The 57,671-nt window shown below is 44.5% G+C and carries 48 protein-coding genes and 1 pseudogene (2 of these 49 only partly in view); 22 read left to right on the top strand and 27 right to left on the bottom strand.

All coding sequences use genetic code 11. From position 1 onward, the window contains the following. The 4 genes from MHH63_RS22975 to MHH63_RS22960 form a co-directional block, all read right to left on the bottom strand. A protein-coding gene (locus MHH63_RS22975) for an SDR family NAD(P)-dependent oxidoreductase (protein ID WP_076206080.1) crosses the window boundary here: on the bottom strand, positions 1-268 show its beginning. It extends 488 nt beyond the left edge of the window; only the first 268 of its 756 coding nucleotides appear in the window; it begins with the start codon at positions 266-268; its stop codon lies beyond the left edge, outside the window. A gap of 552 nt (positions 269-820) precedes the next feature. After that, positions 821-970: a hypothetical protein gene (locus MHH63_RS22970; protein WP_341172140.1), complete on the bottom strand. Its 150-nt coding sequence runs from the start codon at positions 968-970 to the stop codon at positions 821-823. Between the two features lie 74 nt (positions 971-1,044). Then, complete coding sequence (locus MHH63_RS22965; RefSeq protein ID WP_341172139.1) at positions 1,045-2,397, bottom strand: sensor histidine kinase; 1,353 nt, start codon at positions 2,395-2,397, stop codon at positions 1,045-1,047. Continuing rightward, a complete protein-coding gene (locus tag MHH63_RS22960) occupies positions 2,375-3,112 on the bottom strand; it encodes a response regulator transcription factor (RefSeq protein WP_076126944.1) in 738 nt (245 codons plus the stop codon). Before MHH63_RS22960 ends, MHH63_RS22965 begins: the two co-directional genes overlap by 23 nt. A 160-nt stretch (positions 3,113-3,272) precedes the next feature. On the opposite strand from MHH63_RS22960, the gene MHH63_RS22955 reads away from it, so the two are divergent. Continuing rightward, positions 3,273-3,920, top strand: coding sequence for a hypothetical protein (locus MHH63_RS22955; protein WP_341172138.1), 648 nt, complete (start codon positions 3,273-3,275; stop codon positions 3,918-3,920). A 96-nt stretch (positions 3,921-4,016) separates the two neighbouring features. On the opposite strand, the gene MHH63_RS22950 is transcribed toward MHH63_RS22955, so the two are convergent. Then, positions 4,017-4,940 carry a DMT family transporter gene (locus MHH63_RS22950; protein WP_076206086.1) on the bottom strand — a complete coding sequence of 308 codons (924 nt, stop codon included), beginning with the start codon at positions 4,938-4,940 and terminating at the stop codon, positions 4,017-4,019. A gap of 142 nt (positions 4,941-5,082) precedes the next feature. Between MHH63_RS22950 and MHH63_RS22945 the strand changes: the two genes are divergently transcribed. Next, complete coding sequence (locus MHH63_RS22945) at positions 5,083-6,423, top strand: aminotransferase-like domain-containing protein (RefSeq protein ID WP_341172137.1); 1,341 nt, start codon at positions 5,083-5,085, stop codon at positions 6,421-6,423. A gap of 549 nt (positions 6,424-6,972) precedes the next feature. On the opposite strand, the gene MHH63_RS22940 is transcribed toward MHH63_RS22945, so the two are convergent. From MHH63_RS22940 to MHH63_RS22915, 6 genes are all read right to left on the bottom strand, one after another. Further along, positions 6,973-8,283: a 6-phospho-beta-glucosidase gene (locus MHH63_RS22940; protein ID WP_076186244.1), complete on the bottom strand. Its 1,311-nt coding sequence runs from the start codon at positions 8,281-8,283 to the stop codon at positions 6,973-6,975. A 6-nt stretch (positions 8,284-8,289) separates the two neighbouring features. After that, the gene (locus MHH63_RS22935) at positions 8,290-9,285 is read right to left on the bottom strand and encodes an N-acetylglucosamine kinase (protein ID WP_076303198.1); all 996 of its coding nucleotides are present in this window, start codon (positions 9,283-9,285) and stop codon (positions 8,290-8,292) included. A gap of 31 nt (positions 9,286-9,316) precedes the next feature. Then, positions 9,317-10,306, bottom strand: coding sequence for a LacI family DNA-binding transcriptional regulator (locus MHH63_RS22930; RefSeq protein WP_036687224.1), 990 nt, complete (start codon positions 10,304-10,306; stop codon positions 9,317-9,319). A gap of 135 nt (positions 10,307-10,441) precedes the next feature. Continuing rightward, on the bottom strand, positions 10,442-11,827 hold the full coding sequence (locus MHH63_RS22925; protein WP_076192581.1) for an ABC transporter substrate-binding protein: 1,386 nt from the start codon (positions 11,825-11,827) through the stop codon (positions 10,442-10,444). A gap of 52 nt (positions 11,828-11,879) precedes the next feature. Further along, on the bottom strand, positions 11,880-12,758 hold the full coding sequence (locus MHH63_RS22920) for a carbohydrate ABC transporter permease (protein WP_038568194.1): 879 nt from the start codon (positions 12,756-12,758) through the stop codon (positions 11,880-11,882). Next, the gene (locus MHH63_RS22915; protein ID WP_036687229.1) at positions 12,755-13,648 is read right to left on the bottom strand and encodes a carbohydrate ABC transporter permease; all 894 of its coding nucleotides are present in this window, start codon (positions 13,646-13,648) and stop codon (positions 12,755-12,757) included. Before MHH63_RS22915 ends, MHH63_RS22920 begins: the two co-directional genes overlap by 4 nt. A 362-nt stretch (positions 13,649-14,010) precedes the next feature. On the opposite strand from MHH63_RS22915, the gene MHH63_RS22910 reads away from it, so the two are divergent. Then, on the top strand, positions 14,011-14,808 hold the full coding sequence (locus tag MHH63_RS22910; protein WP_248549182.1) for an ATP-grasp domain-containing protein: 798 nt from the start codon (positions 14,011-14,013) through the stop codon (positions 14,806-14,808). Here MHH63_RS22910 and MHH63_RS22905 read toward each other — a convergent pair. From MHH63_RS22905 to MHH63_RS22895, 3 genes are read right to left on the bottom strand one after another with little or no spacing between them, the layout of a single operon-like run. After that, positions 14,803-16,152, bottom strand: a complete 1,350-nt coding sequence (locus MHH63_RS22905) for a bifunctional folylpolyglutamate synthase/dihydrofolate synthase (RefSeq protein ID WP_341172136.1) — start codon at positions 16,150-16,152, stop codon at positions 14,803-14,805. The two genes, MHH63_RS22910 and MHH63_RS22905, sit on opposite strands and share 6 nt — an antisense overlap. Before the next feature lie 14 nt (positions 16,153-16,166). Further along, a complete protein-coding gene (locus MHH63_RS22900; RefSeq protein WP_139331096.1) occupies positions 16,167-17,315 on the bottom strand; it encodes a hypothetical protein in 1,149 nt (382 codons plus the stop codon). Beyond that, entirely contained in the window at positions 17,281-17,931 is a 651-nt protein-coding gene (locus MHH63_RS22895) for an N-formylglutamate amidohydrolase (RefSeq protein WP_076192573.1), read from the bottom strand. The genes MHH63_RS22900 and MHH63_RS22895 overlap by 35 nt, the downstream gene beginning before the upstream one ends. Positions 17,932-18,264: 333 nt before the next feature. Between MHH63_RS22895 and MHH63_RS22890 the strand changes: the two genes are divergently transcribed. From MHH63_RS22890 to MHH63_RS28645, 5 genes are all read left to right on the top strand, one after another. Then, complete coding sequence (locus tag MHH63_RS22890) at positions 18,265-19,647, top strand: ABC transporter substrate-binding protein (protein WP_076126963.1); 1,383 nt, start codon at positions 18,265-18,267, stop codon at positions 19,645-19,647. A 160-nt stretch (positions 19,648-19,807) separates the two neighbouring features. After that, on the top strand, positions 19,808-20,650 hold the full coding sequence (locus tag MHH63_RS22885; protein WP_036687240.1) for a carbohydrate ABC transporter permease: 843 nt from the start codon (positions 19,808-19,810) through the stop codon (positions 20,648-20,650). Beyond that, a complete protein-coding gene (locus tag MHH63_RS22880) occupies positions 20,650-21,483 on the top strand; it encodes a carbohydrate ABC transporter permease (protein ID WP_076192570.1) in 834 nt (277 codons plus the stop codon). The genes MHH63_RS22885 and MHH63_RS22880 overlap by 1 nt, the downstream gene beginning before the upstream one ends. A 164-nt stretch (positions 21,484-21,647) precedes the next feature. Further along, positions 21,648-22,679, top strand: a complete 1,032-nt coding sequence (locus MHH63_RS22875; protein ID WP_076186227.1) for a LacI family DNA-binding transcriptional regulator — start codon at positions 21,648-21,650, stop codon at positions 22,677-22,679. Positions 22,680-22,728: 49 nt separating this feature from the next. Beyond that, positions 22,729-23,043, top strand: coding sequence for an ArsR/SmtB family transcription factor (locus MHH63_RS28645; RefSeq protein WP_080742665.1), 315 nt, complete (start codon positions 22,729-22,731; stop codon positions 23,041-23,043). 30 nt (positions 23,044-23,073) lie between these two features. Here MHH63_RS28645 and MHH63_RS22870 read toward each other — a convergent pair whose 3' ends face one another. The 5 genes from MHH63_RS22870 to udk all read right to left on the bottom strand — a co-directional run bounded on the left by MHH63_RS22870 (position 23,074) and on the right by udk (position 28,257). After that, positions 23,074-23,304 carry a hypothetical protein gene (locus tag MHH63_RS22870; RefSeq protein WP_254847760.1) on the bottom strand — a complete coding sequence of 77 codons (231 nt, stop codon included), beginning with the start codon at positions 23,302-23,304 and terminating at the stop codon, positions 23,074-23,076. Between the two features lie 176 nt (positions 23,305-23,480). Beyond that, positions 23,481-24,680, bottom strand: a complete 1,200-nt coding sequence (locus tag MHH63_RS22865) for a Ger(x)C family spore germination protein (RefSeq protein ID WP_076282650.1) — start codon at positions 24,678-24,680, stop codon at positions 23,481-23,483. A gap of 50 nt (positions 24,681-24,730) precedes the next feature. Then, positions 24,731-25,843 carry a GerAB/ArcD/ProY family transporter gene (locus tag MHH63_RS22860; protein ID WP_076282651.1) on the bottom strand — a complete coding sequence of 371 codons (1,113 nt, stop codon included), beginning with the start codon at positions 25,841-25,843 and terminating at the stop codon, positions 24,731-24,733. A gap of 48 nt (positions 25,844-25,891) precedes the next feature. Further along, on the bottom strand, positions 25,892-27,484 hold the full coding sequence (locus MHH63_RS22855; protein ID WP_076192561.1) for a spore germination protein: 1,593 nt from the start codon (positions 27,482-27,484) through the stop codon (positions 25,892-25,894). Positions 27,485-27,630: 146 nt separating this feature from the next. Further along, on the bottom strand, positions 27,631-28,257 hold the full coding sequence (gene udk / locus MHH63_RS22850) for a uridine kinase (protein WP_036687251.1): 627 nt from the start codon (positions 28,255-28,257) through the stop codon (positions 27,631-27,633). Positions 28,258-28,414: 157 nt separating this feature from the next. Between udk and MHH63_RS22845 the strand changes: the two genes are divergently transcribed. Then, entirely contained in the window at positions 28,415-29,515 is a 1,101-nt protein-coding gene (locus MHH63_RS22845) for a threonine aldolase family protein (RefSeq protein ID WP_339170799.1), read from the top strand. Here MHH63_RS22845 and MHH63_RS22840 read toward each other — a convergent pair. The 4 genes from MHH63_RS22840 to MHH63_RS22825 are packed head-to-tail and all read right to left on the bottom strand — an operon-like array spanning position 29,501 to position 34,541. Then, complete coding sequence (locus MHH63_RS22840; protein ID WP_076192559.1) at positions 29,501-30,817, bottom strand: glycosyltransferase family 2 protein; 1,317 nt, start codon at positions 30,815-30,817, stop codon at positions 29,501-29,503. The two genes, MHH63_RS22845 and MHH63_RS22840, sit on opposite strands and share 15 nt — an antisense overlap. A 19-nt stretch (positions 30,818-30,836) precedes the next feature. Continuing rightward, a complete protein-coding gene (locus tag MHH63_RS22835) occupies positions 30,837-32,384 on the bottom strand; it encodes a sugar isomerase (RefSeq protein WP_076126979.1) in 1,548 nt (515 codons plus the stop codon). After that, complete coding sequence (locus MHH63_RS22830) at positions 32,359-33,486, bottom strand: polysaccharide pyruvyl transferase family protein (RefSeq protein ID WP_076126981.1); 1,128 nt, start codon at positions 33,484-33,486, stop codon at positions 32,359-32,361. The genes MHH63_RS22835 and MHH63_RS22830 overlap by 26 nt, the downstream gene beginning before the upstream one ends. Next, a complete protein-coding gene (locus MHH63_RS22825) occupies positions 33,483-34,541 on the bottom strand; it encodes a glycosyltransferase family 2 protein (RefSeq protein ID WP_339281556.1) in 1,059 nt (352 codons plus the stop codon). The genes MHH63_RS22830 and MHH63_RS22825 overlap by 4 nt, the downstream gene beginning before the upstream one ends. Positions 34,542-34,761: 220 nt before the next feature. On the opposite strand from MHH63_RS22825, the gene MHH63_RS22820 reads away from it, so the two are divergent. The 5 genes from MHH63_RS22820 to MHH63_RS22800 all read left to right on the top strand — a co-directional run bounded on the left by MHH63_RS22820 (position 34,762) and on the right by MHH63_RS22800 (position 40,175). Then, positions 34,762-35,988: a Zn-dependent hydrolase gene (locus MHH63_RS22820; protein WP_339281557.1), complete on the top strand. Its 1,227-nt coding sequence runs from the start codon at positions 34,762-34,764 to the stop codon at positions 35,986-35,988. A gap of 281 nt (positions 35,989-36,269) precedes the next feature. Continuing rightward, positions 36,270-37,403: an alanine dehydrogenase gene (gene ald, locus MHH63_RS22815; RefSeq protein ID WP_038568222.1), complete on the top strand. Its 1,134-nt coding sequence runs from the start codon at positions 36,270-36,272 to the stop codon at positions 37,401-37,403. Positions 37,404-37,604: 201 nt separating this feature from the next. Then, on the top strand, positions 37,605-37,883 hold the full coding sequence (locus MHH63_RS22810; RefSeq protein WP_339281558.1) for a hypothetical protein: 279 nt from the start codon (positions 37,605-37,607) through the stop codon (positions 37,881-37,883). 225 nt (positions 37,884-38,108) lie between these two features. Beyond that, positions 38,109-39,371, top strand: a complete 1,263-nt coding sequence (locus tag MHH63_RS22805) for a PucR family transcriptional regulator (protein WP_339281559.1) — start codon at positions 38,109-38,111, stop codon at positions 39,369-39,371. Between the two features lie 75 nt (positions 39,372-39,446). Then, complete coding sequence (locus MHH63_RS22800) at positions 39,447-40,175, top strand: protein-glutamine gamma-glutamyltransferase (protein ID WP_076186204.1); 729 nt, start codon at positions 39,447-39,449, stop codon at positions 40,173-40,175. Positions 40,176-40,330: 155 nt separating this feature from the next. Here MHH63_RS22800 and hflX read toward each other — a convergent pair whose 3' ends face one another. Next, complete coding sequence (hflX, locus tag MHH63_RS22795; protein ID WP_076186202.1) at positions 40,331-41,596, bottom strand: GTPase HflX; 1,266 nt, start codon at positions 41,594-41,596, stop codon at positions 40,331-40,333. A gap of 527 nt (positions 41,597-42,123) precedes the next feature. Between hflX and MHH63_RS22790 the strand changes: the two genes are divergently transcribed. Further along, positions 42,124-42,924: a hypothetical protein gene (locus tag MHH63_RS22790; RefSeq protein WP_076186200.1), complete on the top strand. Its 801-nt coding sequence runs from the start codon at positions 42,124-42,126 to the stop codon at positions 42,922-42,924. Between the two features lie 50 nt (positions 42,925-42,974). Here MHH63_RS22790 and MHH63_RS22785 read toward each other — a convergent pair whose 3' ends face one another. Continuing rightward, complete coding sequence (locus MHH63_RS22785) at positions 42,975-45,995, bottom strand: DEAD/DEAH box helicase (protein ID WP_341172135.1); 3,021 nt, start codon at positions 45,993-45,995, stop codon at positions 42,975-42,977. Next, on the bottom strand, positions 45,992-47,638 hold the full coding sequence (locus tag MHH63_RS22780) for an SWIM zinc finger family protein (protein ID WP_280753358.1): 1,647 nt from the start codon (positions 47,636-47,638) through the stop codon (positions 45,992-45,994). The genes MHH63_RS22785 and MHH63_RS22780 overlap by 4 nt, the downstream gene beginning before the upstream one ends. Positions 47,639-48,047: 409 nt before the next feature. Between MHH63_RS22780 and MHH63_RS22775 the strand changes: the two genes are divergently transcribed. The 4 genes from MHH63_RS22775 to clpB all read left to right on the top strand — a co-directional run bounded on the left by MHH63_RS22775 (position 48,048) and on the right by clpB (position 53,535). After that, positions 48,048-48,521: an Hsp20/alpha crystallin family protein gene (locus MHH63_RS22775; protein WP_076220418.1), complete on the top strand. Its 474-nt coding sequence runs from the start codon at positions 48,048-48,050 to the stop codon at positions 48,519-48,521. A gap of 175 nt (positions 48,522-48,696) precedes the next feature. Then, the gene (locus MHH63_RS22770) at positions 48,697-49,695 is read left to right on the top strand and encodes a DnaJ C-terminal domain-containing protein (protein WP_280753357.1); all 999 of its coding nucleotides are present in this window, start codon (positions 48,697-48,699) and stop codon (positions 49,693-49,695) included. Positions 49,696-49,915: 220 nt separating this feature from the next. Continuing rightward, on the top strand, positions 49,916-50,113 hold the full coding sequence (locus tag MHH63_RS22765) for a hypothetical protein (protein ID WP_248549168.1): 198 nt from the start codon (positions 49,916-49,918) through the stop codon (positions 50,111-50,113). Positions 50,114-50,880: 767 nt separating this feature from the next. After that, a complete protein-coding gene (clpB, locus tag MHH63_RS22760) occupies positions 50,881-53,535 on the top strand; it encodes an ATP-dependent chaperone ClpB (protein WP_339281562.1) in 2,655 nt (884 codons plus the stop codon). Between the two features lie 57 nt (positions 53,536-53,592). Here the strand turns inward: clpB and MHH63_RS22755 are convergent, their stop codons facing one another. Next, complete coding sequence (locus MHH63_RS22755) at positions 53,593-55,170, bottom strand: glycosyltransferase family 2 protein (protein WP_280753354.1); 1,578 nt, start codon at positions 55,168-55,170, stop codon at positions 53,593-53,595. 435 nt (positions 55,171-55,605) lie between these two features. Here MHH63_RS22755 and MHH63_RS22750 point away from each other — a divergent pair. The 3 genes and pseudogenes from MHH63_RS22750 to MHH63_RS22740 all read left to right on the top strand — a co-directional run. After that, positions 55,606-55,719 (top strand): annotated as a pseudogene (locus tag MHH63_RS22750) (peptidylprolyl isomerase); the annotation flags it as partial. Positions 55,720-55,801: 82 nt separating this feature from the next. Beyond that, complete coding sequence (locus MHH63_RS22745; protein WP_076127005.1) at positions 55,802-57,418, top strand: ABC transporter substrate-binding protein; 1,617 nt, start codon at positions 55,802-55,804, stop codon at positions 57,416-57,418. A 69-nt stretch (positions 57,419-57,487) separates the two neighbouring features. Then, positions 57,488-57,671, top strand: the 5' portion of a protein-coding gene (locus MHH63_RS22740; protein WP_076127007.1) for an ABC transporter permease. 767 nt of this gene lie beyond the right edge of the window; 184 of the gene's 951 nt are visible here — the first part of the coding sequence; its start codon is at positions 57,488-57,490; the stop codon falls past the right edge of the window.

The raw sequence follows: 57,671 nt of genomic DNA, 5'->3' as shown, positions 1-57,671 counted from the left end.
TGTTTACTAAAATATCTATTTTTCCAAATTTATCAGCTACTTGTTTAACAAGGTGAGCTATTTTATCGTGTTCCTTGAGGTTCGCTTGAATAAAGATAGATTCAGGTTGATATTCTTGTAATTCTTTAATTGTTTCTTTGCCGGTTTCTTCATTGAGGTCAATAATAGCTACCTTAGCGCCTTCTTTAACAAAAGCCAGGGCCATCCCTTTACCAATACCGCCTGCTCCACCAGTAATAATAGCTACTTTTCCTGCAAGTCTGCTCATGTTGGTATCTCCTTTTTGTGAAAAAAATGTAGTATCTAACTCTTATCAGAGGTAAGGTGTAATTGTTACTTCGACTATATATTACCCAAAATAGTAGCTATATTTACCATGAAGTAGAAACGGCATCATTTACCAAGATGAATATAGAGGGTGATGATGAATAATACAGCATCTGATGAGGCCTATTCCAGCTCTTATGTACTTGTTGAGCGATTGAATTAAGCGGCGCACCAAGTGATGAGCATTGATGATTCATGTGTCGCTCCAAGTGATGCTGCAAGTGATGCAATAGGTGAAGTATTTATAGAGTAATTAGGGAATTTCTCCCTGAAATTCAGAGATTTCTGTTCATCAGACTTATAATTAGGGAAAACTTACCTGATTTTCGGCCGATTTAGTAACTAATTAAGAAATCCCCTATTTATTAGGGAGGAAATCCCTGATTTCGTGCATTTAGAGCGAATATCGGCTATTTTCAGGGAGTTTTTCCCTAATTAGTTTAAACCCTACCGCAAGCCGTATGAAAAACTCACCTAATATATCGTCCACCGCTCACCGCCCAACTGCCCACCATCCAACCTTCCAACCACCCACCGTCCACCGCCACCATCGAACCGTCCAACCGCCCACCATCCAACCGCCCAACCCAATATCAGAGAACGCTACGCGTGGTATATAGTCATATGGCACAGTAAAATCCATTACTTTTCTATTCCATAAAAAAGAAGCTGCCCCAAGTAGAGTTCACTACTTTTGAGACAGCCTCTTATGGATATTTATAAAGGAAACCCCATCGAGATTACCGCACCACCATTTGTTCGGTTGCCTGCGCTGATCTGACCTCCACAACGCTCGATGATTGCGCGGGAAATAGCCAGTCCAAGTCCGGATTCTCCGTCTTTTCCTTTTACAAAACGATGGAAGAGATAAGGAAGCAGATCGTCCGAAATTCCAGGGCCATCGTCACTTACGGATAACAGAGCCCGGCCCTCCTTGACCGAAACATGGATATAGATATGTTGATTAGCATAACGTGCTGCATTGGAAACTACATTAAGAAGCGCCTGTAGCAGCTTATCTCTATCCGCACGGATCGTAAGAGAATCTTGATGATCGTGGGAGATATGGAGGGTTAATTCTTTTTTCATTAATAGAGGGTTCATTCGTTCGATGGTTTCTGTCAGTAGATCTTTTAAACAAATAACCGTAGGCTTGAATATATCTTCCTCGCTGTCTAGCTTCGCAAGTAAAGTCATTTCGGACACGAGCTTCTTCAAGCGGCTGCTTTCGCTCATGATAATGTCTAGCCCTTTTACTACATTCTCACCTTCAAAAACACCATCCTTAATCCCTTCAGCGTAGCCGGAAATGGACATTAAGGGAGTTTTTAATTCATGAGACGCATTCTGGAAAAATTGTTTCTGCACATGGTTGAAACGATTTAATTCATCTGCCATGTCATATACCGATTGAGCGACAGATCCAAGCTCTCCACCAGCTTTAATTAATTTAACATCTGAGAAGTGCCGTTCTTTGACTTTGCGGAGTTCTTGTTGCAGCCTCATTAGAGGTTGAATCAGCTTCTTGGTGATAAATAGGCCAAATAGGAACATAAATGCTCCCGCTGCGCTGAAAACGATCAGCAGTCTTTTGAGCAAAGCTTGTTCAATAGCAGTGACTGCGCTCATAGGGGTTAGTAGAGTTAGCGTGCCTATAGGTGTAGCCTTCACTTCAGTAATATACCGTGTATCTGTTCCATTCCAAATGTTCTGGAGCTCAGTGGCTTGGCCTGTGACACTCTTGGCATCATAGTTTATTGCAATTGAACTCATCTCTGATGATGTGGACAAGACTTTTCCTGTCTCATCGCTAAGAATGGCTTCGACGCCTGCAGTGCTTAGAGAAGGTAAGGTCACCGGCAGAGCTTCCAGCTGAGTGCCAATCTCCCCGATGTATTTACTTTCTTCAGTCAATGTAACTGACATCGCCGCACCAATGGTTCTTAAATCCTCTTTTTGTGTTCCGACAAAATGGTTGAGTAGTACAAAATGGATCACGACTGCAGTAATAGATAGTAGCAATACCAATGCAATACTAAAGGCTAAATTAATCTGATGTGCTAGTTTCATTCGTATGCTCACCCCCATCTGTTCTCATGCGGTATCCGTGTCCCCATACAGCCTCAATGGGCAAATGCTCCAGTTTTTTGCGCATCCGTTTAATGAGATGATCCACGGCGCGATCACTTCCAAAATAGTCGTCTCCCCACACATAGCTCAGCAGCTCATCTCTTGTAAATGCCCGGTTAGGGGCATCAGCGAATACTTTTAGCATGGTGAATTCCTTGCTGGTCAAGTCTACCTCTTCACCACACCAGAATACACGTCTTTCTTCCGGCAATAGTAGAAGCTGGTCGATTTCAAGACGGGTGGAAGTGGTCTGACTATTCAATTTTTCGGCCTGATTACTCATTTTGTACCAGCGTTGAAGCTGCCGTTTGATCCGGGCGACTAATTCACGAGGGCTGAACGGCTTGACTAGATAATCGTCACTGCCAAGCTCCAATCCTAATATTTTATCCACTTCATTATCTCTTGCGGAGATCATAATGATCGGTACTTCGGCTTCGTTACGAATCCTTTTACAGAACTCATAACCATCCATGCCGGGGAGCATAACGTCGAGTACCCACATATCCGGGGGGCTAGTCTGCCACAAGGTCCATGCTTCCTCAGCGCTGCCAAGGCCGATGGTGTGGTAGTTTTCTTTTTGTAAATAAGCTTCAACAAGATTGCGTATATGTTCATCATCGTCGACTACGGCAATGAGGTATGGATTATTCATTTAGGGTTACCTCCAGATTATTCTCCTACAAGTATATCAATCCAGAGGTGGGTAGGGGCGGCTGCCATCGTTTTTCCACAAATTAACCAATGTTCTGCCACACCCATTTTGTAAGCTTGGTCTTGTAAGATCATTCGAATCGACGAGGAGTGTTGTATTTATGAATCAACAGATGTTATTTAAAAAGTTAGCGCTGTCCGCCCTGCTTGTGTCCGCCGTTGCTGCACCGTCTGCAACGAACGCAGCAAGTGGAGCGCAAGACGGAAACACGAAAACAACGGCTGCAGCCGTGGTTACTGCTGCCTCTAAAGGAACAATTGCCACTAAAGTAACCACTATTGATTGGGTAGATCCCCTAGAGTTGGCTAAGACTTACGCACCTAATACCCAAGAAGATTGGAAGAACACCTTGGATCAATATTATAAGGTTGCTGGATTTAGTGTAACCGGACTTGCCGAGCTTGTGCCTGCGGAACTGGTGGAGGGAGTTCAATTATCAAAAGAAATACTATCCACCGAAGCTCTACCTGCGGGATATATTGAAGCTGGTCGTAACCTTGAAGTAGTACCTGTAGTCGATGATACGCAGGTAGATAGCAATATCACTACCTCAATTAAAGCTGTAGACGCGACTTCAATTGCTATTTCCATTCCAGATCTTAGCGACGCGGATAAAGCTTTTTTCAAAGCCCAAGATGATCTGAATAGTGCCGCTAAATCCAAAGATGCGACTGTGATCAAGGAAGCTTTAGCTAATCTGTTGGACCAATATAAAGAGAAGATCAAGGAGCTTGAAACAGCCAAATAACGGCGATTAGCGAGGCTTGATACAGAATAGAGATACTGAGAAGGGTAAAGATAAAAGACACCTCGCGGGGTGTCCTTTTTGTATGCATATCAATCTTCACGCTTTGCCTTTGGCCCTTACTTGCTTCCGCCAGTTCACACCGATCACCCCGGCGATGATCATCACTGTACCAGTCCAATGGTACCATTCCAGTTGCTCATTCAGCAGAAGTACACCACCGAGAATAGAGACAACTGTTGAAAGACTGCCGAAAATGCTCACGCGTGAAGCTTCCATCCGTGATAAAGCATAGTTGGAGAGGAAGGAGGTCACGAGGGAGGAGAGTACGCCGAGATAGAGCATGGAGAATATAAATTTGGGCTCTTGAAAAGGTGTGAAATACTGATCCAAGGTTCCTGCCGAACCATGCTTAATGATCGACAGTCCATTAAAAAATATAAATCCGAACAAAGTAATCATATAGGTAAGTTCTTTGGGACTCCAGGTACGTGTCAGCTTTCGAGCTGCAACATTATAACCGGCAAGGGATAAAGCTGAGATTAGGATGAGCAAGACGCCCCAAAGACTAGAAGAAGAAATACTCAAACCTGGAATGGCAAAGATAAGAATAATGCCTGCAACTGAGATTAATGTAGAGATCTTTTGGAAGCTGCTCGTGGTTTCCTTCAAGAACATCGCCGCCAAAAGGATGGTGAAGATGGGCATTGTCGCCTGAATAATACCCGCTACAGCGGAAGTTGTATACAAAAGTCCATACGCCTGAAGGGTGAAATATAACGCTGGATACATTAAAGCCAGTGGGATTATCACTGCGGCCTTGGATATTCCAAACTTCACCCGCCCCCACCCTGGAAAAGTAAATAAAGAAGCGGCAAGGAAAGATAACGTGAAGCGATGAGCTAGCGTATCAAAAGGATCCGAGACGGTTAGGGCCATTTTTACAAATATAAAGGAAAACCCGACGATAATAGCATTCATGACAGCTGCTGCTATCGCTTTTTGAGTAGAAGATGTATTCATTAGTAAAGACCTCCAAAGTGTTGCGCGCATTTAGGTACCGGTCCTGTTCTGCTCTTTATTCTAAGGCTAGAGTAGCTGTGCTACAATGTAATTATTATTCATCTGTACCGGTACAGAATAAGCTTGGAGGAAGGTGAAAGGGATGTATAAGTATTCGGAGTTAATCAACGAGCTGGAAGCGCAAATTGCCGAGGATGCGTATCGTGAGGGAGATAAATTACCGTCTATCCGGGAGTTGTCCTTACGTTATGGATGTAGTAAAAGTACGGTTATTCGCGCGTTGCAGGATCTTCAGGACAAACATTTAATCTATGCCGCCTCAAAAAGTGGTTATTATGTCATGAAACGAAGCGGACAGCGAAAAGACGAAGGTGCACATTGGATCGATTTTACGGTGTCTGCACCCGACCCGGATATTTTTCCGTATCTGGATTTCCAACATTGTATTAATAAAGCGATTGATATGTACCGCAATGACTTGTTCATCTATGGAACGCCGCAGGGGCTTCCTTCTCTTATTCGTGAAATGCAGCGGCATCTGGCTTCTTATCAGGTATTTGCCAATCCGGAACAGATTTTTATTACCTCAGGTGTGCAGCAGGCGCTTGGCGTATTGACCCGAATTCCTTTTCCGAATGGCAGGCAGCGAGTGCTGATTGAGCAGCCGGGTTATCCGCTTTTTATGGAATATCTGAAGACGTATGGCATTGAGACAGAGGGAATAAAGCGTTCGGATGCTGGGGTGGACTTGAATGAATTAGAACGGTTATTTAAGACAGGCCAGTTCAAGTTCTTTTATACCGTCCCGCGATTTCATAATCCGCTTGGCGTCTCCTATACCCGTCCCCAGAAGAAGGCGATTGCTCAGCTAGCAGCTAAATACGATGTATACATCGTTGAGGATGACTACATGGCGGACTTGGAGCAGGATGCAAAAGACGATCCGATCTACGCTTATGACGATGCTTCCCATGTGATCTATTTAAAAAGCTTTTCCAAAATTATATTTCCGGGTCTACGTGTCGGTGTCGCTGTACTGCCAGCGGTCCTGTGTGACTCTTTTAACCGATTCAAAAGACTGATGGATATAGATAGCTCTATGCTGTCTCAGGCTGCCCTGGAGTTGTATCTGAAAAGCGGAATGTTCGAGCGCCACCGAAAAAAGATGCGTTCCTGCTACGAAAAAAGATCCACGCTGCTCCATGAATCGATTATGAGAGAGTTAGATACAGCGACAGCACAACATTATTCCTACCATCCAACCGGCCAGCTTGGTGTGCATACGTATCTGAAGCTTAGTGACAGCGTAAAGACAGAACAGATGATCAAACGTCTGCAAAAAAAGTTCATTCGCATCGAAATGGCGGACAGCGGGTATCTGCCCTCTTTTAATAAAGAGAAGATTCTAAAGCTCAATGTATCCAGTGTAAAAGAGCCGGATATTCGCTCTGGCATTGAACAGGTAATGCAAGAAATACGCTGAGAGCGCAGCAATAAATGAGTGGATGATAATGGTGGAAATGCTGGGAGCCCATTGGAGTAGAAACAAAAAAGCGTTCCTCCAGTAACAGGGATCGTTTTTTTGCGTTGTGGGTCGTCGGCAAATCTGGCAGCAGTGAACTGATGGACAGCAGATCTCATTATCGGTACAACTCGCAGTAATCTCTGGTTCTTCTATAAATATCCGAACACATTTTCTGTGCAATCTTCGGCCGAGTCATGCGGACCCAGATAACGTTATTTGCTAGTTTTTAGCCTTTGAAGCAGGTTTTCGGACACCAGCGCCGCTATTCAATTAGAAAGGGGTTATATTGGGTGGTTTTCATGCTAATAACGGCTATGGGGTCCGCTAGCACTCTAAAAATGTGAAAAAGCCGCTTTTAAGGTCAGCTGTGTCGGATAGCGAATTCGCTAAGTGCAAATTACCAAGATGCTTTATTCATTTTTGCTTCGGTAGCGAGTATCAGCAACAAGCGCAAAAAAAGAGACCGGGTTCGGTCTCTTTTAGTTATTTCTCGATAGGAGGTATGAATTAATTCGCAAAAAAGTTCGGCAGGAACTCTTTATTAGCTTCCAGCATTTCGTCCAGCATCCGAATCGCTACGTCCACGGACGGAACAAGCGGGTGATGTGCGAGCGCCTGAAGGGCAAGGGCGCGGTCTCCGGTGACAGCGGCGTCAATCGCCAGCTGTTCATAGGTTTTGACAGCATGAATGAGTCCTTTAGCCATGGTTGGAATTTTGGTCAGTGGCAGAGGTAGCGGGCCGTTTTTGGTGACCACGCAGTTCACTTCAATGCTGGCGTCATCTGGCAGGAAGTCCAATATGCCATGGTTAGCGACATTTAGGGTCTGAATGTCGTTTGATCCGTTATGAAGCGATCTCATGAGATTAACAGCTGCTTCTGAGTAAAAAGCACCGCCGCGCTGTTCCAGCTGCTTCGGCTTCTCGCTTAGCTCTAGATTGCCATAAAGCTCGAAGAGCTCTTCTTCTACACGTTTGACGACTTCAGCACGGTTAATGCCTTGCTTATGGGAGTCCATCTGCTCTTCGAGCATGGCATCGGTCATATAGAAATATTTTAAATAGTATGAGGGCAGTGCATGAAGGGATTGCAGGAATTCCGGGTTCCATTCTCTTGCCGGTACGTTCTTAGCGCTGTAGCTGGTTGTATCTGCAAGCATATCATCCAGCTTGTCTTCACCTTCAACATCGATACGAGTAATCCAGTGCAAGTGGTTGAGGCCCACAAATTCGGCATATACACGGTCTGCTGCTACATTATATTTGGCAGAGACTTGCTTGATCAGGCCGATAGGTGCGTTGCACAGGCCAATACTTTTTACCTTAGAATATTTCAGAACGGCTTCGGTGACCATCCCAGCAGGGTTAGTGAAATTGAGCAGCCATGCGTTGGGAGCCAGTTCCTCGATATCACGGCATACATCCAGAATAACAGGGATGGTGCGCAGTGCTTTCATCATTCCCCCAGGACCTGTTGTTTCTTGGCCAATAACGCCATATTTGAGCGGAATCGACTCATCACGAGCACGGGCATCAAGCATGCCGACACGCATCTGAGTGCTGACGAAGTCGGCGCCTTCGATCGCTTTACGGCGGTCTGTTGTCAGATGAACCTCAATCGGAAGGCCGGATTTCTCCACCATACGTTTTGCCAAGTTACCTACAATATTCAGCTTGCGAAGACCAGGCTCAATATCTACAAGCCATAATTCGCGCACGGGAAGTTCTTTATAGTGAAGAATGAATCCCTCTACTAATTCTGGGGTATACGAAGAACCTCCACCGATAACTGCAATCTTTAATCCTTGGTTAGCTGCCAAGATTAATCACTCCTGTCTTGTAGTTTGTTTGATCGATTCATAATCCTGAAATTTCCGCATCTTCTCATATACTTCACTACTAATGGTCAACCCATCTTGATCCATAGCTGACCATACTGCACCGACTACAGGCTCTGTGGCAAGGGTAACCACGGTTGCCTGAGGGGCTGCAGCGTGTACAGCTTTCTCGATAGGCTGGCGAATCCAACCGCGATCCCCTCGGGTTAGCAGACTTCCTGCCAGCACCACATCGAAGGCCTCCTGCTCCATGCCTAGCTTGTGAATGATAGCTGCCGCAGACTTACCTAGTTCGACCCCTTGCCGATGTAAAATCTCCAGCGCTACGGCATCTCCTTCAGCTGCTGCTTCAAAGAGCAGGCGAGCAACATTTACGGGGACTTTTTTCCAATGATCAAGGAAATCGTGAAACATATGCCCAACTTCCTCATAACCTAACATTTTTAGCAGTAAGCCTGTTAATAGGGTGGGCTGTTCCCGGCCGTCCCAAGCTCGGATAACGGAACGGAACACCTCAATATTGAGTGCGCCACCCCCGCCAAAATCACCGTACATATAGTCAAAGCCGCCGCATTGATAATGCTCTCCCTGCAGGTTTCTGCCTGCTGAATTGGTGCCGGTGCCGCAGATGAGCGCGACACCATATGGGCGATTCGTTCCGGCGCGTAGACCGATCATAGTGTCACAGTTAATGGTGTATTTGGTGAATCCTATCTGGCGTATCATCGGATGGAGAATAGCATAGTCGGCCTCGCGATCAGCACCGGCAAGTCCGAGATAGGTATGCTGGATGTCTTCCAACCGGAGTCCGGCTTCAGCCAGCGCCCCGAATGTGGCCTCTTGAATACTGTTGGCGGCCTCAAGGGCGCCTGTCTGGTGGTTGCCGTTACCGCTCTTGCCTTTGCCAAGAACATTCCCATGTTCATCGCTTAGCAGAGCATAGGTTTTCGTGCCTCCCCCATCGATCCCCAAGTAGTAAGTCAATGGTCGTCACTCCTAGTGTATAAAATTTAATCTACTCAGCTCCGGTAGATTCACGTACGATAAGTTCAGGATCAATCCGCATCCCGGCTCCACGTTTCATCTTTCCAGAGATGCGTTTGAGCAGCATATCCGCGGCTGCCAGCCCGATTTTGTCCGCAGGCTGACGTATTGTTGTCAGATGTGGATGAAGCTGTGAAGCAATATAATGATCGTCATAGCCGACCACTGCCACCTCTTCGGGTACCTGAATGCCCGCTTCCATCAGGGCATTGATGACTCCAAGCGCGATATTGTCATCCCCGGCAAATACGGCGGTGGGCAGCTTTCCTTCCTTCAGCCAACGTTTGCAGGTATCGTATCCCATCCCAATATCGAAATCACCAGGCACGATCTCAAAGGGGGCCAGTCCTTGTTCCTGAAGCGCCTGTAGAAATCCACTGCGCCGCTCCCGCGTACTCCGGAACATTTCCTGACCGCAGAGATGAGCGATTGAAGTGTGTCCCAGCTCCAGCAGATGACGCGTAGCTGCGTATCCCCCCTTGAAGTTGTCGATCGTGATGGAGTAGGTATCATTTTCGGGCTTCTGATTATCTATCAGCACATAAGGAATACCCCGCCGTTTTAACTCCACAATATAATTGTCCTCTTCCATCGGAGAGAGCAGAATTAAACCGTCTACACGATCCTCCTGAATTAAATAATGGCTATCATCCGATTCGATGCCTGTTGAGATGGATATGGCTAAAAAATAACCATGCATCGCTAATATTTCATTCAGCTCTTTGACCACTGCGTCAAAAAAGGAATCTTGCAGGGTAGTGACAATAATGCCGATAATTCCCGTCTTACCGCTTGCCAGACTGCGTGCCGCAGCATTAGGGCGGTAATCCAGCTCTTTAATTGCCTCCAGCACCTTTTGGCGATTATTCTCGCGCACCGATTCGGCCCCATTTAACACCCGGGATACGGTTACAACGGATAATCCGGATTTTTTGGCTACATCAAAAATACTAACTTTCATCTTTAATTCTCCTCACGGCAGATTTTCCGATCCTGTTTTCTACTTTCAGTATACAGGGTTGGCAGACTGTCCGCTAAACGTATGATTTCACGCAGGTATACCGTCCCTAAAGGGGGCGGTATACCTGCCAAACAGTTATCGCTGAATGATCTCTGTAACCTTCTTCTGAATCGTCGCCATCACCTCTTCAACCGTCTTATGTCCAGTTTCTACTGGCTGCAATTCATTAATGAACATGTCATTAATTTGCGAGTAGTTGGTGATTAAGTGGTTATAGGATTCGAAGCCGTAGTTAACAGCACCCTCGTAGACATTTTTGATATCCTGTGGATCGATACCTTCAAAATGTTTATAGTAAGCTTCTGCAGCTTCGGTGTTGACTGGTGGGTTACCGCCACTAAGCTCAATGGATTTCTCTTGCACTTCGCTTGTGATCAGGTATTTGATCCATTCAAAAGCTTCCTTCGGATGTTTGGAGTCCTTCAAGATCAGCAGCGGATCGACATAAAGGGTGCTGCGTACCTTTTCGTTTCCTCCCCATGGTACAGCGGCTACGCCAATTTTGAAGGGGAAGTCATTTGCACCTGCAAGGTTCCATGAGCCTCCGATAGACATGCCGATTTTACCAGCAACAAAGGGATCGCCGTTCTGTCCAGCTACACTTTTGCTCCATTCGGAAGAAGGAGAGACTTTATCCTTAAAGACAAGATCAAAAAGCTTGTTGTAGGCAGCGATCACTTCAGGGGAGTCAAAATAAGTCTCGGAAGGCACGCCGCCATTAGTCCATGTATCTTCTGAGTAAGGCTCCGCTCCAAAATATAACGGCCGCATATCGCGTTCGGACCAAGTGAAGTCTACGCCATATTGAGTTTTGGCGATATCATCGGATACAAGCGTCATTTGTTTAGCTTCGTCGACCATTTTTTCAAACGTCCAGCTCTTATCTTCATAATCGCTTGTTGGATAAGTCAGTTTGGCAGCATCAAACATGTCTTTGTTATAGAGCATTAAGGTGACATACATATTGACCGGGATGCCGTAAGTGTGATCTTTAACCTTGTAGATACCCATTAGATTCTCTGGGATACTATAATCCTCTGCCTTGAAACCATCCTCTTTCATAAGGTCGGTCATATCGAACAACATACCCTTATTGTAGTATTCTGCGAAACCTCCATACCCCCAGTGACTTGTCACGTCGGGCGATTTGCCGCCGGCAATTAGCGTTTGCAGCTTGCTGTCGAACTGCTCATATGGCGCTTTTTCCACTTTCACTTTAATATTCGGATGCTGCTTCTCGAAATCAGGGATTAATTTTTCGACAAATGTGCGGTCTTCTGAATCTATTGTGTAATGGGTAATCGTTACCGTTTCTGCTTTGCCTCCAGAATTAGTAGAGCCACCGTTTCCTTCAGATAGGGCGTTACCCGCCGATTTGCCGCCGCTACAGCCTGATAAGGCTAGAACAACGAGCATGGTAGCTGCAAGTAAAAGCGCAATACTTTTCCTGTTCTTGTTCATTAGCTAAACCCTCCATGATTTCAAGTATATTTGGCCGCCGGATGGCGGATTATTACTTAATCCCTGTAAGTACTATCCCTTCGACGAACTGTTTCTGGGCTACAGCAAACAGCGTAACGATTGGGACCATAGCTAGAACTGAAGCAACCATTAGCAGATGCCAAGGTGGAATACGGAACCTCGATGAGGTAAGAGAAGCCATCCCGACGGGTAGCGTGAACTTATCTGATGAGCTTAAGTAAAGCACTGGCGTAAGCAGATCATTCCAGTTGTAGATAAAAGCAAAGATAGCTACGGTCGCAAGTGCAGGTTTGGAGAGTGGGATTGCTATGGTAGCCCACATCCGTATTTCACCACAGCCATCAATGCGTCCGGCATCAAACAGCTCTTCAGGCAATGTGGAGAAGAATTGGCGCAGCAGAAAAATATTATAGGCTGAGCCGAAGAAAGCAGGCACGATCAGGGGTAAAAAGGTATCTATCCAGTTCATTTGCGAAAAGAGTACAAATTGCGGAATCATAATGGCCGGATAGGGTAACATCATGGTGCTCAGCAGCAGGATGAACCACACCTGATTACCTGTACCTCTGAATCTGGCGAATCCATAGGCAACCAGCGCCGAAGAAATCAAGGTTCCCACAACACTAAAGCCGGCGATAATCAGACTGTTTTTATAAAGTGTACCGAACTGCAGGGTATCAAATATTTCTGTGTAATTGCTCCACTGCCAGCTCTCCGGAAGAAAGGTGGGTGGGAACTTCAGCATCTCACGTTTGGACTTAAGTGAAGTGGAGACCATGAAGAACAAAGGAAGCAGCATCAGAAATGTTGTAACTACTAGAGTAATAAAGCTGAAAATCTTAACAGGCTCCGCTTTCCGGCGGCGTTTTGTTCCTTTAGTCCGGGGGCTTAGCGCTCTGACTGTACTCATTTGCGTCCACCTCCTTCATAGTGAACATAACGGTTAGACAATTTCATAATTAGTGCGGTGCAGAGCATAACTACGATAAGGAGCACCCATGCCAAGGCTGAGGAATAACCGGCACGATATTCTTTGAAAGCGCTGGTGTAGAGATTATAGACATAGAACCAGGTAGAGTAATTCGGCCCCCCTTGAGTCATGACAAAAGCTTGGGTAAAGACTTGGAAGGAATCAATCAGTCCCATAATCAGTTGGAAGAGCAGCACGGGAGAGATCATCGGTAAGGTAATGTTCAGGAAGATTCTGAAGCGCCCGGCACCGTCAAGGTTAGCGGCTTCGATCAAGCTAGCCGGTACGCCTTGCAGACCTGCGAGGAATAAAATCATTCCTGAGCCTGCTGTCCAGAAAGTCATGATGATCAAGGCATATAGTGCAGTGTCTGGGTTCATCAGCCAAGCCGGTCCATGAATGCCGAACCAGGAAAGGATGTAATTGAAGAGCCCGATCTGCGGGTTAAAGATCCAGTACCACAGCAGGGACATGGCCACGCCGGATACCATGCTTGGAAAATACATTGCTGTTCTGAAAAAGCCGCGCAAAGGAATGGTCTGGTGGAGCAATAGCGCAAAGCCAAGACCGAGTGCAAGCTGGATAGGTACACCGATGAAGGTATATCTCAGCGTGACAACCACTGATTTCCAGAACAGGTCATTGTGAAACATCTCTGTGTAGTTAGCGAGCCCGATAAATTTAGGTGGGTGTATGATGTCATAATCAGTAAAGCTGAAGTAAAGCGATGATAAGATAGGATAAAGGGCGAATACTAGGAAGCCGATAATCCAAGGAGAAATGAACAGATACATGTAGAACGTCTGCCGCCTGTTCTCGCGATTGATCATGACACACCAACCTCTCGTTTTAAAAGTATAAGCGCTTTAACTTTTGATCATACTAACACTATTAATTAGCAATAATACTAGGTACCTAGAGATTAAAGTTTAACCGCTTTAACTTTTTGATTCGCTTTAATAAGCTTATCATAGAGGATGATCACTAAATAATCAACACTTATTTTAACTATAAAAGCGCTGTCAGTCATTAAACGTAACATACAGTCTGTCATTTTTGTGAAAAAGGGACCTGAAATAAGATTCGGGAGATTATTGTGTTAACTATTATAACGCAATTTTATTATTTTTTATTAATATTCCTCATGCTATGATTAGGTTTGGTCATATTTTGTTAGAAATGAGGAAACTGAATGACGACTAGACCTTACTTAAAAATGATCCAGCATTCTGTTACAGCCTCAGGGATTAGCTTTGAGGAAATTACACCGAATTTCGTATATAGAGCGACAGATGGAGTGAAATCATTTGTGATGGTAGACGCTGAGATCGGACTAAACAACAGTGCTTCTACGATCATTGCCATGAGTAAATCTCTAACTTATGATGTTTTGCATAAGGCGAATATCCCAGCCGTAGAACATATTTATTTGCCGCATCCAGACTCCAAATTTAGCAATTTGAATCCTTATCGATTGGCTGAGCGTTATTTCCAAGCGTGCAATGGGGAGGTAGTTATGAAGCAGGATAACGGGGCGCAGGGCAATCATGTGTACAAAATCAATGAGATAGCCGATCTGCATGAAAAGCTGGATTTATTATTTTCTTTACAGCTTAATGGGGCGATAGGTCCTTATTATGAAGCGGAGATTGAGTATAGAATTGTAACTTTTAATCATCAGGCGCGTGTATTCCTTGGCAAAAAAAGAGTTCGTTCGTGGAAGCACAATTTGATTAACGGAGCTGTTACGATTGAGGTGAAAGATCAGGTCAAACAAGAGGCGCTGGCGGAGCTTGCCTCCCGGACCTCTAAAGCGCTGGGCCTTGATTTCTGCTCAGTAGATATCTTAGAGACAAATCAAGGCTTGTTGGTGATCGAAGTCAATCATAAGGTAATGTTAGATGAATATTGCAAGCAAAATCCAAGTGAAGTACCTGGCCTCTCAGACCTTTACAGGGAAGTTATTCTTCAGCGTATGAATCAGTTATAAGCCGATATTCAGCAGCGATTGCCCGAATAATCTTTTGGCATTTCCGATTAGAGTTTGCGTACCCACGATTACAATAATCTCGGAAGGTGATTGTTCTTTAACATACGTGAGAGCGTCCTCTAAATAAGGGAATTCGGAACTTTTTTCGAGAAAACTTTTAGCGATAAGCGGAGCATCCGTAGGGAAAATTAGATGGCTTATATCGGGTTTGGTTACGATTAGTTGATCCGAGACTGTACTCATGACTTCGATGACCCCTGTGTAATCTTTATCCTTAGGGACACCGATGATGGATGTGACGGTACGGCTGCGCTCAGGATTCACTAATTGAATAAGTTCAGCCAGATAGCTTGCAGAATCTCTATGAATAGCTCCGTCAATAATCGTCAGTGGGTCATGACAGATAACTTCACAACGTCCCGGCCATTGTAATTGTTCAAAACAGTGATGTACGATCTCCTGATCAAGGGGTCCCCCTGTAATCTCTTCACAAAGTGCGACTGCGCTGGCAGCATTGACCGCTTGAAACTGTCCCAATAGCGGAAGGGTCAAGGCTGGATAAACGGCTGGCTTCGTCCGGACATCAAAAGTAGTTCCGACAGAAGTGGTTGTGATAGATTCAGCTAAAAACTGTTCTTCATAATATTGCACAGGGTTGGAGGAGAGGTTGTTCTTCATGATCGCAAGAACGTCGGATTTCTGTTTGCTAACATAGACGTTTGTTGTGTTGTTTTTGACAATCCCCAGCTTGTGCAGTGTAATGCTGTTCAGATCAGGTCCCAAATGGGCCACATGCTCTTCCATAATCGGGGTAATGACAGCCCAGTCATTGCTCAGGACATTGGTGTCATCAAACCTTCCTCCTCTACCGCATTCAATCACATTGATATCTGTACCCTTCTCCTTAAAGTACAAAGCCGCAATAGCCAAAGCAACCCCAACCGGACCTTGATATTCATCAGCAGCAAGCTGCTCTTCGATCTGGTGGAAGCCCCCGCGAATTACATTACCTAATCGCACAAAATCTTCTGTGGCTATTGCCTGCCCATTGATCCGGATTCTTTCGTTGAAATCTACCAGGTGAGGGGAGGTGAATAACCCCACTTTATATCCCAAGTGACTTAACAGAGAGGAAATAAATCTAGAGGTGGAGCCCTTACCTTTACTGCCTGTGACCAGTATGTATTTTTGATTGCGATCCGGACTTCCGACTGCATCCAGTAATACTCTGGTTAACTCCGGTTTTCTAACTTCTTCATCCAAAGTTTCTGTAATGTTGTTAATGGCCCTTAGGTAAGAGCTGTAGATCATATCTTCTACTTGGGATTGTGAAGTGAATTCCACGGAAATCCCTCCATTTAATTAATTTTGGCGCGTTCCTCAGATAGTGTTGTGTAGATGATAATCGGAAGTAACACAAGAGAAATGATGACGGTCAGAGCGATGCTCCAGTTCAAATCCTTATATAGCTGTACTATGGTGAACAACAAAGCGATAACAGGTAAGACTAGTTTATTTAAGTGCTTTAGGAATAAGGAGTACATACTTCTTTTTACGGTAACTGATGTGCCGATGCTTGGGATTTCTAACTCGTTACGCGATAAGGCGGTGATCCCGATAAATAAGTGGCTGTCGATAAATTTAAGCTGCTCATTATCCGCATGAAGCTTGACTGACTGGGCAATATGCTCCGTATCGATGTCTAAGATGGGGATGGTGATTTGTTTGGAATTATAGGAGATCACGATCTGATCTGTTTCTTCCATGCCTAGCAGTTTTCTAACATTCGGATGAATTCTGCATAAATTCTGGTGCTCATCAAAAGGGTAAGGATGACCCACTCTGAGGGTGAGCTCTCTTTTGCCAATAAAAAAGTTCCCTAATGCACTTAAGGGCCGTTGGATCAGTTGATTTATAAGTTTATGTATGCCTGGCTTGGGTTGAGAACGCGTCCTAGCGCGAGTAATGATTAATGGGTCATGCCCCTCGGAATGGGTTTCAAGCAATAACATAATGTATCTGTTGAAGTAAAGGGTATTCGGTTTGGCTGTGCTATCTTCTCGTAAAGTTAGGTTTACCCGGAAGCCATTTTTGGGATTGATAAGTTCTACTTGATTCGTATATTTACGGACGAGTGCTGGACAGGCTTTTACATAGGGTTTGGCAATCTCGTCCACTTTAGGAATTCCCCGAAGAACTGTGTCGTATTCTGGCTTCGTTATTGTTAATCCTGTAGTCAGGCAGTCCCCGAGCTTGTCCTTTGCCCGCTTGGATAATTGGATTGTACCTCTTGGCACCTCATCTGCCGATAAAATTAAACAGCTGACTTTGACACCATTCTCTGCTGTAAGATCAACGAAGATATGCTGGACTAAACCTAATTCCTTTAACTCTTCGGAGTTCATTGTGATTTCTTCACGAGGTTGAAGGCTTTGTTTGTCTAGAATAGTAAAGGTTTGCTCGATAATAATGTCAGACACCGCCCAATAGTTTAATGATTTGTTCAAGGGAATGAATGGTTTTTTGGAATAAATCAAACGCATTCGGGTTACGATAATTTCGATTAATTTCAATTTGAATACTTTGAACTAACAATTCCTTAGCGCAATATGAAGTAATTGTTCCAGGATGGGATGCAGAAAATGTATGATTTTGTCGAACATTGGTAATACCATTATTGTTAAAGATGCCTATGACGTCATTTAAATTATTCTCTCGTATAGAGGTTCCGTACAGTGTCCCTAGGTCAATATCAAACTCTCGAAGTTTGGAAGCTCCGTGCAGATCGATCACAAACTGAATGCGATGTTCTTTGACAAGCGCTCGTAGCGCAGCCTTATATTCTCCACCTAAGATGTAATTTGGGTCTTCTTTGGAAAAGCTATTCGAATAAATACAGTAGCAATTGGTGAGCTTTTGTAACAAGAGGGCAAGGGAGCCTGTATACATGTCAGCTGGTTTTACAGCATGTTCTCGAAAATGATTAATGGCATGTGGAGCTGAGACTAGTACAGGAAGGGAGCCTTCTACAATGGAGTAAGAGGGATCTACCCCGATATCGCCAAAATAATTATTATTGGAGAATTGTAGCTCATACTGTTCGATCAGAGATAAAATATGCAATCACCTATTCATAGTTATTTAATGGGTCGTTAACCATTAGTATGTCCTAAGCATTCACCATTCATGAATAAGGATGAATCTATTATAACGCTTGCAAGGTTTGCCGTGGGCAGTTTTTCCATAAAATGATTCTAAAAGATTGGCTATTGAAAAGTTCAAAATGGTGTGCTAATATTTCAATTGAAAACGTTACCGATAAGGATACCGAGAAGGATACCAAAAAGTAGGCTGGGGATTACTTAAGCAAATGAAAACGCTGACATAATTTTCACTAACAGCATCGGAACGTCTTCATGCGAAGTAATCTAATAAAAAGTACGAGGGGGAAGAAGAATGAAGAATATCAAAAAATATTTAGGGCTCATGTTAGTAATGTCTATGGTTGTTGTCTTAGCGGCAGGATGTGGAAATAAAGAAAATAATTCTGCATCCAATGATGGAAACGCTACATCTGGTAAAAAAGGGTCAGTTTATTTCTTGAACTTCAAACCTGAGATTGCAGAAATATATGAAAAGATCGCTAAGGATTACGAAGCAGAAACAGGAGTTAAGGTAAAAGTCGTAACGGCTGCTGCGGGTACTTACGAAACTAAATTGAAATCCGAAATCTCCAAGTCTGAAGCGCCAACTATTTTCCAAATTAACGGACCTGTTGGTTTTCAATCCTGGAAAGATTACACCTTGGATTTGAAAGATACTAAGCTTTACAGCTATCTGTCCGACAAAAGCTTGGCTGTAACTGAAGGTGAAGGCGTGTATGGTATCCCTTACGTAGTTGAAGGATACGGCATCATCTACAACGACGCAATTATGAAGAAATACTTCGCTTTGGCTGATAAAGCGGTATCGATCTCCTCCACAACTGAGATCAACAACTTCGACACTTTGAAAGCAGTAGTAGAAGATATGACGGCTAAAAAAGACCAACTGGGCATTAAAGGTGTATTCGCCTCCACTTCCCTCGCTGCTGGTGAGCAATGGAGATGGCAGACTCACCTTGCAAACTTGCCGCTGTACTATGAATTCAAAGACAATACTGAGTTTGACAACACCGTTCTTGCGGGTCTAGCTTCTAAAGAAGTTGAATTCAAATACAACGATAAATTTAAAAACATCTTCGATCTGTACATCAAGAACTCTGTAACTAAAGAATCCTTGCTGGGTAGTAAATCCGTAGCTGACTCCATGGCTGAATTTGCACTTGGTAACGCAGCTATGGTTCAAAATGGTAACTGGGCTTGGTCACAAATCAACGATGTTGACGGTAACGTAGTTAAAGCTGAAGAAATCAAATTCTTGCCTATCTACACAGGTATGGAAGGCGAAGAAAAACAAGGTTTGGCTGTAGGTACAGAAAACTATTTCGCAATCAACAGCAAAGTATCTGCTGAGAACCAACAAGCTTCTATCGCTTTCCTGGAATGGTTGTTCTCCAGTGAAAAAGGTAAAGCTTATGTAACTAACGATCTAGGTTTCATCGCACCATTCAATACCTTTGAAGACAGCGAAAAACCAGCAGATCCACTTGCTAAAGAAGTATCTGCTTGGATGGAAAAAGATCTTACTTCTGTAGCTTGGACATTCGCAGCATTCCCAAGTGAAGAATTCAAAAACGTCTTTGGTGATGCCCTCTTGCAATACGCTCAAGGAAACAAAACTTGGGATGAAGTTGTAACCATCTTCAAGGACACTTGGAAGGCTGAAAAAGCAAAATAATAAATGCATGGAAAGATGCTTGAATAACTCTCAGTTGTCATACAGATAAAAGCTTAGTGCCACTGGGCTCCCTCGGGATTCAGTGGCACTAAGCAACAATTGGAGTGGATCTTGCTACATCTGTTTCATCATTTTCCATACTGAGATAGGAGAAGACTCCATGGAAAAATCGATAAAAAAATATTTTGCTCTTTTTGCATTACCGACCATAATAGCCTTTGGAATTGCCTTTGTGATCCCTTTTCTTTTGGGTATATATTTGTCTTTTACAGAGTTTACTACAGTCAATGATGCAACATGGATAGGGTTTGGCAATTACGCTAAAGCTTTTTCGAATCAAGAGTTTCTAAATGCATTAGGTTTCACCGTTAAATTCACAGTTTTATCTGTTCTTACTATTAATGTGTTCGCCTTCATCTTGGCGATGTTATTAACTAGAAAGCTAAAAGGTACCAACGTATTTAGAACGATCTTCTTTATGCCTAACTTGATAGGCGGTATCGTATTAGGATACATCTGGCAGTTGATTTTTAATGGGATTTTGTACAAATTTGGTGTCACTTTGACCTCTGATGCAACGTATGGATTTTGGGGACTAATCGTTCTTATGAATTGGCAATTGATAGGGTACATGATGATTATCTATGTTGCAGGTATTCAGAATGTTCCTAAAGATATAGTAGAAGCCGCAAGAATTGATGGAGCTTCACGTTCTAAGATTTTGCGTAATGTGACAATTCCACTCGTAATGCCGTCCATTACTATTTGTTTATTCTTAACCTTATCCAATTCATTTAAATTGTTTGACCAGAACTTAGCGTTAACCGCTGGTGCTCCGTCTAAGCAGACCTCCATGTTAGCACTGGACATCTACAATACATTCTACGGAAAATCAGGATGGGAAGGTGTCGGTCAAGCGAAAGCCGTCGTATTCTTTGCTTTAGTAGCCTTAATCGCCTTAATACAACTTGTCATTACTAGAAGAAAGGAGGTTGAGAACTAATGCAAAAGACTAGAGCAAAAGACTACTCTATATTCACCATTTTGTTGGTCTTGGCCATTGCGTTCTTATCTCCTATTTTTATTGTTCTGATGAACTCCTTCAAGGGTAAGTTCTACATTAGTGATACGCCGTTCTTATTCCCTAATGAGACTACATTTGTTGGTTTAAAGAACTATACTAGTGGTGTAACAAAGATTGATTTCTTCAGTGCCTTCGGAATGTCCTTGTTTATCACGGTATGCTCAGTGGCTGTGATCGTGTTATTTACTTCCATGACTGCATGGTACATTACCCGGGTGAAGTCCAAATTTACAGGCATGATGTATTATGCGTTTGTATTCTCGATGATCGTGCCTTTCCAAATGGTTATGTTCACAATGACTAAGACCGCAAACGTGCTGCATCTCGACAATCCGATAGGGATTATCTTAATCTATTTAGGGTTTGGATCAGGGCTGTCTGTGTTTATGTTTAGCGGATTTGTGAAGTCTATCCCGCTTGAAGTTGAAGAAGCGGTAATGATTGATGGCTGTAATCCACCTCAGGCCTTCTTTAAAGTGGTATTGCCTATCCTGAAGCCTATTGCTGTAACTGTAGCTATCCTTAATGTAATGTGGGTATGGAACGACTTCCTATTGCCAGACCTGCTGATTGGTACAGAATATAAAACGATTCCTATTGCGATCCAGTACCTAAAAGGTGGATACGGATCGATTGACATGGGAGCTATGATGGCGATGCTGGTCTTAGCTATTGTGCCAATCATCATTTTCTACCTGACTTGTCAAAAGTACATCATCGAAGGTGTCGTTGCGGGTGCGGTTAAGGGTTAAGCTTGATCTACCTCGTTAAATAAATTAATATTCATGTAAGAAGCGAGTAGGGTGTTTTTCTTGATGGGTGACCATCAGGAATCCCCTGCTTTCTTATTTTGACTATGAAGTTGAATAAGGATTAAGGAGTTTGATAGATACTAACAAGTAAAGGATAGATAGAAATGGAGAGACTGACTATTATAGACATCGCCAAATTATGCGGTGTTGGCGTGACTACTGTATCAAGGGCTATTAACAATCATCCGGATATTAATGAAGAAACAAAAGCTATGGTTATGAGGGTTATCAAGGAAAATCATTATGTCCCGAACAACAGTGCAAGAAATTTAAAACGTTCTGATTCGAAAACGATTGCAGTATTGATTAAAGGGATATCCAATCCATTTTTTAGCCCGATGATCAAAGTGTTCGAAAAAGAGATCCAACGCAAGAAATACTCCTTCATCCTACAACGAGTTGATGAGAATCAAGATGAGATCGAAGTGGCGATTGAGCTGGAGAAAGAAAAACGGTTGAAGGGAATTGTCTTTTTAGGAGGGCTATTCTCACACTCTCAAGAAAAATTACAGCAATTAACGGTTCCATTTGTCCTTAGTACGATTGGGATGACGGAAGAGTTTGATTTGAGCGACTATTCTTCTGTATCTGTCGATGACTTTAATGAGAGCTATAAAATTGTCGACTATTTATGTAATCAGGGGCATGAGAAAATTGCGGTCATTACTGCTCCAGAAGAAGATGTAAGTATAGGTAAGTTGAGATACGAGGGTTATAAAAAGGCTTTAGCTGATCATGGCATAGCTTATAATGAACAACTGGTACGGCGAATGAAAGAGGATATTGATAGCTACAGCATGGAGAATGGGTATGCGGTTACAAAAGAATTGCTAGAATTAGGAGAAGAGTTCACCGCTATTTTCACCTTATCAGATAGTATGGCTATCGGCGCCTGTAAGGCAATATTTGAAGCGGGCAAGCGAGTCCCGGAAGATTACTCTGTGGCTGGTTATGACGGACTGGATATTTCCTTCTATTATAATCCTTCTATTACTACCATCAAACAGCCGGTAGTGGAGATTGCGGAAGCAACGATTAAGATTCTTTTTGATCTCATCAATAAAAAGGTTAATCATGCGCATCAGATTTTTCCGGCAGAATTAATTGTTAGAGAGTCTACGAGGTCTTTATTGTAGTTTCAACAAGTGAGTATGTTTAAGTTTATTTACGAATCGGGGTGGGGAGATAGAACCGCAAGAGATTAAACCTAACGATATCAACAGCATCACACGGTTTCTCACCGCATTTGGTGATCCTACTCGGATTCGGATTGTTACGTTATTAGGGAATAAAGGTCGGCTGAATGTTGGGGAAATTGCAGGTGAATTCGAAATAAGCAGGCCAGCGATTTCACATCATCTCAAAATCCTACGGGATGCCCGCATTGTTGACCATAAAAAGAGAGGCCAGGAAGTCTATTACTGGCTGGCGCGTGAACGGCTAGCAACAAACTTTAGGGCGCTTGCTGATTTGGCAACGTCGTTTAATCATGGGGACTAAGCCATCTCAAGGGAATGGTTCAGTCCCATTTTAGGATAACCAGGCATTTACCATATCGGAGACGGGTTTATAGATAAATATCATCCATCCCAATGGGTTAGAGACCGAAATATGTAACGCATTAATAAGACTGAAGAAGGTTCCCAGCAACAGAAGAAATGAGAAAACCCACATCTCCTTGATTAATTTTTTCCTCCACATCAGGGGAACTTCAATGGCTGCTATAACGGCTACAACTATGAGAATCACTACTATACCCAATATTCACAACCTCCCAAACCATCTAGTTTCGAGATATTAAGTCTTTGCTCAGTGCTCTTCTGAACATTACTGCAATTTCGCTGTAATAAGTGTAATTTGGTTAACACTCGATACTCTTTCAATTTTAATAGTTGGGCACCTTGCGATGTTATACATGGTTTTGTGACTCCAATTCATCACTTCGTCTCTTCTAGGAAAGAGTTAGTCACTTTCCCTAACAGGCGAATCTTAATATCCATCTTTACGCTTATTGGAAGGTTAACAAAGGTCTCATCCCAATTGTTTCGCAGTTTCTTCCACGCCTGCGGGTTAGAACGATGGATGATTTCACCGAATCCAAAAATATCGCTTTTGTATTCATTCTGTACCTTTTTAATAGTAGTTTTGAATAAATTCTGGACTTTTTTATTGGCGATTTGTTCTAATTCGGTGATAGTTTTTGTGTCTGTCAGTTCAAGATTTCTACACTGAACCTCCCCTATATCTGATTCTATATGTTGCTCAATACTGATTTCTGGTTTGTCATTATGGATGCTGCCTTTCATTTTGGAACGGGCTTCAAATACATCAAGCGAAACCTTTTTACCTTCGGGACATTGGATATAGAAAACAGTACTCTCTACTTTATTGGTTAAATAGTTATACACTTTTGATTCCTCAGGATTTAGCCAACCAATCAATTTGTCTTCCTTGAATACGGCCAATCCGGAGTATTTCAATTCTGTTGGAGAGTCTACCGTTTCAACATTATTCGGAGTTTCTCCTACATCTACACTCCCCTCGATGACAACACCTGTTAAGACTGGATTCTTACCCTTACTGACAAGTTCTGTAATTAGGGTTCCTAATGTCACAGTAGATGTAGGTGCCCAATTTTTCTCCGAGCTTTCCAGACTGGAAAACAATCGCACGGCAGGAATCTTTTCAAGACTGGTTAATATTTTCAACGCATCTTCTGCCTTTGCATCCTTTGCTACCACTATAAAATAATCATTTCGCGTATCAGTGTCTCTTGACATGAAATCAAGAACATCGTTGATTCCCTCTTTAGCCAAATCCTCGCCAAGGACTAGGATTCGTAAATGAGAGATATAAATTTTACGTGGGCTAACGGTTGTGATTTTTCTAAGGGCTTCATATACAGTATTTCCTGTCGCTTTATAAAGGTTGACGGGTGCTTGAGGAGAGCCTCCCTTGGAGCCAGCGATTTGACTGGGTAAGACCACTTGTGCAGAAACTTGATATTGATCTCCAATTTTATCGATCCCTATTCCTACAGCAATCGCAAGATCATTTAATTCTCGGCGGCTCCAGCAACCTGTTACAAATATTTGCATGAGAATAAGAACACAAATCAGAAGCGATCTTCGTTTCATGGTTTAATCCTCCGTTAGATCTTTCGGTATTCATGTCTCCCAGCCCATCTTTAGCTTCGAGATTTTAAGCCTTTGTCCAGTGCCCTTCGAAACATTCCCACACCTAACAACACCAAAGGTAGAAATAACCCGAAGGTTATAACATAGTACACCCAATAATTATCGAATACTTTGTTGTAATAGGTGTAATTTGGCGCAATAAGAGGTGCTAGTGTAACCAAAATTAATCCTGTGGGTAGAGTTAGCACCCGGTACTCTTTTAGTTTGAATAATTGAGACAACCCCAGAACGAAAGCATAGAAGTATAAGGTAACTTCTATAAACAAGGTTAACATCCAAAGTAGTGCTATCATGGCTTCCACCCGCTCGAAGAAACCACCAACGGATATGCGCCTTGCAATGTTATAACTGGGATAGATATCCCTGGTTGTCAGATCTGGACCTAGCACTAATATGGAAATAGTAACCGTCAGGAAGATAATAATACCGCCTAAGAAACAGCCTTGTAGTAAGCCTTTGGTTATCTTTTGTTGTTGGTTTACATAAGGGAGAAACATTAGAAAAACAACCGGTTCTATAAAGGTGTAAGCCGTAATGGAAATAGACCCTCTCAACACTGGTTTTATGCCATCCTCCAATATGGGCAGTAATCTGACAATCTCCATCTGAGGAATAATTGCGACCGTCAGAATCAGAAATAGGATAATAATCATAGGTGTAAAGATCTCTCCAGCTCGTCCTATGACTTCAATACCTAGTCGTGTAGCCATAATCACGATCACCATGAATAAGATTAAAACAGCCGGAATAGGGGTTCTCGGTAATATTTCGGATGTAACGAACTCACTGAGTTCTCGCATACTTCCAACGGTGACGATAAGAAAATACATTAAGGTCAAGAGTGATAGAATAGTCCCAATCCATTTTCCAAAAGCCTTTTGAATCGCCTCAATAAGCGTTAGTTTGGGGTACAACTTTACGAACTTGCTGTACATATAGATGGCTAGTAAACCTACGATCATACCAATTAATGCGGAAATCCAGGCATTTTGTCTGGCGTAGTGTGAAGTGGAGGGAGGGATTACGAGAATGGAATCCCCGATCGTAAGGAACATAACCAGTATGGTAAGCTGGCGAGTACTTATTTTACCTTTTTCGAGCATGGCTTTCTTCACTCCAATTTATCACTTCATAGGTCAAGGTTTCAGGGGCTATTCCTCCGTGAGATCTCCCGGTTTCTCCGGTGGTGTACTCTTTTCCCGAACGATATTTTTTTTATTGATAAGTCTAGGGCGGGTAAACATAGCCCAATGCGGCATTCGGAAAAAGGTGTCCTTTTGATCGGCGAGATTATAGGGAGCAAACGGGCTCAAATAAGGAATTCCAAAGGAACGTAAGCTGCACATGTGAAGAACTATCGCAATAACGCCGATAATGATCCCAAACAATCCAAAGGATGCAGCAAGGAACATCATTGGGAAACGGAGCATTCTGATGGTCAGGGCAAGATCGAAGGATGGCAGCACAAAGCTGGAGATAGCAGTAATAGCGACGACAATAAGCATGGCAGCAGAAACAATGCCGGCATCAACTGCCGCAGTCCCAATCACTAGGGTGCCTACAATGGATACAGATTGGGCTATGGTTTGAGGCATTCGTACACTCGCTTCTCGTATAATCTCAAAGGCAAGCTCCATTAAGAGTGCTTCAATAAATGCTGGAAGCGGCACGCCCTCCCGTTGTGCGGCTAGACTGATCAGCAGGGTTGTGGGCAGCATCTCCTGATGAAAGGTAGTAATAGCTACATACAAAGATGGGGCAAGTAGTGAAATGAAAATACTGAAGTATCGAAGCATTCGTACTAAGGTGCTAACATCGGCACGTTGATAATAATCTTCCGCCGTCTGCATGAAGGAAACAAATAAGGTAGGCACCGTCATTACTATAGGAGTCCCATCTACTAATATGGCTACTTTTCCTTCCATAAGAGCAGCTGCTATAACGTCAGGGCGTTCCGTATGATGGATCGTTGGAAATGGGGTATAGGTTTCATCCTCGATTAATTCTTCGATATAGCCACTTTCCAGGATCCCGTCAATGTCGATCCGATCTAAACGTGAGTGTACTTCTTGCAGAATCTCATCACTAACAATGCCATTGATATACATGAGGGCTACGTCTGTCTGTGTTACACGTCCAATTTGCTGTGTTTCTAACCAAAGATTGGGGTCTTTTATTTTCCGCCGGATTAATGCGGTATTCGTGCGTAAGCTTTCTGTGAAGGCTTCCTTAGGTCCACGAATCACCGTTTCAGTGGCACTTTCCGTTACGCCACGGTCTTTCCAGTCACGCATGCCTATGGTGAACCCTTTGGTATATCCATTAAGTAAGAGGATCACATCTCCGGATAATAGAGAGGTGAATAAAGAATTGAACTCCGTCGCATCTTTAATATCCCCTACAGTGAGCATGTGATCTTTTAATAATTGATAGTTGGCTGTTTGTGTATCAAGACTTGGATCTGGAAGTTCTAAGATTAGTGATTCCAGAATGAAATCCTGAATAGCTTTACTATCCGCCAATCCATCTGTATAGAAAATAGCTGCTTTAATCTGGTGTTTGGAACCAATAAAGAATTCTCTAATCACGAGATCTGTACTATTGCCGAGTGTTGTTTTTATATATTGAATATTATCTTGAAGTTTTTCTTTAATAGGTTCCTTGGGTAATTCTTTAGTGGGGTTAGGGTGCCCTAATGAAGGGTTCTTAAAAACTTTTGTTATTGTTCTGTTCAGAAATCCCATAGTTGTTATCCCTCTTCCGCTGGTGCTGTAAATATAGCTATTACCAGAATGAGGTGGGATTATTCTGAACCATGGATGGGTCAACGCATATCAAAAAAGCCGCAGAGAGATTCTCTGCAGCTAGCTAGAAGCGCTTAATTAAGACTTTAAGACGTCCAATCGTTATATAGATGCTTCTCCGTTAGGATGGACAACAACTGAATACCAACCTCATTATGGCCACCTTCAGGGATGATCAGGTCAGCGTATTTTTTGGATGGTTCGATAAAAGCTTCATGCATGGGTTTAACTGTACTCAAATATTGATGATGGATCGACTGGATGCTCCGTCCACGTTCTTCAATATCTCTAAGGACCCGGCGGAGAATGCGTACATCAGGATCGGCATCCACGAATACCTTGATGTCGAGCATTTCACGGAGATTCTCGTCAGAAAGGACGTGGAGTCCCTCGATGATTACAATATTGTTTGGCTTCAGTTCTACCGTCTCTGTAGTGGAGCGGGCATGGACTGTAAAGTCATACACGGGAGCGAATGCGGTCTGTTCTTCGCGCAGAGATTTAAGATGCTCAATGAGCAGCTCGTTATCGAAAGCGAAAGGATGATCGTAATTAATGGATTCACGTTCAGCAAAGCTGAGATGTGAGTGATCCTTATAGTAGTTATCTTGAGATATGAAAGTTACCTTTCCCGTTCCAAGACGGTCAATGACGGAGCGGGCTACGGTTGTTTTTCCCGAGCCGGTGCCGCCGGCGATACCAATAATGAGCATGTGATTCAATAACCCTCCCTAAGATTGCCGTTGCAATTCCAATATTGTAGCACAGCGCTCATGTTTTTTCACCTTAGATCGGGTAAAATTAAGATGGGATTTTTGGAAATTCGTCTATATTAGGGACAAGGCAAATCCGGAAGGGGTTATCCAACGAATGAACGGAAAAAAAACCGTACAAGAGGCTTTTAATGAAACGGCCTATCGAATCGCAGGGAATGGGAATAGAGATGTGCAAGTGTTGAAGGAAGCCTTGGCAGCCGTAGAGAACAGTACGGCATCTGATATTTATGGAACGGGCGAAGTGATTGAAGATTTCCAGACGAAAATGGCGAATATCCTGGGCAAAGAAACCGCGGTTTTCTTTCCGAGCGGAACGATGGCGCAGCAAATCGCTTTAAGAATTTGGTGCGATGAAAAAGAGGTGAAAAAAGTAGCCTATCATCCCTTATGTCACTTGGAGATCCATGAGCAGGATGGCCTGAAGGAATTACATCATATTGAGCCTATCTTGCTTGCGGACAAGAACCGATTAATCACTTTGGAGGATGTGGCGAACCTAAAGGAGGATATCGCCTGTCTGTTGCTGGAATTACCCCAGCGCGAGATTGGTGGTCAGCTGCCAGAGTACACGGAGCTTGAAGCTATTTCTGCTCATTGCCGTGCACGCGGCATTAAATTGCATTTGGATGGGGCAAGATTATTTGAGATCCTCCCGTATTACGGGAAGTCAGCAGCTGAAATCTCTGCACTCTTTGATAGTGTGTATATATCCTTTTATAAAGGAATTGGAGGAATCGCCGGGGCAATTCTTGCAGGCAGTGAAGATTTTACGAAGCAATCAAAGATATGGAAACGGCGGCATGGTGGAGACTTAATCAGCTTATATCCGTACATCATTTCTTCTGATTATTATTTCCGGCAAAGAGAGGGCAAGATGCAGCAGTATTATGAAGGCGCGAAGGAGCTTGCTGCTTGGGTTAATCAATGTCACGACGTAACCACTCTGCCCGCTCAACCTGTCTCCAATATGTTTCACATGCATTTTCAAATGTCTAAGGAACAACTTGAACCGATTCTGTCAGCGGTGTATGAGGCGACAGGAATCGGTTTAAGCGCGGGAATAAGAGCTACCGGGGAACATACTTCTTATTGTGAGATCAGCATTGGAGACAAGTATGCCGACATCCCAAAAGAAAAGCTTAGAGAGTTTTTTCTGCTGCTCGATAAGCTAATGAGCGAATCATCTGCCGAGTAGCGTACGGAGTAAGGAGATTCGTAATAATTGTTTTTTAATAAGCTTCATGCGAAACTCATTTTTCAATTGATTGTAGATCAGCGGGCAATGGTTAAGCGCCCAATGGTACATGAATTTAAAGTCTGTAGCGTCTTTTGCAGAATTTAATAAATAGTATGAGATCGTATCGTAAGCATTATGGTTGAACCATTCCGTCATTTCCTGTGCGTTATATCCATATTTCTGCACGGCCATATTCTTAATGAGTTTTTTTTCTTCCAGATTCTCAATTAAGAATCCCTGGCTCAGATTAAAGGTGATATTGTTCCCGTGTATTCGGTACACGCCCGCAATCACATCAATGAAGCCCGCATCACCTACCAGCAGGGAACGCAAATAGATGGAAGCATCGTTGACCATATTCATATCTAGGATATCCATAGCCATTAAGGCCTCTCGTTTAAAGACAGTAGTTAAAGTAGAGGCGGGTTTTGGATATCCTTTTTTCTCGAAATTCATGAAATAATCGCGTTTCTTAATAATGCTGCTAAGCTGCAGATTGGAGATTTTTAGTTGTTTGGCTTTGGAATACTCCAGAAACACATTCGCAGCTACAAATGATATTTCGGGATGAAGGAGATGGAAGCGGACAGCTTTACTGAAATAATTCATGTCGATCAGATAATCATCATCATCGAGAAAAAGAACATATTCCCCATCACCATGTGCAGCAAAAGCTTTTCGGCGATTATTTCCAGGTCCGCTATTGGTAGCATTGCGCATGTAAATGACCCGTGGCTCCGCCCCAAAGTGTTGCTGCATTAACTCTTTCGTGCCATCTGTAGAACAATCATCAATCACTGTAATCTCTTTATTGGGATAGTCCTGCATTAAGATACTTTGGATCGCTTGATATAGGAATTCTTTTCTATTATAGGTGGTGATAATGACACTGATCTTGGGAGAATCGGATAAGGATTGGACTGTTGGGTAGGAAATTTCCGTATCCGAAATGCGGCTTTCCATTTTAACCAACCCCTGAATTAAACCTGCGATATCACTGGCAACAATGTTGAATTGTTCAGACAGATAGAATTTCAAAGTATCCTCTGAAGCCCTCCCCGTCAGAAAGGCATGAATAACCTCAGATAAGGTTTCCAGATAAGGTTTGATTTGTACATTTTGTTCTTGATCTATGATCTGGCGGCATCTTTGCAATAGTTCTGTATCCTCTATTTGGATGGTAGGTGAATGGTTTATTTCGTCATTTAGGTCGTTTAGAAAGACGTAACAGGCTTGCTGCAAAACCTCGCTATGATCCATTTCCAGTCCTCCTGTTGTGTTATTTGGATAAACCACTTACCTCAGGCTGAGCGTTAATTTTATTTTTGAGTTTGTATCGATACTTTTTGAGATGTTCCCATGTATAGAGGAAGACTTCCCGTTCCATTAAAGAGCCGATTACAAAATATACAGGCAAGATCACTAGTCCTAGAAGTACACCCCAGATCATAAGCCCCAGATAGGAATGGATCGGGATGTCGATGGCAGTTGTGATGAGAATAATGCCTACAAAAACTACTGCATTCGTAAGCCATCTTCTAAAAGTGACCCATGGACTGCGGTCCAGCAAATGTTTGCTGGCATAGATCACAATATCTATGGAGCGGTATAGGAGGGCAACTATCGTTCCCATCAGTACACCGTAAATTCCCATGAAGATTACGAAGACAACAGAAGCCACCAGATTAATGGCGGATTCCAGAATGGAACGGTTTTGTGTTTTTTTGAAATGTCCAGCGATGGTAATCACATTATTGGAAGACGTTCTGGCATTGGTTAATAATTTGATGACTACGAACAAGACCGGCAGCCACATATCAATGTAATTCACGTCGTTTACCCCAGCGGTATACAATTTCATAAAGGGTAAAATCAAAATGTAAGCCACCGTTAGAATCGAGAAGATAAGCCCCATAAAATACACTTCGTAAGCATCATAAAATTTAATAAATGCTTCTTTACTCTCATGGTAGCTTTGCCCGAGGGCAGCCTTCACACTTCCGTTTATGGTCTGGACGATATTATCCACGATCGTAAAAATCATATTGTACATAACATAGATACTGACGATTTTTAGATTCGTAAAGATGGTTAATATAAGTACGTCCGTATTTCTAAACACCAAATAGGAGATTTCATGGACTAATACGGAATTCTTTTGACCAATGGCTTCATAGTCTGGTTTGAGATTCAGGTTGATCCACTTGTAATTCTTATTCATATAAATATAGAAAGCGATGATTTGAAGTAAAGTTAAGATAAAATAGGAAGCTTGAACCGCAATAATGTCCACACCTTGCAGTAATAACAGAATCCGGATCAGGCTGTTCATAATATTAGCCACAGTGACAATAGAAGTCTCTACATAGCTTTTTCCCTCCGCAGCGAGCAGGACCTTGAATTTCCCCTGAAAATAATAATTGATTGCTCCGCCCATCCCCGTAAGCAAAATAATGACCATAATCGATAATTTATCGATCTCAGACGAGATCACTAGCGGGTACACGATGGCGAGTAGCAGTACGGCGAAGAAATAGTAAATACCTGTTTTTTTATAATAGCTGGAGGTGGCAGCCAGAATAGAGTTGATATTGTTTTTATTATCCGAAGCTACCGGCTTGTAAAGTGCTTGGATCGAGGCCGCCCCAACACCTGCTTCCAGCAGGGCCAAATAACTAATAATCTGCACAATCGAAGCGATCAAACCATTGGCCTCAGAGCCATAGTTGACCATTATCAGTCTGGGTATAAAAAAACCGAGGATGATCGTGATGAGTTGACTTCCCAGTCCAAAGGATAAGTTAAGAATGCTCCGCTTGGCTTTCATAACGAATCCCCCTTTCGTAAAGCGGTAAATACGTATCTAGATGCTCGAAATGTCTTTCGGCTTGTTTTGCTTGCAGTGTGACATCCATAGAGCAGGTGATCATACTTTCAAAAATCTGTGCAGGCTGGACCTGTTCCAGCGTGTTGAAATCGGCATACAGACCTGTGAATCCAACATCTTCCATTACATTGACCATTTTTTTGCTGTAGGCTACAGGGAATACCGGTTTATTAAATACCCAGCCCAGAATCATTGCATGGAATCTTGAAGCCACAATAGAACTGGCATTAGCTAACACGGACAACACTTCTTCCATGTTCGTTTTATATAAATGCACTTGAATAGCATCCTTGTAGGAGGGACCGATAAGGCGCTGAATCTCTTCAATCGCCAGTTGATCGCCTTCGTGTTCGCAAAATGACATGAAATGAACCGCGTAACCTTTTTCAATGAAATAAATTGCGAGTTCTTTCATTTTTTCATAATAGAGGTTGTCAAAACCGTTCAGACCTTTCGCTGAAGGTTTAATAACGGATAAGACGATGTAATCCTCCGGTTCGTTTGGAATATCTGGCGGGTCTAGCTGAAAAATAATATCTGGGGCTAAGCGGACATTATCCAGATCCTTAAATAAATCATAAGAGTACTGTTCTCTGAAACATATATCTGTATAATCCTTGAAAATCCGCTTGTGCTCATCATAGTATTCTTGATTTGTAAAAGGGCCAAAATTAGATCCTAACAGATAGTAAGGCTTATTTTGATTACGAATGACTTCTGCATTCTTGAAATGCTCTGCCCAGTGGTCTGCTTCCATGAAAATCGAGCCGCCGATATGAACGACGCCATCTGAGTGATCTGCCAGATATTTGTGAGCTACATTATGTATCTTTAGCTTCCTGCAAATATAGCCAATGCCTCTTAGAAGAAGGGAATCGGAAGGATACACTTTGAGGTTAGGGAGCTCTTTGAAACATTGTTTATAGAGGCGTGGTGCGCAAATTCTGAATTTGGTATCCGGATATCTTTCGCACAGCACCTTAATGAATAGATCATCGCCCAGATTAAATTCGGTATAGGCGTATATCAGCATCTTTTTCATATTCTAGATTCCTTTCGGGTTCCGTTCCCTTTAAGTAGGTTTCGCTTGAACCTGGATAAGCCTCTCTCCACAGAGATGAATCTGTGATATAGAAGCGGGGAGATTAAAAATGTTCTGATATAAAGGGTTAATCTGCGATTATCTCCTCTATAACGTCTTATGAGTTCATCCATTTCTTGATTGAGCTTTGGATAGGTATGGTTGATGTCACGAAGTAATTCCTGAATGCTTACCCCTTCCGTACCATTTAGACAGGTTTTGAGGTTGAAAAAGTAGTTCTCGATCAGCTCACGGTTCATTAACAAAGGGGAGATCGTATCTAGTTCAGCAAAGGGATAGGTTTTGAAATATTCGTCCACCCTTTTGAAAGCATCCACTACATCGAATTTATTCACGTTATAGCTGTTGGAGATGGAGGAGTTTCTCTGTAAATAAAAGGATAGTATATCCGGGATTGAGATGACTCTGGCTGCTCTGGACAAGGCTTTGTAGATGAACTCTTGATCCTCTCCATTCACACAGCGTTCTGTATAACCTAGCCCGTGGAGAAGTAAGAATTCTCGCTTATAAGCGATACTCCCTGTCCATATTCGCAAGCTTTTGTTCACGAAAATCCGCGCCAGTGCTTGACTTCCCGTCACGTCGCTGAAATCAGAGGTACAGCTCAATAGAGTTTCTCTGCCTTCGGAGACATGATTATAACCCCAGCAAATAATCTCGGGTTGTTCATCTTGAGTATATGACTGAAGGGTTGAGACCAAGTCTGCGGAGACATAATCATCTCCATCTACAAAAAGAACATAGTTACCTGTGGCTTCAGCTAAACCCCTATTTCTAGCCGCGCTTACTCCATGATTCTCCGTTCGAATGACTTTACAGAAAAGGGCGGGATTACGCGAAAGAATCTTTTCTATAACGTTGTAAGTGTTATCCGTAGAACCATCATCTACGATGATGACTTCGAAATGCGGATCGCTTTGATCAAGCAGTGAATTAAACATAGGGGTTATATACTGCTCTATATTGTATACCGGGATCACAAGGCTTAGATTCATGGGCTCGCTCCTTTCCTGTGTAGAACTGGATGATAAGCTATCTTAAGCTTACCCCTCGTATGAAAAGATTGTATATACTACTTTAGTTTACTTATTGCTGGCTCTACTCGTTGTAGCATCATGTGAATAATAATTATTACAATATGTAAAATGAAAATATTATGGTTTGGTTTAACATAGATAGAAAGCCAACAAAACGTTCGAAGCGGAGGGATCTGGGATGCAGCTGCAAAAAATATTCGTGAACGGTGAGAGACTGAAGAATACAATCGAGGCATTTGCCGATTATGGGCGTACAGATAAAAATGGCGTGACCCGATTATCGCTGACGGAAGAGGATCTTAAAGTTCGGGATTATTTTCGTGCCTGTTGTGAAGAGCTCGGAATGTCTGTGAAGATGGATGATATGGGGACGATGTATGCCACACTGGCAGGCGAAACTTCCGGGCCTCCGATTGTGATTGGCTCGCATATGGATACTGTGAAAAAAGGGGGCAGATTCGATGGCGTTCTAGGGGTTATCGCGGGTCTAGAGGTGGTGCGGACGCTTGTAGATTACGGGATTAAGCCGAAGTTTCCGGTGACGATTATGAATTTTACGAATGAAGAGGGGGCACGTTTTGAGCCATCGATGATGGCCTCTGGTGTGTTGTCCGGAAAGTTTGATAAAAGTGTCATGTTGAACAAAAAAGATCCAGCAGGCATCACCTTTGGTGAAGCGCTGGAGAAGAGTGGATATAAGGGAGAAATGAGCAATCGTATCACCGAAGCCACCGCTTATTTGGAGCTTCATATCGAGCAAGGGCCTGTTCTTGAAAAAGAGGAGCTGACGATTGGGCTGGTTGACTGTGTAGTTGGTATGGCCTGTTACGAGATTGAGGTGACGGGAGAATCCGATCATGCGGGCACAACCCCTATGGCGATGCGCAAAGATGCTTTGTTTGCTGCCACAGATATGATTATTGAGCTGCGGAGCAAGCTGGGGGCGCTCGATTCCGAGCTTGTGTATACCATGGGCAGAATGAATGTGCTTCCTAATATCCATACCGTCATTCCCAATAAAGTGATTTTCACCATTGAAGCCAGACATAAAGAGATGGAGATTGTGCGTGAAGTGGAAGCCATTATCAACGGTTTGCCAGAGCAACTGCTGGATTGTGAAGTAAGCAAGACTAAGCTTTGGGGCCGAGATACGGTGTGGTTTGATCAGAATGTGTGTGATTTGGTGGAGCAAGCGGCTCAAACCTTGGGTTATTCCAGTCGAAAGATCGCAAGTGGTGCAGGGCATGACGCACAATTCGTAGCCAGCTTTCTGCCATCCGCAATGGTGTTCGTGCCTAGCGTGAAGGGTAAAAGCCATTGTGAAGAGGAACTAACCTCTTATGAAGACTGCGAAAAAGGGGTAAATGTAGTGTTAGAAACAGTGATGTTGTTATTATCAAGATAGGTAATGTCACTTAATATAACATAATGCGATAAGGTAGTCGCTTTAATTTCATACAAAATCGTCAAAAAGGCACTCTATAGGGTGTCTTTTTTTATGAGATAATAAAGATGGTTGTGTTGAGTACCAAAATGGTTAAAGATTAATGGGCAGTTAAGTCTGATCCTTTGTGTAAAAACACAATCATGGTAGATAATATTTTAATTTTTTAACAAAATGGGAATGCTAATCATATGTTATCATTCTTTACATAAGGGATCTACATTAGATGGGAGAGATGAATGATGATTATCGGAGTACCTAAAGAAATTAAAAACAATGAAAATCGTGTTGCCATAACCCCTGCGGGTGTAGTTAGTTTAATTACTGAAGGTCATCAAGTGCTCGTAGAAGCTGGAGCCGGTGTGGGCAGCGGATTTCCTAACGAAGAGTATGTCTCTGCCGGAGCACAATTGATTGAGGATGCAGCAAAGGTCTGGAGCTCTGCTGAAATGGTGATGAAGGTAAAAGAACCATTAGCAACTGAGTACCCCTATTTCCGTCCAGGCCTTATTCTATTTACGTATCTTCATCTTGCTCCAGAGCCTGCCTTGGCTGCTGCGCTAAAAGACAAAGGCGTCTTTGCGATCGGATATGAGACGGTTGTTCATGGACGCACCTTGCCGCTGTTAACACCGATGAGCGAAGTAGCTGGCCGGATGTCCGTCCAATTGGGCGCGCAGTTCCTGCAAAAGAACTACGGCGGACAAGGTATTCTTCTTTCCGGAGTTCCTGGCGTTAGTCGAGGTAAAGTGAGTATCATTGGCGGCGGTGTAGTAGGTACTAATGCAGCTAAGATGGCTATTGGTTTAGGCGCAGATGTTACGATAGTTGACCTCAGTGCGGAGAGACTACGTCAATTAGATGATATTTTTGGAGCACAGATTAATACGTTGATCTCTAACCCTTATAATATTGCCAAAGCAGTGGCTGAAGCGGATCTGCTGGTAGGTGCCGTGTTAATTCCGGGTGCTAAAGCACCGAAGCTGGTTACTGAAGAAATGGTCAAGACCATGAAGCCGGGATCAGTGATCGTTGACGTGGCCATTGACCAAGGTGGTATTGTAGAAACCATCGACAGAGTGACGACACATGATAATCCCGTGTTTGTGAAACACGGCGTGCTGCATTATTCCGTGGCTAATATGCCAGGCGCTGTTCCTAAGACCTCAACTATTGCCTTAACAAATGTTACAGTTCCATATGCCCTGCAAATTGCCAATAAAGGTGTGATCAAGGCGATTCAGGATAATGACGGCTTAAGAAGCGGCGTGAATGTAGCCAATGGCAGAATCACCTGCCAAGCTGTTGCCGAAGCGTTGGGTGAGACACCTTATTCGGTTGAGCAAGCCATGGAGCAGACATTCACATTGATCTAAAATAGACACGTTCCATAATGGAATGAGCCAAACAGCAAGCTCTCTGCGGGGAGCTTGCTGTTTGGCGTTTCTTGCGGTGGAGACCGGGTGGAAGTTGGTCAGTACGGCGTTAAAGTAAATAGATTGCGTTTCAGTGTAATTAGATGCAGTAGATGTTTGCTCGTGCGGTGCTATGGTGGATAGATTACGTAGTGAAGTTGGATGGATAGGGTGAAAGCTTTGATGAGAGATGTTTTAGGGAAATTCTCCCTAAAAAAACGCGAAAATAGCTTAAAAATGCTGTTATTAGGGAATTCCTCCCTAAAAAACGAGGAATACGCCTGTTTATACGCAAAACAGAAGAAAATCAGGGAGTATATCCCCAATTATGATCGTGTGATGCTTAAAGTGCAGAATATTAGGGAGAATTTCCCTAATTATGATCATGTGATGATTAAAAAACAGAATTTCCGGGGGTTATTCCCTAAAAACCACTTATAACATTTGGTAATCACCAACAACTATTAAACCTTCCCAAATACCCCGACAAAACTCTCAACAAAACCCCCACCAATCATCCCCGTCCCAAACACCTTCCTCAACAAGCCGATCTCGCCCCTCACCTAAACCAGCTATTTATCTTATAGTCAGCTAGGGGGATGCATACTATAATGAAATCACTCTAGAGTACAGGATTTGGTTATTCTTCAGGTGGGAGTGAAGCTAGTGACAGATAAGGATCCATTATTTGATCGTTTCTTCGACAGTATGGAATCATTGGCGGATACGATAAGTGAATCGCTACAGTCTCAAGTTACCATCGAGGACAGCAATCATCATGTGATTGGCTACAGCTCGCATGAATTTGAGAGTGACTCCGCGCGGATTTCAACGATTATCGGGAAGCGTGTACCTAACGCTGTGATTATTGGCTTGCGCAAAAAAGGGATTATGCAGCAGCTGGAGAGCTCGGCACATCCCATTCGAATTCCTGCAGTGCTGGAGGTGGGACTTGGTCCCCGGCTGGCCATTTGTATTAAACATCAAAAGGAAATTCTCGGGTACATATGGGTAGTAGATACAGGCAACCTGGTAGAAGGGCATGCCGAAAATATCGTTGAGAAGGCGGCAGGTATCGTAGGCCGTTATTTACTTAAGCAGCGAGGCTGGAAAACGAAGCAGGACAAAACGCATGAGGACTTTTTCTGGAAGCTGATTACCTCCCACTACGACAACGAAGCAAATATTAAAAAGGATGCGGAATTTTGGTCCATTCTTTTGCCGGAAAAATATTATATTAGCGTGTTTGAAAGTGACAAGGTAATCGATGATCATTTAATACTCCGGTTTCGGCAGGTTATGGCATCTTATTCCGGACTGCAATTACTATTTCTGACGGCTGAGCATAATCGGCTGATTATTTTGTTTTCCTTCAGCTTTGTGATCGAGGGGGCGGGTGGATTATCTTCATTCCTGCATAAAACAATGGAGGATATGTATAAGAGTGAAGGCTGCACACTGGCTGCTGGCTGTAGTCTCGATTACACTGAATATATGTCCGCGGCTATTGCCTATTGGGAAGCGGTGTCCATTGTGGAGATCAAAAAGCTGCTGCCTTTTCATGGGCGGGAGCTGCTATTGTACGAGGAAATTGGATTTTGGGCATATATACCGGTTATTATGGAGCAAAAGCGCAGTCGAATTCGTAAAAGCCCGTTGCTATATCCGCTAAAAGAACATGATCGCGAGCATAAAAGTGATTTTCTCAAAACCATCGCTGTCTATTTATCATTAAGCGGCAATTTAAAGGAATCCGCGGCTTTTTTACATATACACACTAATACATTGCTTTATAGATTAAACCGAATTGCAGAGATTACGGGCAAAAGCTTGAAGGATACGGGTTATCGCACTTCTATTTTCCTGGATATTTTGACGGAAGAGACACGGCAGCTTAACCAGTGGTTCGTGGATGCCAGGGAATCATGAGAATTAAGCACCAACCCGGTGACGAACACGTACAATAACCTATATTTAGAACCTATAACATTGGAGGGACTAAGCATGGTGAAGGAAGTTCGTTCACCCGATGCCCTTGACTTTGAGCGCAAAATGAGAGAAAGCATCGTGGAATCGGCTGAAGCTTTAAATGAAAGTGGAGTGGATTTTGCAACATTTGATGATTCCCGCTGCAATCCGCAGTTTTGGACACGTACAGAGATTGGTGGGCTTCAGCTGAACGCTGGCGTAGAGCCCACAGTGGGGATTAAAGATATTTTTCGGAATGGTCATTTATATGCCTTTGAATGCGCGACAGCCATGGTCATTGTTATGTATCGGGCGACGATTGAAGCTATAGGTGAAGAAGCGTTTAATAAGTATTTCAAGGACTTGTTCTTATGGGACTGGAATTATGACGAGAATTTACGCTTAATCACAAACTACAACAAGGAACTAACGCAGCGTGGAGACGTTGTATATTTCAAGAATCCCGATCATGCTCCGAGCAAGCCAGAATGGCAGGGCGAGAATGCAATTAAACTCGAAAATGATCTGTTCTACGGCCATGGCATAGGGATTACTACTGGAGAGATTATCATAGACTCTCTGAATCAGGAAAGAGTATATGGGAGTGATATCTCGGCCTATTTAACGGATGAATCGGTGCATCCAGACTTTAATTACTTACAGCGGTTATCTGCAGGAACGGTTTTACCGGCAGCCAACAATAGAAGCTTCCGATACACTGTATGTTCAAGAATAGGGTCTAGAAACTATATTTATAAGATCTAGCGTCTGCCTATTTTATACTTACTGAGCAATGCAAAGAGAGGGCTCTTTTGTATTGTTCATTTTTTATTCACAAAAGAAAGGGATAGAGCTTCAGATAACTCTGAAAACTCTATCCCTCTTTTTTAATTAAGGATTACCACGTCGTTTCTAATTTGTTATAGCTCAATAAAATCGTTGCGGAATTTCTCAAAATCAGATTTTCTGCATTCCAGCTCAAGGCGTGTGCCTGTTTCTTCATAGCTAGTAGATTGAACATGGGCGTGTTCATTGAAATAAGAGACTACATTACCCCGATCAAATGGAACCAGAATCTCACACTGGACATAGTCCGTAAAAACATGGCTGCGGATCAGAGCGGTAAGTTCAGCCATTCCGCTATTTTTCTTGGCGGAAAGGTAGACATTGTCACCTTCAATTTGCGGGTAAGGCAAATCAGTCAGATCAGCTTTATTATAGGCATAGATCGTTGGAATCTGGTCAGCGCCGAGTGCTTTGAGCGTCTCATCTGTAACCGCCATATGCTGTTGATGCTGCGGATCGGAAATATCGACTACGTGAATCAATAAGTCCGCTTCGGTAACCTCTTCAAGAGTGGAGCGGAACGCTTTGACCAGATGATGGGGAAGCTGGCTGACGAATCCGACAGTATCTGTTAATAAAAAGGTTTTGTGATCAGGCAGCTCAATGCTGCGAACCGATGTCTCTAGTGTAGCGAACAGCATATCCTTGGCGAATACTTGTTTATGGGAACCCGGATGGTAAGTCTCTACCATGACATTCATTAAGCTGGATTTTCCGGTGTTCGTATAGCCTACCAGGCAGACGACGGGAACTTCATTTTTATGCCGTTGTTTCCGCTGGATTTGACGTCTTGCTACTTGTTGTTGCAGTTCAACCTGTAAAGCAGTAATCCGCTCTTCAATTCTTCTGCGGTCCAGCTCTAGCTTGGTTTCACCAGCACCTCTGTTTTTAAGTCCAGCTCCGCCACCTTGTCTGCCCAGCGACTCACGAAGACCTGTGAGGCGCGGCAGCATATATTGCAGCTTGGCTACTTCAACTTGCAGCTGGGCTTCCTTGGTCTTCGCTCTTTCCGCAAAAATATTCAAGATCAGAATGGTCCGGTCAATGACCTGACGATCCAGTGCGGACTCCAAATTGCGGATCTGTGAAGGTGACAGTTCGTCGTTAAAAATAACAATAGGAGCATCGTGTGCTTCTAAAAGTGCCGATAATTCCTCGATTTTACCTGTCCCGATATAATGGGAGGGGTTAATTCGACTTGCCTTTTGACTAAGCTCTCCTACGACTTCAAGGTCACAGGCAACTGCCAGATTGCTCAGCTCTTCCATCGAATAGGCGAAATTCGTTTCGTTCTGAAGCTGGACACCGACTATAATTGCTTTTTCTCGTATTTGTTCCATATATTTATTCATCCTCCAATAGTAAATAATAAACGCAAAAAAACACAGGCAATCTGCCTGTGCTTACGGTTCGTTAGAGGACGTCAGAGTTAGGGCCTTCCATAGGTAGAATGAATTAAACAACAGTCCAGTCGCAGGGAAGAGGCACTTTGATCCCTTGCGAGCAGCAGTTGGCTAATCGGCTTCTATGGATGTTCAATTCTTAAAGGAATGGAGGTGAAGAGAATCCTCCCTACACGCTGTTGTTAAATTATCGGGTTACCTTTAAAAATGGGTAGACCAATCCTGAGTCCTCTGCACATGGGCAGAGCTTTAGCGCTATTCAATTAGCCGCGCAAAGTTCTAACTCGGATAAAGTCTATCACACGTAACCCTCCGTTCATAAAAAGTTAAGTCGAGTTTACCACATTCGTTATTTAGTGGCAAATCTCTATTTATGCTCTGGAACATCTCTTGTATTTTAATTACACCCAATAATTCTAAACAATGTTTACATATCATATATGAATTGATATATAGGAGGTGTGATGACATTGCCTGTTCTGTCCACAAACACCATTATTAATTTACCAGTCGACGGTACTCGGCCAATAGATCAAGTAGTGATCAAAGTTGTCAACAATGGATCGGCTGGCGCGTTTTGTTATATTACGGGCTTATCCAATAGTGTCAGTCCCCAGGCCATTTTTGTTGAAGAGTTATTTGAGCTGCAATATCAGGAGACCTTAAGCAAGACCTATGTCATGGTAGAGGATTTATTCCAATTTAATTTTGTATATTCGCAGGAGCAGATGAAGATTCAGGTTTTCCTTGTTGATGTGGACGGTGTATGGACGGCCGTTGATCTTGAAGTGTTTCAAGTGAGCCGAATAACCTCGGAAATACGTGATAACGTGACCGTTACATCGACTGACTTCGCAGCGATCAGCTTTATGAGACGTCCTGGCTTTGCTATTCCACAAGGTCTTGCGGCTGAGATTCGACCGGCAGCTTTAGATGTTATGTCCAAAAGACCTGTGCGTTATATGGTCGTTGCAGGCGGGACCCTTGATGGGACCTTCGAGAATTATCCTACACCGACTACGGCTATTCCTGTCACGGACACGGCACTGCTGGTGAACTACACCTGCACTACGGTCACGGGTGGAAAAGTTATTATGCAAGGTACAGGATCAGGGATTTCTGGTGCGTATGCGAATCTGGCGGTTAATTTGCTTAATGAGCGACTCTCATACGAGTTCCATGATGAACCGGTCACATTGGTGGTAAACTCCCTCTCGGGCGGGGACGATCTCGCAGTCACCTTTAAAATGTCCGAGCAATGGTAATTATTCTTGTGAAAAAGGAACATTCGCATTTACGCGAATGTTCCTTTTTGCTAGTCATTTAAGTCTCTACGCAAGGTAAAGAGATCTTTCAGAGCCTCAGTGGACAGCTCGGTAATCCAGCCTTCCGAGCTGGAGATCACATTATCGCTGAGCTGCTGTTTATTCTCCAGCATCTCATCAATCCGTTCTTCGAGTGTGCCCAGGGCGATGAATTTATGCACCTGCACATCACGAGTCTGGCCCATGCGGTAAGCGCGGTCAGTTGCTTGATTCTCCACCGCTGGATTCCACCAGCGGTCGAAGTGGAATACGTGATTGGCTGCAGTTAAGTTCAGGCCAACTCCCCCAGCTTTGAGTGAAAGGATGAAAACATTCGGCTGATCAGACGGCGATGTGTCTGGGCGTGTAGACCCATCTTCCGCCGAAGGGGCTGGTGTCTGAAACCGCTCGATCATGCGGTCGCGCGCCTGTTTGGAGGTACTTCCGTTCAAATAAAGGACGGGTTCGCCCAGCTCCTGCTGGAGAACCGCCTGAAGCATTTTTCCCATACCCACATATTGAGTAAAAATCAGGCAGCGCTCGTCTTCCGCGCGCAGCTCCTTAACCATGTCCAGCAGTCTTTCGAGTTTGGAGGAGCGGTTAATAAGAAAGCTGGTATCCAGTTTATTGTCCGTATCAAGCTCAGGGATAGCTTCTTTTGTCACAAGCATCGGGTGATCGCATAGCTGCTTAAGCCCGGTCAGAGCTCCGAGAATTGCCCCTTTGCGCTCAATGCCTTCCAGCTTCTTCATCCGTTCCAACAGTCCGTTTACGGTTTGATCGTAAAGCGCCGCTTGTTCGGCTGTCAGATGAACATAGGTTTTCATTTCATTTTTATCAGGTAGATCGAGCTGTATATTAGGGTCTTTTTTCTTGCGGCGCAGCATGAAGGGTTTTACTAGATTTTGTAGGTCCGCTGTACGTTTCGCGTCGCGTTCCTTTTCAATAGCATTCGTGAATCGGTCATTAAAAGATTTGGCGCTGCCCAGATAACCTGGGGTTATAAAATCATAAATGGACCACAGCTCGGATAATCTGTTCTCTATCGGCGTCCCTGTTAAGGCGACCCGGTGTAGAGCTGGAAAACTACGTACAGCTGCGGATTGTTTGGTTTGGGCATTTTTGATATTTTGAGCTTCATCCAGGCAGATCGTCGCCCAAGTAAATTCCTTCAGTAGCTCTTGGTCAAGCGCAGCAGTCGCATAAGAGGTCAGTACCACATCGGCTTGCGAAGCTGCGCCATAGAAGAATCCCGCGTCCAGACGGCGGCTTCCGTAATGAAGCATAACATTCAACGAAGGCGCGAAGCGTTCCAGCTCCTTCTGCCAATTGCCTAACACGGAGGTCGGGCAGATGATCAATGAAGGCCAGCCTGGTGGGTCGGTCTGCCGCCGGGCTGAGCTTGCATCCGTGTTTTCTTGGATGTGTAGCAGATAGGCGATGAGCTGTACTGTTTTGCCTAGTCCCATATCATCGGCTAGACAGGCCCCCAGCCCAAAGCGGCGCAGAAAGGTCAGCCAGGCGAATCCTTCATGCTGATAGGTGCGCAGCTCCGCCTTAAGGCCTGTGGGTACGGGCGGCTTAGGCCATTCTGAGCGCTGGCCCAGCTGACCGATAAGGCTGATCAAATGCTCGTTCAGCTCTACCTCCAGACGCAGACGCGCGGCATCTTCTTGCAGCTGCTCTTCCGTAGCTTCAGCGTCTGCCTCTTCACCAGCTCCTAGCAAGTGGAGCTGAAGCACGTCTTGGAAGGACAAGCCTTGCGACTTGTCCATTCCCGCCATGGCTCTTTGGATTTGCGCCAGCAGAGCCGGATCGAGTGAGACCCATTTGCCCTTGAAGCGGACGAGCCGTTCCCCTCTTGCGACCAGCTCGGCAAATTCGGCTTCAGTGAGATCCGCATCGCCGATGGAGATTCGCCAATCGAAATCGATGATCGAATCGAGACCAAACAGCGACTCGCCGCCGCTGCGTTTGTCTTCGCCGGAGCTGATCTTCGCGCGCAGGCGCGGCTTTTTCCGGCTGGCGGCTTCCCACCACGCCGGCAGCAGCACTTGCCAGCCTGCTTCCAGCAGTCGCTGGCTCTCGGCCGTCAAGAACCGCCAGGCGATGGTATCGCTGAGCGGTTCGGCCAGCACATCGCCGCCCGCCGCGAAGCGCTCGGGCGGCAGACTGCCGCGGAGGCGCTCCAGCCATCCCGCGGCCCGTTCATGCACGTGAGCCGACCACGCGGTCGGCCACAAGCCGTACGGCTCGCCGTTATCGGCGAGCCTGATGGGAACAAGCGCGGATTCATCGCGCTTGTCCTGAAGGATCAGCTGCAGCCGCCAATAGGATTCATCCTCATCGGGCTCCAGCAGCTGTAGAGCGGGCCGGAAAGGCGCGGTGTCCGCCTTCCAGCCAATGGCGATAAGCCACGCAGCGGTATCCATGCCCGCTGCAAGTGCTCCGCTTCTATCGAAGAAAAGCGGGAATTCGCTGCGGAGGTCGCCGGCCTCGGCCTCCGTGCTGTAATAGCGCTGCGATACGGCGGCAGAGAACGCCGCACGTAATCCACGGCTAAATTCGCTGCCGCCATTTAGCGCCTCAAGGGCTCCCTTAGCAGTGTCACTGTCCACTGCCACCTGCGCAAGAGCCCCCTCGTCCCAAGTCCATTGCAGCCTCCCGGCGCGGTAGGCGGAGATGTCGGGAATATACTGTTTGTGCTCCAGACATATAGCCAGAAGTGGCGCCAGTTCTGTGAGGTGGGCGGCATCGCCCTCCCAGCTCCATTCGATATGCGTCAAAAGCTTCTGCTCGGCAAAGAAGGGGATGACCTGCTCAGCAGGGAGAATCACTAGCTCCACGCCTTCGCCAGCGGGCTGCACGGTTAACTCCGTACCATAAAAAGACGCCTCATGCCAGGCGAAAAGCCGCTGCTTAAGCTGCAAGCCCGGCACGAGATCTTCGCGCTCATTCATTCCAAATATTAAAGCATCGCCATACTGGCTTAATGCAAGCCGGATGGTTAGCGTGCGTAAATGCATGTTCATGGTATTAGCTTTCCTTTCCGAAGCTCCTCTTGCAGCGCACGGAGCCTGCTATGCCTAATGGCGAAGGCAGTGAGGAACTCTTCCCAGCGTTCTTCTTGTTTCAGCTTTTTATACAGCTTGGATAATCGTTTCAATAATTTCACAGCCGCTTTGTAGCTATGTCTGTTCTTATCCAGCACGAATCTTTCGGCGGCCTGATGGTAAAAGGGCAGCAGAACCTCAGGTGCATTCTTTTCCACCGGTTGGAGGTCTTTGACACGAAATTCGGAGGGCTGTTTACCGATGGACAGCTGATAATCCATCCAGGTCTGCCATTTCTCATAGGTGATTAGCTTCTCTTCATAGACTTCGCCAGAGATAGGTAACATGGTGGCTAGTGTGTCCCACATTTGCAGCTCAGCTTCAGGCAGGTGGCGAACAGCTTCTTCCCAACTGGTTGAATAGCTATTGAGATTATAGAGTCTGCTGCTCAGCAGTGGACCGATCTGAACAAGCCAACCCACCAACCGGGACCAATCCCCTGCATCCAGCAGCGGAGAGGTGAAGCTCATGAGCTCATCGGGATGGAGACCCGGGCGTTCGGCAGCCTTATTCAGTAAGTCCCAAGCCTTCTGGTCATCCATCAGATAGTAATACATGCGGCTCTGAGCTAACAGCCAAGCATGTTGTGACAGGGAAGCGCCTAATTCACCTTCTGCTTGCTGCAGCTGTTCGATTTCATTCAGGTAAAGCTTAGTTCCACCTGTATTCGGATAAATCCAATTTCTCCACAGCAGATCATAGCTAAGAGAAAAAGAGGGTTGATCCCGTGAGCGATCCCGCGACTCCGTCAACATCTCGCGCCGCAGATACGATAAAGTATCGATGACGTATGGCCATAGATCCTGCTCTTGCTCGGGGGACAGCGGAAGTGTCTTTTTTAAAAGACCTGTGATTACTTCCTGTAGCTCTGAGACTGCTACCTGTGTGTAATAACCAAGAGAAGGGGCGTAAGCGGCCTGACCGACGGATTGCGTGGAAGGCTTAGCGAGCTTTTCCAACAGATAAAGATGAGCATGCAGAGTGAACAGCTTCTCCGTTTCCGGAAGCATTTTTGGTTTGAATTTATTAATTGCAGACAAGGCCCGACTCACATATTCAGGATTTCGGGTAGTATGGGCTAGAGGGGAGATACAGAATTCAAAATACTCCCGCCACTCCATTATTTTTCCGCTAGCGATGCGGTTGGCCATCTCTTTCATTTGCTGCTGACGAGTTGCATCGGCTCCAATAGAAGTACTTGTTGCTGTACTTGATATTTTAGGCAAAAAGGATGCAGCTTTAGCGTTAGCCAAAACCTGTACAGATCTATTTTGTTGTTCGGCATAATTCAACAGCACGGCAGCCATATGCTTGCAATGACCTGATACTGGACAATTACAATGACAATTGGTGAAGCCGTCGAGATCAATGGTGACGCGGTAATCCTCTCTACCTTCAACTAGAGCGTTAATCTTACGAGGCTCCGTCATAGTAAACGGCTGCACTCGATTTTGTTTATAATATTGGAACCCCCGCTTGAGGGTAAGATCATCGAAATAATAGGCGACATTTTGGATGAGCTTACTCCACTGCGTATCATCCATAGGATAGGTTGGTTGCATACAATTGGTCTCCTGTAACGAAAATGGTCTTTAGTTGTCTTTCATTATATCACTTCTGCTGGCTTCATCTTTAAATCGTTAAATTTTGATAGATCGTAAGAAAACTCTGTTTAAAAGCTGGCGTGAAGATGATTAGAAGCTAATGGCTTGTATTGAACGGAAGGTCTGAACATATAATAATCGTACTGCAAGTTGGATCATGATTATATAGGTGTCATTTACGAAAGATCAAACAAAGGTCAAAATTGGTCAAATAAATAAAAAGAACTAATTTTGTTGTGGAAAATCAGCTAATTCGCCTGAATTTGAGCGATAATCGGCTTAAATCGGTTTTGTTATTCCTCGGGTAGGGGACTATAATAAGGTCATAGGTCAAATAAAGTCAAAGTCAATGAGAGGAGAATGGATAATGTTTGATATGGTTCCTTTTGGTAAACGTAGAGATGATGCTTTTGGTGTGCTGGCTAAGTCCTTGAATGATGTTTTTAATGATGATTTTTTTGCACCGATTAAGAGCTCCACGATGTCCTTCAGAACAGATATTCGTGAGAGTGAGCAGGCTTACCTGATTGAAGCTGAACTTCCTGGTTTGAAAAAAGAAGAAATCGACATTGATTATGCCAGTCCTTATTTGACGATTAAAGCGGTACGTAAGGAAGAAAATGCCGAGGAGAACAGTGAACATCAGATTGTACGCAGAGAACGCCGATATGGTGAATATGTGCGCAGATTCTATGTTCAAGATATTGCCGAGGAAGAAATTCGCGCGTCTTTGAAAGATGGAGTGCTGAAGCTGGAAGTTCCCAAACGGCAAAAAATGCAAGGTAAACGCATCGAGATTCAAGACGGAGATTCTAATTCTACGGGTTCGCAGTCTGAATAAGCATAAATTAAGCGGAATGAACTTCCGCTCAGTCTTTTAGAGATGGCAGCGGGCTTTTAATATAGTGTTATGAATAGAAGGCGCATTGTAGTGGAGGATTCCGGCTATGGTGCGTCTTTTCTCGGAGTGCAATGGTGGTCAATATGAGAATAGGGATGGAAAGGAGGAAGCGCGAGTGGCTAGTAAAAGCTATTATGATGCTTTGGGTGTGAGCAAAAAAGCTACTAAACAGGAAATTAAAAAGGCTTATCAGAAGCTTGCCAAGAAGTGGCATCCCGATGTTAACAAAGCCCCTGAGGCAGAGGCGAAATTCAAAGAAGCAGCTGAAGCCTATGAAGTGCTTGGTAATGAGGATAAACGGAAACTCTATGATGAAGAGCTGCTTTATGGAGCTCAACGTGGCAGAGCTAGTGGAGGGGCGGCGAGTGGAGCCTCCTCTTGGGATTCAAACTTTGGTGGAAGTGGAAGCTGGAACGGTGGAACTTATTCAACAGGAGGTTCTGGTATTTCGGAGGAAGATTTATTCGGGATGTTTTTTGGGAATCGGGGCTCGGCGGATCGGGCTGGCTTTGATTTTTTCTCGGGAAGTGGAACGGGGCGTGCGAATGGCAATCCGTGGGGCGAGGCCCGTAGTACCATGCAGGCGCAGCTGGATATTACCTTGGAGCAGGCTTATAAAGGTGCCACTGTAAGAGTACAGGTCAGTGACAAAACGGTGGATGTGAACATTCCGCCTAGATCCTATGAGGGTACAATTATTAAAATCGCGGGAAACACTCCGGGTGGCGACGTGTTGCTGGCACTTCATATTCTTCCTCATGATATTTATGAGATTCGCGATGGCGACTTATATGGCATGGTTGAAATCGCTCCTTGGCAAGCGGTATTGGGTGGAGAAGTGAAGGTTCCATTACCGGGGGGCGGCGCCGTGAAATTGAAGATTCCAGCAGGAATTCAGAGCGGCAAAACGCTACGTATCCCCGGCAAGGGCTTAAAACGTGAGAATGGTGCGAACGGCGATATTTTATTTGGAATTGAGATTGTTATCCCTGAACCTATCAGCGAAGCGGAGAAAAATCTCTACGGAAAGCTGGCAGACTCCAGCCCTTTCGAAGCCAGAGCTAAACGTCAAAGCACTGGCACCCAGCGGCAGAAGGCGAAAGTGGGTAATTAATAGATAGGTAGAAGAGGTAGAGGTGAGGTGATTTCACTCGTTTGTGATCAACTCTGGTTGGTGAATAAGGTGATTTGAATGCTAGTTGCAGAACAGTAACTTATTTAGCCACTAACTATAAATGAACGTTTCGCTCAAACGGTGAAAGTCGGAACTATGGTGGGAAAAGAGTGCCAAAAGTGCTTTCGAAAGTGCCTTCGAGAGTGCCAAACTGGGATCGATGGTCGAAAAGAAAGGCAAAAATGCCTTAGAAAGCGCTGAATTAAGCTCGTTGGTCGAAAAGAAAGGCAAAAGTGCCTTCGAAAGTGCCGAAATAGGCTCGATGTGCGAAAAAAGAAGCAAAAGTGCCTTAGAAAGCGCCGAATTGGGCACGATGGTCGAAAAGAGAAGCAAAAGTGCCTTAGAATGCGCTGAATGAGGCTCGATGTGCGAAAAGAGAAGCAAAAATGCCTTAGAAAGTACTGGAGAGGGCACGTTGGTCGAAAAGAGAAGCAAAAGTGCCTTAGAAAGCGCTGAATGAGGCTCGATGTGCGAAAAGAGAAGCAAAAGTGCCTTCGAAAGTGCCGAATGGGGCTCGTAGGTCGAAAAGAACGGTAAAAATCCCGTAGAATGAGTGCAAACCAACTAGTTACTCGAAAAGAACGGTAAAAATCCCGTAGAATGAGTGCAAACCAACTAGTTACTCGAAAAAAACGGTAAAAATCCCGCAGAATGAGTGCAAACCAACTAGTTACTCGAAAAGAACGGTAAAAATCCCGCAGAATGAGCGCAAACCAGCCAGTTACTCGAAAAGTACGGTATAAATCCCGTAGAATGAGCGCAAGCCAACTAGTTACTCGAAAAGAACGGTATAAATCCCGCAGAATGAGTGCAAACCAGCTAGTTACTCGAAAAGAGGGCAAAAATCCCGTAGAATGAGCGCAACCAGCTAGTTACTCGAAAAGAACGGTAAAAATCCCGTAGAATGAGCGCAAACCAGTTAGTTACTCGAAAAGAACGGTAAAAATCCCGTAGAATGAGCGCAAACCAGTTATTTACTCGAAAAGAACGGTAAAAATCCCGCAGAATGAGTGCAAACCAGCTAGTTACTCGAAATAAGCGGGATAAATCCCACTAAATTAACCTATCCCCGGCCAAAAAGGCCGATTTAATATAATCACTCTTAAATAGAAAGGTGAGAGAGCTATGGATTTCAATAAATTAACTCAAAAGCTGCAGGAAGCAGTAGCTGCGGCGCAGTCGCTGGCATCAGACAGCGGTCATCAGGAGATCGATAATCTCCATCTGTTAAAAGCGTTGCTTCAGCAGCAAGAAGGATTGCTGCCAAGATTGCTGCAAAAGATGAATATCCCTGTGGCTGAGCTGATGCGCAGCACAGATGAACTGCTTCAACGCAAGCCGAGCATCAGCGGGTCAGGAGCAAGCACGGTACGGCGTTACGCCTCGCAATCGCTGATTCATCTGCTGGAGCAGGCGGAGAAGGAAGCGGCGAAGATGCAGGATGAGTTTGTTTCTGTGGAGCATGCGGTGCTGGCCATGGTGTCGGATTCGAGCGGGGAGAATCGTGAGCTAAGGGATCTTTTTGTCCGCCGTGGGCTGACCCGTGAGAAGCTGATGTCGGTGCTTGCTGAGATTCGTGGACATCAGCGGGTAACCAGCCGGGAGCCAGAAGCTACTTATGAGGTGCTGGAGAAATACGGCCGTGATCTTGTAGCAGAGGTTCGCGCGGGCAAGATTGATCCAGTCATTGGTCGTGATGGCGAGATCCGCCGGGTAATCCGGATTTTGTCCCGTAAAACGAAAAATAACCCTGTGCTGATCGGTGAACCAGGTGTAGGGAAAACAGCCATTGTGGAAGGCTTGGCCCACCGGATCGTGCGCAAAGACGTACCAGAGGGGCTGAAGGATAAGACGATTTTTTCACTGGATATGAGTTCACTTGTGGCAGGCGCCAAGTTCCGTGGTGAATTCGAAGAACGCCTGCAGGCGGTATTGAGGGAGGTTCGCGAAAGTAACGGCCGCATTATTCTTTTTATTGATGAGCTGCATACGATTGTGGGCGCAGGTAAAACCGAAGGCTCGATGGATGCGGGCAATATGCTGAAGCCGATGTTGGCCCGGGGTGAGCTGCACTGTATCGGTGCCACAACGCTCAATGAATATCGCAAATATATAGAGAAGGACCCTGCGCTGGAGCGCCGTTTCCAACAGGTGCTCGTGAGCGAACCCGATGTAGAGGATACGATCTCCATTTTGCGTGGTCTGAAGGAGCGGTTTGAAGTCCACCACGGGGTCAAAATCCATGACAGCGCCCTAGTAGCCGCAGGGGTATTGTCCAATCGTTATATTACGGATCGATTTTTACCGGATAAGGCGATTGACCTAGTGGACGAGGCTTGCGCCATGATCCGCACAGAGATAGACTCCATGCCGGGTGAGATGGATGAAGTGACCCGCCGCCTGATGCAGATGGAGATTGAAGAAGCAGCGCTTAAAAAAGAAACCGATGACGCCAGCAAACGCCGTCTCGAAATATTGCAGCGCGAGCTCGCTGACCTGAAGGAGAAGCAGCTAGGAATGACGGCGCGCTGGGAGAAAGAGAAGTCGGCCATCCAAGGGATTCGCGACCTCAAAAAACGGCTGGAGCAAGCACGTAAGGATCTGGTCGATGCACAGGAGGAATATGATCTTAATAAGTCAGCCGAACTGAGCTACGGCATTATTCCTGATCTGGAGCGTCAGCTGAAAACAGCGGAAGAAGCGGCACAGCAAGACCAGGATACAAGATTGCTACGTGAGGCTGTTACTGAAGAGGAAATCGCAGATATTGTCTCCCGCTGGACCGGCGTTCCAGTTAGCCGACTGGTAGAAGGCGAGCGGGATAAGCTGCTGCGTCTGGAGGATACGCTGCATGAACGGGTAGTGGGCCAAGACGAAGCTGTCAGCTTGGTGGCCGATGCCGTGCTTCGGGCAAGAGCGGGAATCAAAGATCCGAATCGCCCGATTGGTTCATTCCTGTTCCTTGGCCCGACGGGGGTAGGGAAGACTGAGCTCGCTAAGTCGCTTGCGGTATCTCTTTTTGACCGCGAAGATGGCATGATCCGTATAGATATGTCGGAGTATATGGAAAAGCATAGTGTCTCCCGTCTCGTCGGCGCACCTCCAGGATATGTTGGATATGAGGAAGGCGGGCAGCTCACGGAAGCTGTGCGGCGTCAGCCTTATACTGTAGTGCTGCTCGATGAAGTGGAGAAGGCGCATCCCGATGTGTTTAACATTCTGTTGCAGCTGCTTGATGATGGACGGCTGACTGATTCACAAGGCCGAATGGTTGACTTCAAGAATACAATCATCATTATGACTTCCAATATCGGTTCACCTTATCTGATTCAAGGCACCGATGAAAACGGTCAGCTCACGGAAGCTGCAAAGGATAGAGTGATGAAGGAACTGAGTGGTCATTTCCGTCCAGAGTTCTTGAACCGGGTGGATGACATTGTAATGTTCAAGCCGCTGACACTGGGTGAGATCGAGAAAATTGTGGACAAACTGGTGGATGGATTGCGTCTACGTCTGGCAGAACGGGAGATCGGGCTGGCATTAACTGAATCGGCGGTGCGTTTTATCGCTAAGGAAGGTTTTGATCCTGTGTATGGGGCAAGACCGTTGAAAAGATTTATCCAGCGAAGCTTGGAGACACGTGTGGCGCGTGCGATTATTGCTGGTGAAGCCGCAGAGGGATCAGTTATTCAGGTGGATGAATCCGGCAACGGGCTGACAGTAACCATTCTGAAGCCAGAAGTCGATGGGCCACAGAGTTCTGAATTGAGTTCTGAATAAAAAAAAGGCGTCCATAAAACCCTAACGGTTTTGTGAACGCCCTTTTTATTGTAAGCCTCACTCCACCCAAGGGATTAGATGAGGCTGTTCATCCAAGATGGACATATACTGCTCTTTCCAGCCGTATTTGCCGTCGGGGTCGAGGAGCATATAACGCAGATATTTTTCCAGCCGGAACTCGGCTTTGGACCAACCGAGATGCTTGAGCCGCAGATTGCTTAGCTGATGAGACAGCTCGAAAATATTTTCCGGGAACCGCCCACAGTGCTGTGGGGATTCATTCCATACATAGTTGAAGTCTTCTTTATAGCGAAGCAAAAAAGGGCGGTAGTTCAGATGAGAGCGCCAGTAGGTATCCTCCCTGTAATGGTTCGCGTTCCATAAATCGTAAAGGCGGAAGCAGAACAGATCGACCCCATCTGCATACAGCAAGGAATCTATATTTTCTGCAAAGCTGGCTTCAAAGATCTCATCCGCGTCCAGACTCAGAATCCACTCGGGATTTGTCTTTAGGACTTCCTCCCACTGCTGTTTTCGCAGCTCAATTTCATTGCTGAACTTGGATTCGGTATTATGCACGAGATGAACGGGAATGCCGTCAAGTGCTTCCAGACAGACAGCTGCTGTATTGTCGGTGCTGCCGTCATCAATAATGACAGCCTCATCGATATATTTGCGGTGTTCCTCCAGAACCTGTCGCAGGAAGCGCCCGCTTTCATTTTTTACAACCATGGTAAGGGTTAGCTTGGGACGCTTTTTGATTATAGGAGCAGCTGCAGCCTCATTGGAATTTTCCTCGATGGGTGTGGGTGCCGATTCAGCTTTTACTCCTGTTGTTTCTCTGATGAAATCTTCAACCTTGTTCAAATCACTATCTCTGTACAAATGAAGGGCAGGATAATGGGTGTCAACAAATAGCGGGATGCCAAGGGCCGCGGCACGAATGCAGAAATGGCGATCCTCGCCCCAGTATGATATGTTCCGGATCTGATTGTAGCTCACCCCGGCTTTTATCGCATGCTGGCTAATCAATGTACAAGCGCCGAGACCCCCCACTTCATAGATTCCAGGATTGCGGAGTTTGGCTATGAATTCATGAAATCTGCGGTTGATCTCCTCGGGTTGCAGTTTTTCGCCGGGAAGTATCTCCCACTGATTATATTCGTCATGCATCCAGACCTGCGGCTGAAACATGGTATCTGGCTGCCACTGTGTCCAAAATACCTCTGAAATAATATCTTTGTTCGTCCCTATTAGATGTCTTAGCGTATCTGGGTGGAGGATGAGGTCAGAGTCGATCAGGAACAGGTAGTCATAGTTCAGGGTTTGCGCTCGGTTAATCATGAGGTTTTTGAAGTTGGCGACTTTCCAGACTAAATCAGAATTCCAATAGTGAGTCGTATCATTGCGAATGTACGCATCGTTAAAGCCGGAGCTTTGAATAAAAATATGCTCGCCCTTGCTTTTAAATTCCTGGAGCAGCCGGCTGGATTCCTCATCATCATTGTCATCAATCAGATGGAAATCCAGTTCGATTTGCTCGATATTCAAGCGCAGCAGGGAATTCAGAAATTCCCGTAATACATTGGGCTTTTGATGGATCGGGCTGCCGATTAATACGCGTGTCTTATTCATTGCGGCCTCCTTGGGGGACTCTCCCTTTCTTCCGAGAGGTATAGGTATGTTCTCAATATATTTACAGTGAGAGAGTAATAATCCTTATTTCGCAAAGTTCTTATAGTAAATGAGAAATGAGAGTTGGATAAATTGAACTTTTTAGATATATTAATTTTGATGAATCTGCTGTACAATTACCGGATAATTAGATAAGAACGCAGCCAGATGAGCACAGGAATGAGACTATGGATAAATCACCACTAAAAGTTCAGTAGTTAATCAATCTGTTACTGGCCATGAATCCTCGTGCGGATGTGTTCTGGGATGATGGAAAGGGTGAATACCGACCTCTGCTGAATGAGGATGCTGAGGAAATTGATTGCACCGGAAGAGACAGCGAAGACTGAAGCTCATATTGGTGGCTGAACAGAGTTTGATTATTGCGACCCTTGGCATACTGTATTCGGAAGAGTCATTTCAGGTATGGACCCTGTGGATACTTTAAGGCGTGGGGATGTCATGAAAAAGGTGGAAATTATCAGTTCCCTCAATATTACATTAATGTGAAATGCTATCCATTGTAATTCCTAGTATCCCGATATACAATATAAAAACAAACAAAGACAATATAGACACGGGGGAGAAACTTATGCGTAGAGGATTATCTGGAGTTATTACTTTGGTTTTGTTAACATTTTTGATTAGCGCGTGCTCCGGGGGAAATAACGCCGCTTCCACAAATACAAATCAGACGCCTACGGCTACTGAAGGATCGACAGCAAGCACTGAACCAAAAGATGGCGGCAACTTAATTATTGGGGTCGCTGCAGATCCTGTCATTCTAAATCCGAACTATGCAGGTGATCGTGTCAGTCTGACGATTGACCAAGCGCTCTACGCGCCATTGTTCCAAGTGAATAACGGAGAGAAGACCTTCTACTTGGCAGACAGCCTGACACTTTCCGAAGATAACCTGACTTATACATTGAAACTGAAAAGTGGACTAACTTGGCATGACGGAGAAAAGCTTACAGCTGACGATGTCGTGTTCACGATTGATAGCATCCTCGATGAGAAGCAAAACAGCATGCTGAGAGCGAACTTATTCATCGGTGATAAACCCGTTAAGGCAGTTAAGGTGGATGATCTGACTGTAGAGTTCAAGCTTCCGCAGGTCAGCCCAGCTTTTGAAGCTACACTAGTGCAAGTATTTCCGATTCCAAAGCATATTTTTGAGAATGAGACGGATCTAGAGAAAAGCACCAAGAATGCTGCTCCGGTTGGATCTGGCCCATTTAAATTTAAAGAATACAAAGCAGGCGAATATGTTACACTCGAGAGATTTGATAACTACTTTGGCGGCAAACCACATCTTGATTCTATAACGTACCGGATTGCTAAAGATACGAATGCTGCGAATCTCGCACTTCAGAATGGTGAGATCAACATTAAGTATCTAGATCCACAGGATGTTGGAACGATTGAGGCTTCGAACAATTTCGAAATCCTGCCTTATAGTGAAGGCCGATTGTCCTACCTGTTGTTCAATGCAAACAGTGATAGAGGTGCTCTTGCTAAAAAAGAAGTTCGTCAAGCCTTGTCTTTAGCCCTAAATCGTGATGAAATCATTCAGGCTGCTTATACTTCTAATGAGTATGCAGACCCGGCGAAGTCCTTTTTGACTCCGGATGCATTGTTCTATACTAATGACGTACCTTCTTTTGATAATGATGTAGAAAAAGCCAAAGAGCTTCTGCAATCGGCAGGGGTTAGCGATCTGAAATTGAGATTGATTGTATCGAGCGGTAATAAAGCTCAGGAAGCCATTTCACTATACGTGCAGCAAAAGCTAAAGGCCATTGGCGCTGAAGTTGAACTGCAAAATATGGATGCCTCGGCATATGGCCAGAAGTTCAGTGATATGAATTCAACAGATTTTGAACTTGCGATTGCAGGTTATATTATGGGTTACGATCCTGATGCTTACAGAATTTTGTATACTTCTACTGCAGACTCTAACTACTCGCATTATAATAATGCTGAAGTCGATAAGTTGTTCAATGATGGTGCAGGAGAAGCAGATGTAACTAAACGTGGTGAGATCTATAAGAAGATCCAAGAGATCATTGCTGATGATGCACCGATTTATCCAATTGCTAATACTAAGACTATTGTAGCTGTCTCCAAGAACTACGGCGGTCTAGAAGAAGCAGTCTTGAAGCCTGTCGTTATTTTTGAAGATTTATCGAAAATCTACCTTAAATAAGAACGGGAAAAAATAAGCTGGTCAATCCAGCTTATTTTTTTACCGATATAGAACTGGGAGAATATACGTATGAGACAACTTATCGTCCGAAGATTACTGCAAACCCTGCCGATGCTGTTTTTTGTCTCGGTTGTGTGCTTTGCGATGATTAAGCTGGCTCCGGGGGATCCGGTACTATCCTTCGTTACGCCGAATATGCACGCGGATGATATTGAGCGCATCCGGCATAACCTTGGGCTGGATAAGCCAGCCT

Source organism: Paenibacillus sp. FSL H3-0310 (assembly GCF_038002785.1).
Classification (GTDB): Bacteria; Bacillota; Bacilli; order Paenibacillales; family Paenibacillaceae; genus Paenibacillus_AQ; species Paenibacillus_AQ odorifer.
The sequence above is the reverse complement of the archived record's forward strand: the minus strand, read 5'-3'. Positions and strand labels throughout refer to the sequence as shown.

Bases quoted from the DNA above. Each gene is read 5' to 3' on its own strand.
- MHH63_RS22970 (WP_341172140.1), bottom strand. From the start codon at position 970: ATGGATTTTACTGTGCCATATGACTATATACCACGCGTAGCGTTCTCT.
- MHH63_RS22965 (WP_341172139.1), bottom strand. From the start codon at position 2,397: ATGAAACTAGCACATCAGATTAATTTAGCCTTTAGTATTGCATTGGTA.
- MHH63_RS22960 (WP_076126944.1), bottom strand. From the start codon at position 3,112: ATGAATAATCCATACCTCATTGCCGTAGTCGACGATGATGAACATATA.
- MHH63_RS22955 (WP_341172138.1), top strand. From the start codon at position 3,273: ATGAATCAACAGATGTTATTTAAAAAGTTAGCGCTGTCCGCCCTGCTT.
- MHH63_RS22950 (WP_076206086.1), bottom strand. From the start codon at position 4,940: ATGAATACATCTTCTACTCAAAAAGCGATAGCAGCAGCTGTCATGAAT.
- MHH63_RS22945 (WP_341172137.1), top strand. From the start codon at position 5,083: ATGTATAAGTATTCGGAGTTAATCAACGAGCTGGAAGCGCAAATTGCC.
- MHH63_RS22930 (WP_036687224.1), bottom strand. From the start codon at position 10,306: ATGAAAGTTAGTATTTTTGATGTAGCCAAAAAATCCGGATTATCCGTT.
- MHH63_RS22925 (WP_076192581.1), bottom strand. From the start codon at position 11,827: ATGAACAAGAACAGGAAAAGTATTGCGCTTTTACTTGCAGCTACCATG.
- MHH63_RS22920 (WP_038568194.1), bottom strand. From the start codon at position 12,758: ATGAGTACAGTCAGAGCGCTAAGCCCCCGGACTAAAGGAACAAAACGC.
- MHH63_RS22915 (WP_036687229.1), bottom strand. From the start codon at position 13,648: ATGATCAATCGCGAGAACAGGCGGCAGACGTTCTACATGTATCTGTTC.
- MHH63_RS22910 (WP_248549182.1), top strand. From the start codon at position 14,011: ATGACGACTAGACCTTACTTAAAAATGATCCAGCATTCTGTTACAGCC.
- MHH63_RS22890 (WP_076126963.1), top strand. From the start codon at position 18,265: ATGAAGAATATCAAAAAATATTTAGGGCTCATGTTAGTAATGTCTATG.
- MHH63_RS22885 (WP_036687240.1), top strand. From the start codon at position 19,808: ATGGAAAAATCGATAAAAAAATATTTTGCTCTTTTTGCATTACCGACC.
- MHH63_RS22880 (WP_076192570.1), top strand. From the start codon at position 20,650: ATGCAAAAGACTAGAGCAAAAGACTACTCTATATTCACCATTTTGTTG.
- MHH63_RS22875 (WP_076186227.1), top strand. From the start codon at position 21,648: ATGGAGAGACTGACTATTATAGACATCGCCAAATTATGCGGTGTTGGC.
- MHH63_RS22865 (WP_076282650.1), bottom strand. From the start codon at position 24,680: ATGAAACGAAGATCGCTTCTGATTTGTGTTCTTATTCTCATGCAAATA.
- MHH63_RS22860 (WP_076282651.1), bottom strand. From the start codon at position 25,843: ATGCTCGAAAAAGGTAAAATAAGTACTCGCCAGCTTACCATACTGGTT.
- MHH63_RS22855 (WP_076192561.1), bottom strand. From the start codon at position 27,484: ATGGGATTTCTGAACAGAACAATAACAAAAGTTTTTAAGAACCCTTCA.
- udk (WP_036687251.1), bottom strand. From the start codon at position 28,257: ATGCTCATTATTGGTATCGCCGGCGGCACCGGCTCGGGAAAAACAACC.
- MHH63_RS22845 (WP_339170799.1), top strand. From the start codon at position 28,415: ATGAACGGAAAAAAAACCGTACAAGAGGCTTTTAATGAAACGGCCTAT.
- MHH63_RS22840 (WP_076192559.1), bottom strand. From the start codon at position 30,817: ATGGATCATAGCGAGGTTTTGCAGCAAGCCTGTTACGTCTTTCTAAAC.
- MHH63_RS22835 (WP_076126979.1), bottom strand. From the start codon at position 32,384: ATGAAAGCCAAGCGGAGCATTCTTAACTTATCCTTTGGACTGGGAAGT.
- MHH63_RS22830 (WP_076126981.1), bottom strand. From the start codon at position 33,486: ATGAAAAAGATGCTGATATACGCCTATACCGAATTTAATCTGGGCGAT.
- MHH63_RS22825 (WP_339281556.1), bottom strand. From the start codon at position 34,541: ATGAATCTAAGCCTTGTGATCCCGGTATACAATATAGAGCAGTATATA.
- MHH63_RS22820 (WP_339281557.1), top strand. From the start codon at position 34,762: ATGCAGCTGCAAAAAATATTCGTGAACGGTGAGAGACTGAAGAATACA.
- ald (WP_038568222.1), top strand. From the start codon at position 36,270: ATGATTATCGGAGTACCTAAAGAAATTAAAAACAATGAAAATCGTGTT.
- MHH63_RS22810 (WP_339281558.1), top strand. From the start codon at position 37,605: ATGGATAGGGTGAAAGCTTTGATGAGAGATGTTTTAGGGAAATTCTCC.
- MHH63_RS22800 (WP_076186204.1), top strand. From the start codon at position 39,447: ATGGTGAAGGAAGTTCGTTCACCCGATGCCCTTGACTTTGAGCGCAAA.
- hflX (WP_076186202.1), bottom strand. From the start codon at position 41,596: ATGGAACAAATACGAGAAAAAGCAATTATAGTCGGTGTCCAGCTTCAG.
- MHH63_RS22790 (WP_076186200.1), top strand. From the start codon at position 42,124: ATGACATTGCCTGTTCTGTCCACAAACACCATTATTAATTTACCAGTC.
- MHH63_RS22785 (WP_341172135.1), bottom strand. From the start codon at position 45,995: ATGAACATGCATTTACGCACGCTAACCATCCGGCTTGCATTAAGCCAG.
- MHH63_RS22780 (WP_280753358.1), bottom strand. From the start codon at position 47,638: ATGCAACCAACCTATCCTATGGATGATACGCAGTGGAGTAAGCTCATC.
- MHH63_RS22775 (WP_076220418.1), top strand. From the start codon at position 48,048: ATGTTTGATATGGTTCCTTTTGGTAAACGTAGAGATGATGCTTTTGGT.
- MHH63_RS22765 (WP_248549168.1), top strand. From the start codon at position 49,916: ATGGTCGAAAAGAAAGGCAAAAATGCCTTAGAAAGCGCTGAATTAAGC.
- clpB (WP_339281562.1), top strand. From the start codon at position 50,881: ATGGATTTCAATAAATTAACTCAAAAGCTGCAGGAAGCAGTAGCTGCG.
- MHH63_RS22755 (WP_280753354.1), bottom strand. From the start codon at position 55,170: ATGAATAAGACACGCGTATTAATCGGCAGCCCGATCCATCAAAAGCCC.
- MHH63_RS22745 (WP_076127005.1), top strand. From the start codon at position 55,802: ATGCGTAGAGGATTATCTGGAGTTATTACTTTGGTTTTGTTAACATTT.